39 protein-coding genes (1 of these 39 running past the window's edge) are annotated in these 57,671 nt (G+C 48.1%); 20 read left to right on the top strand and 19 right to left on the bottom strand.

Annotation, left to right across the window (positions count from 1 at the left end):
• Positions 1 to 285: 285 nt before the first annotated feature.
• Both BTV99_RS10605 and BTV99_RS10610 read left to right on the top strand, forming a co-directional pair.
• Entirely contained in the window at positions 286 to 1,050 is a 765-nt protein-coding gene (locus BTV99_RS10605) for a histidine phosphatase family protein (protein ID WP_075102335.1), read from the top strand.
• Positions 1,051 to 1,209: 159 nt separating this feature from the next.
• Positions 1,210 to 2,079, top strand: coding sequence for an SDR family oxidoreductase (locus BTV99_RS10610; RefSeq protein ID WP_083608623.1), 870 nt, complete (start codon positions 1,210 to 1,212; stop codon positions 2,077 to 2,079).
• A gap of 111 nt (positions 2,080 to 2,190) precedes the next feature.
• On the opposite strand, the gene BTV99_RS10615 is transcribed toward BTV99_RS10610, so the two are convergent.
• The 5 genes from BTV99_RS10615 to BTV99_RS10635 form a co-directional block, all read right to left on the bottom strand.
• Entirely contained in the window at positions 2,191 to 3,891 is a 1,701-nt protein-coding gene (locus BTV99_RS10615) for an AMP-binding protein (protein ID WP_075102336.1), read from the bottom strand.
• Between the two features lie 736 nt (positions 3,892 to 4,627).
• Positions 4,628 to 6,325 carry an AMP-binding protein gene (locus tag BTV99_RS10620; RefSeq protein WP_075102337.1) on the bottom strand — a complete coding sequence of 566 codons (1,698 nt, stop codon included), beginning with the start codon at positions 6,323 to 6,325 and terminating at the stop codon, positions 4,628 to 4,630.
• A gap of 484 nt (positions 6,326 to 6,809) precedes the next feature.
• Positions 6,810 to 7,601, bottom strand: coding sequence for an iron export ABC transporter permease subunit FetB (gene fetB / locus BTV99_RS10625; protein WP_083608624.1), 792 nt, complete (start codon positions 7,599 to 7,601; stop codon positions 6,810 to 6,812).
• Positions 7,602 to 7,713: 112 nt separating this feature from the next.
• Complete coding sequence (locus BTV99_RS10630; RefSeq protein WP_075102338.1) at positions 7,714 to 8,436, bottom strand: ATP-binding cassette domain-containing protein; 723 nt, start codon at positions 8,434 to 8,436, stop codon at positions 7,714 to 7,716.
• 13 nt (positions 8,437 to 8,449) lie between these two features.
• Positions 8,450 to 9,079 carry a thioesterase family protein gene (locus BTV99_RS10635; RefSeq protein WP_075102339.1) on the bottom strand — a complete coding sequence of 210 codons (630 nt, stop codon included), beginning with the start codon at positions 9,077 to 9,079 and terminating at the stop codon, positions 8,450 to 8,452.
• 233 nt (positions 9,080 to 9,312) lie between these two features.
• On the opposite strand from BTV99_RS10635, the gene xthA reads away from it, so the two are divergent.
• The 3 genes from xthA (at position 9,313) to BTV99_RS10650 (ending at position 12,228) form a co-directional block, all read left to right on the top strand.
• Positions 9,313 to 10,137 carry an exodeoxyribonuclease III gene (gene xthA, locus BTV99_RS10640; RefSeq protein ID WP_075102340.1) on the top strand — a complete coding sequence of 275 codons (825 nt, stop codon included), beginning with the start codon at positions 9,313 to 9,315 and terminating at the stop codon, positions 10,135 to 10,137.
• A gap of 74 nt (positions 10,138 to 10,211) precedes the next feature.
• Positions 10,212 to 11,435 (top strand): bifunctional glutamate N-acetyltransferase/amino-acid acetyltransferase ArgJ, encoded by a 1,224-nt coding sequence (argJ, locus tag BTV99_RS10645; RefSeq protein WP_075102341.1) that lies wholly within the window; start codon positions 10,212 to 10,214, stop codon positions 11,433 to 11,435.
• A 394-nt stretch (positions 11,436 to 11,829) separates the two neighbouring features.
• Positions 11,830 to 12,228 carry a DUF4377 domain-containing protein gene (locus tag BTV99_RS10650; protein ID WP_075102342.1) on the top strand — a complete coding sequence of 133 codons (399 nt, stop codon included), beginning with the start codon at positions 11,830 to 11,832 and terminating at the stop codon, positions 12,226 to 12,228.
• A 336-nt stretch (positions 12,229 to 12,564) separates the two neighbouring features.
• On the opposite strand, the gene BTV99_RS10655 is transcribed toward BTV99_RS10650, so the two are convergent.
• Complete coding sequence (locus BTV99_RS10655; RefSeq protein WP_274539909.1) at positions 12,565 to 14,001, bottom strand: L-serine ammonia-lyase; 1,437 nt, start codon at positions 13,999 to 14,001, stop codon at positions 12,565 to 12,567.
• An 819-nt stretch (positions 14,002 to 14,820) separates the two neighbouring features.
• Here BTV99_RS10655 and BTV99_RS10660 point away from each other — a divergent pair.
• Complete coding sequence (locus tag BTV99_RS10660) at positions 14,821 to 16,170, top strand: solute carrier family 23 protein (RefSeq protein ID WP_372046638.1); 1,350 nt, start codon at positions 14,821 to 14,823, stop codon at positions 16,168 to 16,170.
• A gap of 100 nt (positions 16,171 to 16,270) precedes the next feature.
• Here the strand turns inward: BTV99_RS10660 and BTV99_RS10665 are convergent, their stop codons facing one another.
• Entirely contained in the window at positions 16,271 to 17,203 is a 933-nt protein-coding gene (locus BTV99_RS10665) for a DMT family transporter (RefSeq protein WP_075102345.1), read from the bottom strand.
• A gap of 188 nt (positions 17,204 to 17,391) precedes the next feature.
• Between BTV99_RS10665 and BTV99_RS10670 the strand changes: the two genes are divergently transcribed.
• Complete coding sequence (locus tag BTV99_RS10670; protein ID WP_075102346.1) at positions 17,392 to 18,390, top strand: WG repeat-containing protein; 999 nt, start codon at positions 17,392 to 17,394, stop codon at positions 18,388 to 18,390.
• A gap of 151 nt (positions 18,391 to 18,541) precedes the next feature.
• On the opposite strand, the gene BTV99_RS10675 is transcribed toward BTV99_RS10670, so the two are convergent.
• A complete protein-coding gene (locus BTV99_RS10675) occupies positions 18,542 to 19,597 on the bottom strand; it encodes an alpha/beta fold hydrolase (RefSeq protein ID WP_075102347.1) in 1,056 nt (351 codons plus the stop codon).
• A 26-nt stretch (positions 19,598 to 19,623) separates the two neighbouring features.
• Positions 19,624 to 19,788, bottom strand: coding sequence for a rubredoxin (locus BTV99_RS10680; RefSeq protein ID WP_057759803.1), 165 nt, complete (start codon positions 19,786 to 19,788; stop codon positions 19,624 to 19,626).
• Between the two features lie 344 nt (positions 19,789 to 20,132).
• Here BTV99_RS10680 and BTV99_RS10685 point away from each other — a divergent pair, with 344 nt between their 5' ends.
• Positions 20,133 to 20,699 carry an adenine phosphoribosyltransferase gene (locus tag BTV99_RS10685; RefSeq protein WP_075102348.1) on the top strand — a complete coding sequence of 189 codons (567 nt, stop codon included), beginning with the start codon at positions 20,133 to 20,135 and terminating at the stop codon, positions 20,697 to 20,699.
• A gap of 88 nt (positions 20,700 to 20,787) precedes the next feature.
• Here BTV99_RS10685 and BTV99_RS10690 read toward each other — a convergent pair whose 3' ends face one another.
• Complete coding sequence (locus tag BTV99_RS10690) at positions 20,788 to 21,291, bottom strand: hypothetical protein (protein ID WP_075102349.1); 504 nt, start codon at positions 21,289 to 21,291, stop codon at positions 20,788 to 20,790.
• Between the two features lie 96 nt (positions 21,292 to 21,387).
• Positions 21,388 to 22,329, bottom strand: a complete 942-nt coding sequence (locus BTV99_RS10695) for a transaldolase (protein ID WP_075102350.1) — start codon at positions 22,327 to 22,329, stop codon at positions 21,388 to 21,390.
• A gap of 571 nt (positions 22,330 to 22,900) precedes the next feature.
• On the opposite strand from BTV99_RS10695, the gene pheA reads away from it, so the two are divergent.
• The 6 genes from pheA to BTV99_RS10725 all read left to right on the top strand — a co-directional run bounded on the left by pheA (position 22,901) and on the right by BTV99_RS10725 (position 29,964).
• Positions 22,901 to 24,085 (top strand): prephenate dehydratase, encoded by a 1,185-nt coding sequence (gene pheA, locus BTV99_RS10700; RefSeq protein ID WP_075102351.1) that lies wholly within the window; start codon positions 22,901 to 22,903, stop codon positions 24,083 to 24,085.
• A gap of 66 nt (positions 24,086 to 24,151) precedes the next feature.
• Positions 24,152 to 25,294 carry a histidinol-phosphate transaminase gene (gene hisC, locus BTV99_RS10705; RefSeq protein ID WP_075102352.1) on the top strand — a complete coding sequence of 381 codons (1,143 nt, stop codon included), beginning with the start codon at positions 24,152 to 24,154 and terminating at the stop codon, positions 25,292 to 25,294.
• A gap of 151 nt (positions 25,295 to 25,445) precedes the next feature.
• Complete coding sequence (locus BTV99_RS10710) at positions 25,446 to 27,755, top strand: bifunctional prephenate dehydrogenase/3-phosphoshikimate 1-carboxyvinyltransferase (protein WP_075102353.1); 2,310 nt, start codon at positions 25,446 to 25,448, stop codon at positions 27,753 to 27,755.
• A gap of 216 nt (positions 27,756 to 27,971) precedes the next feature.
• Complete coding sequence (rarD, locus tag BTV99_RS10715) at positions 27,972 to 28,919, top strand: EamA family transporter RarD (RefSeq protein WP_075102354.1); 948 nt, start codon at positions 27,972 to 27,974, stop codon at positions 28,917 to 28,919.
• Positions 28,920 to 28,970: 51 nt separating this feature from the next.
• Positions 28,971 to 29,381: a dihydroneopterin aldolase gene (gene folB, locus BTV99_RS10720; protein WP_075102355.1), complete on the top strand. Its 411-nt coding sequence runs from the start codon at positions 28,971 to 28,973 to the stop codon at positions 29,379 to 29,381.
• A 10-nt stretch (positions 29,382 to 29,391) separates the two neighbouring features.
• Positions 29,392 to 29,964 (top strand): 2-amino-4-hydroxy-6-hydroxymethyldihydropteridine diphosphokinase, encoded by a 573-nt coding sequence (locus BTV99_RS10725; RefSeq protein WP_083608627.1) that lies wholly within the window; start codon positions 29,392 to 29,394, stop codon positions 29,962 to 29,964.
• A 72-nt stretch (positions 29,965 to 30,036) separates the two neighbouring features.
• On the opposite strand, the gene BTV99_RS10730 is transcribed toward BTV99_RS10725, so the two are convergent.
• The 6 genes from BTV99_RS10730 to ggt all read right to left on the bottom strand — a co-directional run bounded on the left by BTV99_RS10730 (position 30,037) and on the right by ggt (position 39,563).
• Positions 30,037 to 30,771 carry a glucose 1-dehydrogenase gene (locus BTV99_RS10730; RefSeq protein ID WP_075102356.1) on the bottom strand — a complete coding sequence of 245 codons (735 nt, stop codon included), beginning with the start codon at positions 30,769 to 30,771 and terminating at the stop codon, positions 30,037 to 30,039.
• A gap of 205 nt (positions 30,772 to 30,976) precedes the next feature.
• A complete protein-coding gene (gene cysE, locus BTV99_RS10735) occupies positions 30,977 to 31,900 on the bottom strand; it encodes a serine O-acetyltransferase (RefSeq protein WP_075102357.1) in 924 nt (307 codons plus the stop codon).
• Between the two features lie 238 nt (positions 31,901 to 32,138).
• On the bottom strand, positions 32,139 to 33,035 hold the full coding sequence (locus BTV99_RS10740; protein ID WP_075102390.1) for an RNA methyltransferase: 897 nt from the start codon (positions 33,033 to 33,035) through the stop codon (positions 32,139 to 32,141).
• Between the two features lie 42 nt (positions 33,036 to 33,077).
• Positions 33,078 to 33,455, bottom strand: coding sequence for an Hpt domain-containing protein (locus BTV99_RS10745; RefSeq protein ID WP_075102358.1), 378 nt, complete (start codon positions 33,453 to 33,455; stop codon positions 33,078 to 33,080).
• A 140-nt stretch (positions 33,456 to 33,595) separates the two neighbouring features.
• Positions 33,596 to 37,300, bottom strand: coding sequence for a DNA polymerase III subunit alpha (gene dnaE, locus BTV99_RS10750; protein WP_075102359.1), 3,705 nt, complete (start codon positions 37,298 to 37,300; stop codon positions 33,596 to 33,598).
• 334 nt (positions 37,301 to 37,634) lie between these two features.
• Positions 37,635 to 39,563, bottom strand: coding sequence for a gamma-glutamyltransferase (gene ggt / locus BTV99_RS10755; protein WP_075102360.1), 1,929 nt, complete (start codon positions 39,561 to 39,563; stop codon positions 37,635 to 37,637).
• A 227-nt stretch (positions 39,564 to 39,790) separates the two neighbouring features.
• Between ggt and BTV99_RS10760 the strand changes: the two genes are divergently transcribed.
• Positions 39,791 to 41,671, top strand: a complete 1,881-nt coding sequence (locus tag BTV99_RS10760; protein ID WP_075102361.1) for a hypothetical protein — start codon at positions 39,791 to 39,793, stop codon at positions 41,669 to 41,671.
• A 36-nt stretch (positions 41,672 to 41,707) separates the two neighbouring features.
• Positions 41,708 to 43,315: a hypothetical protein gene (locus tag BTV99_RS10765; protein ID WP_075102362.1), complete on the top strand. Its 1,608-nt coding sequence runs from the start codon at positions 41,708 to 41,710 to the stop codon at positions 43,313 to 43,315.
• A 91-nt stretch (positions 43,316 to 43,406) separates the two neighbouring features.
• Here the strand turns inward: BTV99_RS10765 and BTV99_RS10770 are convergent, their stop codons facing one another.
• A complete protein-coding gene (locus BTV99_RS10770; RefSeq protein ID WP_256713778.1) occupies positions 43,407 to 43,991 on the bottom strand; it encodes a Spy/CpxP family protein refolding chaperone in 585 nt (194 codons plus the stop codon).
• Between the two features lie 219 nt (positions 43,992 to 44,210).
• Between BTV99_RS10770 and BTV99_RS10775 the strand changes: the two genes are divergently transcribed.
• From BTV99_RS10775 to BTV99_RS13305, 3 genes are all read left to right on the top strand, one after another.
• Complete coding sequence (locus BTV99_RS10775) at positions 44,211 to 44,906, top strand: response regulator transcription factor (RefSeq protein WP_075102364.1); 696 nt, start codon at positions 44,211 to 44,213, stop codon at positions 44,904 to 44,906.
• Positions 44,906 to 46,465: a cell wall metabolism sensor histidine kinase WalK gene (locus tag BTV99_RS10780; RefSeq protein WP_075102365.1), complete on the top strand. Its 1,560-nt coding sequence runs from the start codon at positions 44,906 to 44,908 to the stop codon at positions 46,463 to 46,465. Before BTV99_RS10775 ends, BTV99_RS10780 begins: the two co-directional genes overlap by 1 nt.
• 414 nt (positions 46,466 to 46,879) lie before the next feature.
• Positions 46,880 to 55,441 (top strand): YadA-like family protein, encoded by an 8,562-nt coding sequence (locus tag BTV99_RS13305; protein WP_075102366.1) that lies wholly within the window; start codon positions 46,880 to 46,882, stop codon positions 55,439 to 55,441.
• A 321-nt stretch (positions 55,442 to 55,762) separates the two neighbouring features.
• Here BTV99_RS13305 and BTV99_RS10790 read toward each other — a convergent pair whose 3' ends face one another.
• Entirely contained in the window at positions 55,763 to 56,944 is a 1,182-nt protein-coding gene (locus BTV99_RS10790) for an acyl-CoA dehydrogenase family protein (RefSeq protein WP_075102367.1), read from the bottom strand.
• Between the two features lie 453 nt (positions 56,945 to 57,397).
• Between BTV99_RS10790 and BTV99_RS10795 the strand changes: the two genes are divergently transcribed.
• Positions 57,398 to 57,671, top strand: partial view of an RNA-guided endonuclease TnpB family protein gene (locus tag BTV99_RS10795; protein ID WP_075102368.1) — the start only. It continues 803 nt past the right edge of the window; 274 of the gene's 1,077 nt are visible here — the first part of the coding sequence; the start codon lies at positions 57,398 to 57,400; the stop codon falls past the right edge of the window.

Genomic DNA, 57,671 nt, shown 5'->3' on the forward strand with positions numbered 1-57,671 from the left:
GGCTCGTAATTATAAGTCTATGCTGTATCTAGCTTGTACTATGATTCATTGCAAACTGAATTAGGGACACGCCCTAGGGCGTGTCCTCAATTCAATCGATAGCCATCTAAATGGGCTAAAAATGGCTAAATCTGGCCAAACGGTGTCAAATAGCTGACAAATATCTTGATATTATCTGCGCTATTTTCCTTGTTTGACGGCGATTTATCTCATTTTATCACCATTTTTAAAATGAGGACACGCCCTAACAAATACCGTTGGATTAATAACAAAAGGCAGTATTTTATGACCACCATACTTCTGGCACGTCATGGTCAGGCGTCCTTTGGACAAGCAAACTACGATCAGCTCTCAGAGCTGGGCGGTATTCAGGCGCAGATGTTAGGTGAGCATTATGCAAACACCCAGCGCCGTATCGATGCCATCTTTACCGGCAGCTTGGTCAGGCAGCAAGACTCAGCGCGGCATTTTTGGCAGCGCTACCAGTCTTTTGCGAGTAGGGATCAAAGCCAAACGCCGCCGCTCGTATCTGCCATTGACTTAGACAACACGGATCGCTATGTCTTGCCGCAGTTTGATGAGTTTAATCATCAAGATGTCTTGATTAAGTCTCATCCAGCTTTTGGCAATCGCGCGGCAATCGCGGCCGAGATTGCGCAAGCAGAGGTCCCATCTAAGCGTTTGGCCGAGCTGTTTGATCAAGCGATGCAGCGCTGGCATGGCGGCGAGTGCGATGATGACTATCTAGAGAGCTGGCCACAGTTCAACGACCGCGCCCAGTTGGCGCTTGAGCAGGTACGACAAAAAGTGGTGAATATGAGCCTAAATCGTGACAGTACGGTGCTGGTGTTTACCTCAGGTGGCGTGATCGCGGCCATCACAGCTCAGCTATTAAAGCAGGGTAGTTCAACGGCTTATCAGATTAATAAAAGTCTGGTCAATACTGGGGTGACGGCGATCACGTTTAAAAATGAGCGGACGCGTTTGCTGTCTTTAAATGAGTATAGCCACCTATTTTCTGCAGGCAAAGGATTTGTGACTTGGCGATAAGCTGGTATCTGACGGCATGGATACGCTATAGTAGGACAACAGCGCTCGCGGCTGCGGCTAAGGACGAATGCGATCCTCTATGATCGCCGCGTATCATCCGCTTATCTTGTCTGATGATAAAATAAGCGCTATTTCATTATAAGATGTCAAGGACTGTCTATGCAAAATCATATTTTAAAGGTCGTCAAGAAAAACGCCCAGCAGCGCAAGCGGCAGATATTAAGCGCGCTATATCCTGATCGGTATCTAAAAAAACGCAGCAAACAACAAGTCGGGCGCGGCAAAACCGTACTCATCACAGGAGCCAGCTCAGGCTTGGGTGAGGGGATGGCCAGACTCTCTGCCAAGCTGGGTTATAATCTGGCGATTTGTGCGCGCCGTACCGATCGCCTAGAGCGTTTAACCTCAGAGCTAGTGGCAGAGTATCCGGACATTCGGGTCGAATATCGCGCTTTGGATGTGAGCAACTATGACGAGATATTTGCAGTGTTTGATGCCTTTGCTACGGACTTCGATGGTATCGACCGTGTGGTCGTCAATGCAGGTGTGGGAGATAGCCGCCGTATTGGTAAAGGACGTTTTGAAACCAACCGTCATACAGTCGAGATCAATTTTATATCCGCGCTGGCACAGTGTGAGGCGGCGATGAATATCTTTCGCGCACAAAACAGCGGCCACTTGGTGGTGATCTCTAGTATGTCGGCCATGCGCGGTTTGCCCAAACACCTAACGGCGTATGGTGCAAGCAAAGCGGGGCTGGCGCATCTTGCAGAGGGTATTCGTGCTGATATGCTACTTACCAATCTGCCAATTCAGGTGTCTACGATTTATCCAGGCTATGTGCGTACCGAGATCAATGAAAACGCCAAACCGCTGCCGTTTGAGGTCAATGCCGAGACGGGCACCAAAGCCATCGTTGCCGCCATTGAGGCTGAGGTAGAAGAAGCCTGTGTACCAAGCTTGCCGTGGTCGGTGGTGGGTAAGGCGATGAAGCATCTGCCATTACAGGTAGTCAATAAGTTTGGCTAGCATCTCACTTAAAACGCAAATACAATGAAAATATAAATAGACAAAAAAAGCCCTCTATACAGATATAGAGGGCTTTTTACGCTGCAGTATCCGCAGTGTGAGACGCTTTGACTAAAGCGTTTGCGGGTTGTCGAGTTGATGCTGTTCGCGCAGCTTTTGCCGCAGTACCTTACCGACGTTACTCTTTGGCAGCTCGCTGACAAACTCGATATGACGCGGGCATTTATAACCCGTTAAGTTGTCTAGCGCAAAATCCTTAATCGCTTCTTTGGTGACATTGTTGTCCGCTGGCACGATATAGATTTTGACCGCTTCACCTTGATGCTCATCAGGGATACCTATCACCGCACAGTCGACAATGTCGTCGCTGTCCAACATGACAGACTCAATCTCATTAGGGAAAACATTAAAACCAGAGACCAAAATCATGTCTTTTTTGCGATCGAGTAGGGTAAAGTAGCCTTTTTCATCCATACTAACGATATCACCAGTACGGAAGTAACCATCACTGGTAAACTCTTTACTGTTGTCTTTATTAAAGTAGCCTGAGGTGACATTTGGGCCTTTGATGCACATCTCACCAGCCTGATGGGGTCCTAGGCGCTCACCGTTTTCGCCAACGACGATAATATCGACGCTCGGGACAGGAATACCAATAGTGCCATTGAACTTACGATCTGTGATGACATTGGCCGTACCAGCGGCCACGCCTTCGGTCATCCCCCAGCCCTCGATCATCGGGCATCCTGTCACATCCAGCCAGCGTGCAGCGGTTTGTTCAGTTGCCGCCATACCACCTGCCTGCGAGATACGTAGCGAGCTAAAATCCAAGTCTTTAAAGTTTGGCTGATCCAGTAGACCTTTGAACAGCGTATTGACCGCTGGAAAAATATGGAAAGGCTGTTTTGATAAGGTTTTGACAAATCCTGGCATATCGCGCGGATTAGGAACCAAGATAAAGGTATAACCTGAGCGCATGCCGAGCAAGCTGAGCATAAAGGCAAAGATATGATACAGCGGTAGCGCCATGACCATATTGATATACACTTCATTGATCTCAGAGGTGACCGGACGATACCATGCTTCTGACTGTAGGGCGGCTGCCACCACATTGCGCTGTGTGAGCACGGCACCTTTTGATAGTCCTGTGGTACCACCAGTATACTGCAAGATAGCCGTTTGGCTTAAGCTGGTTTTTGAGGGCTGAAACGGTAGGCTCTTGCCTTTTTTTAGGACATCAGGGAATTTGGTGACGTTATATTTAGGGTCATTGAGGTTGTACTTGGGTACCAAGCGTTTGACTTGACGGATAACGGTATTGACCAAAATACCCTTAAGCCCCATCATATCGCCCATTTTGGATAAAACAATACGTCTAATGGCCGTCTCTTCGATGACCTGCTCGAGCGCTTGGGCAAAGTTGTCTACCACAAAGATAACTTGCGCACCTGAATCGTTGAGCTGATGGCGCAGCTCGCGGCCAGTGTATAAGGGGTTGATAGGCGTACATACGTAGCCTGCGCGCAAAATACCGATCATCGTGGGCAAATACTGCGGCACGTTTGGCATCATCAGTGCCACCACGCTACCTTTGGGGATACCCTGCGACTGTAGCCATGCGGCGACGGCCAATGAGGCTTTGTCGACATCATCATACGTGTGCGTCACGCCCATACAGACACTCATAGGGTGCATACGAAAGCGGTTAAAACACTCCTCGTATAGCTCGATGAGGTTGTCGTATTGATCAGGGTCGATGCTCTTTGGTACGTTTGCTGGATAATGAGCAAGCCAAGGCTTATCTGTAGTCATATTTAGCGTCCTTAATTTTGATATAAGTTAAGGTTCTATAAGAAAGTAGTCACATCCTTGTCAACGATATGCGCTCAATCACTGAGTGCGATATGGCCGAGTGCTATCCTATCTATTACTGACTGCTAACATATGGTGGCCTTTGTACAATGGTGTTTAACGATCAAAAATGCTGGTTTGAATGGGTTAAACGATTGATTGTGCGCCTCGCCTTCACACGAGGACAAATAAAACATATATATGGTAAAACGACGATATTCTGTTGTTTTAACGAATACTTTCTTTAATTAAAGCAACAGAATAACACGTGATATATTTCGGCAATACATTAACACAACTACAACGTAAGTCGATATTATTATACTAGAACTTCTTAGTACATATATAAATTTGATTAATCAAATAAGATGTGTTGCAAGTGAAATAAGATAAATGGCCATCAAACAGGGATGAGCTGTGGGGGTGTTGTCTGGCGCGACCGCTTATCATAGAGATAATTGGCTGGCGAAGGCGATTCGTCAATAGTGACGATAACACAGAATAAAGATTGAGTAAAAATTCTGTGAGGTCAAAGCGGATAAATAGGTAGTAATGAGACAGATAAGCCATCATTCATGCATCAAGCAATAGTAAGTAATAAAAAGATCTAAAGATAAGGGCGCTGACATAAAAGCGCCCTGCAAAGGCAAGGCGCTATGATAAAGCTTTGATAAAGTTTTTATTATGAATGACGTGTTTACAGTCTTGGATGATCTGCGTCGTGTTTTTCGCGCAGTTTTTGCCGCAGTACCTTACCCACGTTGCTCTTTGGTAGCTCGCTGACAAACTCGATATGACGCGGGCACTTATAACCCGTTAAGTTGTCCAGTGCAAATTCTTTGATGACTTCTTTGGTGACGTTGTTGTCCGCAGGCACCACATAGATTTTGACCGCCTCACCTTGGCGCTCATCAGGAATACCAATGACCGCACAATCAACGATACCGTCGCAGTCAAGCATGACAGACTCAATCTCATTAGGAAAGACGTTAAAACCAGAGACCAAAATCATGTCTTTTTTACGGTCTAACAGTCTAAAGTAGCCTTTTTCGTCCATGCTGACGATATCACCAGTACGGAAATAACCATCGCTGGTAAAGTCATCACTGCTGTCTCTGTTTAAATAACCTGAGGTGACGTTAGGGCCCTTGACGCACAGCTCGCCTGCTTGGTTTGCACCGACGCGCTTGCCCTCATCATCAACCACGATGGCATCGACGCTAGGGACGGGCACACCAATTGTCCCGTTAAACTTACGATCTGTGATGACGTTGGCCGTACCGACCGCCACGCCTTCGGTCATCCCCCAACCTTCGATCATCGCACAGCCAGTGGTCTCAAGCCAGCGAGTGGCGGTTTGTTCGGTCGCCGCCATACCACCTGCCTGCGAGATACGTAACGAGCTAAAATCCAGGTTTTTAAAGTTTGGATGATCCAGCAAGCCTTTAAATAATGTATTGACCGCGGGCAAGATATGGAATGGCTGTTTTGATAAGGTTTTGATAAACCCTGGTATGTCGCGAGGGTTGGGTATCAAGATAAAGGTATAGCCTGAGCGCATGCCAAGCAAGCTAAGCATAAAGGCAAAGATATGATACAGCGGTAGCGCCATGACCATATTGATATACACCTCATTGATCTCAGAGGTGATAGGGCGGGTCCAAGCCTCTGATTGCATCGCCGCCGCCACGATATTACGCTGCGACAAGATGGCGCCCTTTGATAATCCTGTCGTGCCGCCGGTATATTGCAAAAACGCCTTTTGATCAAGTGACATTTTTGGCTTTTGAAAGGGAAGGTTTTTGCCTTTTTTGAGCACATCAGGGAGTTTTGTGACTTGATACTTTGGGTCGTTGAGCTTGTATTTGGGGACCAGACGTTTGACTTGGCGAATGATGGTATTGACCAAGATGCCTTTGAGCCCCATCATATCGCCCATTTTTGATAAGACAATACGTTTGATTTTGGTCTCGCCGATGACCTGTTCGAGCGCTTGGGCAAAGTTGTCTACCACAAAGATAATTTGTGCGCCTGAGTCGTTGAGCTGATGACGCAGCTCGCGGCCTGTATAGAGTGGATTGACTGGGGTGCATACATAGCCTGCCCGCAAGATACCAATCATCGTGGGCAGATACTGCGGCACGTTTGGCATCATCAGTGCCACCACACTGCCTTGTGGTAGTCCCTGAGATTGTAGCCATGCGGCGACGGCCAACGAGGCTTCATCCACATCATGATAAGTATGAGTCACGCCCATACAGATACTCATAGGGTGCATACGAAAGCGGTCAAAGCATTCCTCGTACAGCTCCATTATGCTGCTATATCTATCAGGGTTGATAGTCTTAGGTACACCATCGGGATAATTGGCAAGCCAAGGTTTGTTCGGCATCATAGTCAGCGTCCTTGAATTTCAAAATAGGGTAGGAGGGTGTATCAAAGCAGTCTTATCCGTGTCAATAAAACACACCAGCGCTGACAGAGGTAGTTTGTCGCTGCGTGCGTCAACATCCGTATTTATTGACTGGCTGCTCAGTTTTTTAATGACAGGGCATGTTGCACGGTAATCGTCAACTGCTTCAGTGACCGCAAAAACCATGCGCTATTATTAAGACATCAAAACCACGGCATCAAAAAAATAATACAATTCAGAAATACAGTAGCATGAATGTTGGCCAAGGCAACAACGGTATATGATACTGATCAGTTCATTTAACCATCAGCCATAAAGTATGAGGTAGATTAAGCCTGTACCAGAGAAGTTATCTATATATAGTTGACAGTTACAGTGAACGGATAATGAGAAGAAGTGAGGTTTGATGGAGTAAGTTGGGTGACTGTCGATTGAATTGAGGACACGCCCTGGTAGAAGCCAGCAATCAGGGAAGCGAGAATTGCTGGTTTGTATTAAAAAAACGGCGGTAAGTAAGTAGAGCGCTGATGGTGCAGCCCAGTGTGCTACTCACACAGATCAAAAACATGGTGACTATTTGATAGCGAATGGCTTGGGTAGGGTCAGCGCCTGCTAAGATCTGTCCTGTCATCATGCCAGGTAAGCTCACCACGCCGACCACCAACATAGAGTTGAGCGTCGGTGTCATACCATTGATGATGGCCGTTCGTACCTGCTCATGGACAGCTTCAAAGGGCGTCGCAGATAAGCTGAGCATCATCTCGATACGCGCTTGCTGCTCATAAAAGGCATTGATCAGCTGGTTACTGGTCAATGAGATGGCCGTCAGTGAGTTGCCTAATATCAGACCCAAGATAGGAATCACAAACTGCGGTGTGTACCATGGCTGCACATCTAAAATAACCATGATGGCAATGGCTGTCACCAGCACTGCGGAGACACTAACGGCAAGCAGCGTATCGATAAACAAGCCATTATAGCGGCGTTTGACTCGGTTTTTGGCCGCGCTTCCTGCAATCAGTGTCATTATGGTCAAAATGGATAAAACTTCATACCACTGCTCGCGCGCAAACACCCACGCTAGGATGAGACCGATAAAGCTCAGCTGCACGACTGTACGTAGCGCCGCCATCAATAGTGTCTTGGTCAGATGTAGACGCAAACGCCAAGAGACCATCAATACCATGAGGATTAAGCTGCTGGCGAGCGCAATGTCGCCATATGTGAGAAATATCTGCATATCGTCGCTGGTGTTCATCGCGGCTCACTTAATCAGCCAAGTATGCTGGCTCACTCATTTATTTTTACTGCCCGCTGTGCTTACACAGAACACAGACATGGACCCTTTGATGCGTTCGCTGAATTTACATTTACCTGATTTTAGTCAGTACACCTGCTTGCATATGCCAATGCTGGTCTGCCAATGGCAAGATGTCTTGGGTATCATGCGTGACCCACAGTACCGTGCGTTGTTTGCTTTTTTGTACCCAGTCGACAAGGAGTGCAACCAGCTGCGCGGCCGTATCGACATCTAGCGCGGCGGTAGGCTCATCTAGCAACAAGATACGCGGCTCTAGTTGTAGTAAGCGTAAGGTGTTGACCAGCTGGCGCTCGCCGCCTGATAGGTGATAGGCATCTTTGTGCAAAAAATCGCCCCCTCGGCCTAAATAAGCAAGCTGGGCGGTATGCCAATTACTATCAAAGCGTAGATGTTGATGCGCCCGCAACTGGAAAGGCAGCTGCAGATTATCAAGCACGCTGCCTTCTATCAGCTGAGGATGCTGTGCGAGTAAAGCGACTTGAGCGCGCCACTTGGTAGGCGAGATATCTTGTATATCCCAAAAGCGGGCGTGGGGCGGCTCGTGCGTGGGTTTTAACCGTACGGTGCCCGCGCTGATGGGCAAAAGCCCGGCCAACGCCCGTAATAGTACCGACTTGCCGCTACCAGATGTGCCCGTCAGGACGGTCACCTGTCCTGCTGATAGTGCGCCACTGGCTTGTTGTATCAGTCGTTTTTTTTGTCCATCACTACCATGAGTCAGCACCTCAATATGCTCAAATGCCAAGATAGTATCGTCGTTATCAGCACTCATCGCTGGGCGCTGTCTATTGAGCCGCTGGTGTTTGAGTAGCTGATGTCTGAACTGGTGTCTGCCGTGCGGCGGCTTGCTCAATGGCCGCTCGCAGCTTTTGAGGTACGCGAATGGGACGCATGGGCGCAGCGTTGGCAGCAGCGGTATCGGCTGCATGGTCATTGTCACCAGTATTGGGTGTCGGTCTTAGCTGGTTTTGCACGCAGGCGATGACAATTTTGCCACGGCTTAATAGCCCGGCGTTGCTGCTAGCTGCGCTATCTGTCAGATGCCGATGGATGCTTTGATAAAACACAATGCTGGCAGGCTTTATCTCGACGTCATCGATACGTACGCTGATGACTTCATCTAACAATATCGCCCGTTTGTATTGTAGGTCTGCTTGACTGACGACAAAGTGCTGCACGTCGCCTGTATCTGTCTGTAAAAAATAACCGTTGAGACCGAGTTTGGCAAACCAATCACGGCGACAGTTTTCAAAAAACACCAGATGATTGGCATGGTAGACTATACCGCCAGCATCGGTATGGTTAATATAGACGTTATAGTCTTTTGCAAATAGTGGCGAGATACTATCGCTGGTGGCTGTTTTTGGGGTGTGGCGCTCGGTTTTTTTTGTCGTTGTTTGCGTGTTTGTTGTCATATGAGTGCTCAGTCTAGTGATACAGGATGTCTGTGCGATGGTTGAGTGCTAAAAGTTGCATGCCAAAAAAGTGTCAGCTATTTATTATGCGGTATCATGGCCGCTGACCAGTAGCAACTACTCTAGCTTAAGATATCTGGGCGTGCAACAGTCAGACCCATTTACGTCTGCTATCATAGTGCGTCACATCAGTGTATCGCTGCGTATTTTCATCAATTAGTATAGGATAATTTATGACCCGTTTTGTCAGTTTTAATATCAATGGTATTCGCGCCCGTCAGCATCAGCTAGAGGCAGTGCGAGAGGTTATCGACCCTGATGTGATGGGATTGCAAGAGACCAAAGTACACGACGATCAATTTCCTTTATCGGCGGTCGAGGGTTTGGGGTATCATGTAGAATACTTTGGCCAAAAAGGGCATTATGGTGTGGCTCTACTATCCAAAGTTGCGCCGATATTTGTCCAAAAAGGATTCCCTGGCGAAGACGTGGATGCCCAAAAGCGCTTTATCCACGCCCGTTATGAGCTGCAAGGCCGTGAAATTGATGTATTAAATGGCTATTTTCCGCAAGGCGAGAGCCAAGACCATCCCACCAAGTTCCCTATGAAGCGTGCCTACTATGCCGATTTGATGGCATATATCGACACGCTCAAAGCTGAAGGTCGCTCACTGGTGATTATGGGTGATATGAATATCGCGCCAGAAGATATCGATATCGGCATTGGGGAAGCAAATGCCAAGCGCTGGCTAAAAAATAGAAAGACTTCGTTTTTGCCAGAAGAGCGTGAGTGGTATGCCGATTTGATGTCGCGTGAGCTGACGGATACGTACCGCCTGCACTATCCAGAGAGTACTGAGCTATATAGCTGGTTTGATTACCGCAGTCGCGGCTTTAATGACGACCCGAAGCGTGGTCTACGTATCGACCATATTTTGTGTAGCGCGGATCTCGTCGATCACTGCGTGGATGCGGGTATCAGCTATGAGCTTCGAGGTATGGAAAAGCCTTCTGACCACGCGCCAATTTGGAGCGCGTTTACTCTTAGCAAAGTATAATTTGAATCAAACATAGCCTAAATAAACAAACCGTCTGAATAAACCATCAATACAAGCAAAATAAGGAAGTCCCTATGGCTGTTGGAAATGTTGCAATACCTGATACCATTTATCCTATCGAAGGCGTCAAACTAAGTGCGACCGCGGCAGGCGTGCGTTATAAGGATCGTGATGATTTGGTGGTGCTTGAGATTGCTGAGAGGGCCAGCTGCGCCGTTGTCACTACCAAAAACACCTTTTGTGCGGCGCCTGTACGCGTATTGCGTGAGCACTTTGCCACTCACAGTCCACGCTATCTTGTGATCAACACTGGTAATGCCAATGCTGGGACGGGTGCCGATGGCAAACGCCGCGCCCAAGAGATATGTGCGGCATTGGCCACTAAAGCTGGCGTCGATACTCAGACGGTCTTGCCGTTTTCGACAGGGGTCATTGGTGAGCCGCTAAACAGCGATGCGGTCATTGCAGGGTTGGATGAGGCGCTTGCTGGTTTGGCGGCTGATAAATGGCAGGCCGCGGCAAATGGCATTCGTACTACGGATACTATCCCTAAGATTGCAAGCCAAAAAGTCGAGGTGGCGGACAGCTGCTATCATGTGACTGGTATCTCAAAAGGCTCAGGCATGATACGTCCAAATATGGCGACCATGCTAGGCTATGTGGCGACCGATGCCAATATCAAAGCCGACCTGCTACAAGAGATGTTGGGCCAAATCAATGAGCAGTCCTTTAACCGCATCACAGTCGATGGAGATACCTCGACCAACGATTGCTGCGTGTTGATCGCCACAGGGGCAGCCAGCTCGGAGGTGATCGATAGCCCTGAGCATCCTCATTACTCAGCGGTATTTGCTGCTTTGACAGAGGTGTTTGTCCGTCTGGCGCAGTTGATCGTACGAGATGGGGAAGGCGCAACGAAGTTTATGACGGTCAAAGTCACCGGCGGCAAAGTCACACAAGAATGCTGTGATGTGGCCTATGCGGTCGCGCACTCTCCATTGGTCAAAACCGCATTTTTTGCCAGCGATGCCAATTGGGGTCGTATTTTGGCGGCGGTGGGTTATGCAGGGATTGAAGATCTTGATACCGAGCAAGTCGATGTCTATCTTGATGAAGTGATGATTTGCCAAAACGGGGGCGTGGCGCCAGATTATACAGAAGAGGCGGGTAAGGCGGTGATGAGCCGTCCAGAGATTACCATTCATATCGATCTGGCGCGCGGTGACGCTAGTGATACCGTTTATACCTGCGACTTGTCTTATGATTATGTCAAAATCAATGCAGACTATCGTAGCTAACTGATAGCGGCTATTTATTGATATCTTAATGCCAAGCGTAACAGCCAGAGTGACCCATAGGGTGTCGCTCTGGCTTTTTTTGTGCCTTATTAAGCCAATATAAGGAGGCTTGCTCAAAATAAATACGCGGTGAGTAGCAATTTACCCTGTGATTTAATACGCTTTATTAACAGCAGTTGCAAAAGCTGACGTTACTTTACAAAGCAGTCATAGAGGAGAAGCAGCGCTGCGCCCTATACTTATTTCAGTCAACAATAAATCAAACAGTTAAACCAAACTATCAAGTAATCATGACCTGATAAGTGTGAGACATACGACGATAGTTATAGAATGTGCCAAACAATAACGTAAAACAAGTAATAAAAACGCATAACCAATAACTGAGGATTGAATAATGAAAAAATTAGCCATTGCAGCATTAATGACCACATTTGCCCTATCAGGTTGCTCTACCATGGGGATGGATAGCGAGCGTACCATGGTGGTTGAAGGGCAGCCAATGAATGTCAAAGTCGTCAATATCCCAAGTTTTGAGGTGGAGATTGCACCGCGAAAAGCCGTCTGTGACCTCACGGCAACCGACGGCACCACCGTTGAAGCTGAATGCTTGCAGTATCGTCAAACCCATCAGAAAAACTACACCACATTAAATGGTAATATCCAAGGTTTCACTTATGAGCCAAACCATCGTTATGTGCTCGATGTGCGCCAAGAAGCCGTAACTGCTGAAGGCTCGAATGTGGTACAACCGGTCTGGATCTTAAATGAAGTAGTCTCTAAGACGGCTGAGTAATGACGCTGACAGCTGACTACAATTATTGTAGATAGCAAGTATACGGACGACAGATATTTAATAATTATCCTAAAAAAATGCCTCTGATTGATCAGAGGCATTTTTTTGTCATATTTAATACAACATGATTATTTTATTAGGGCGTGTCCTCATTTTAAAAATGGCGATAAAAATGAGATAAATCGCCGTCAAACAAGGAAAATAGCGCAGATAATATCGAGATATTAGTCAGCTATTTGACACCGTTTGGCCAGATTTAGCCATTTTTAATCCATTTAGATGGCTATCGGTTGAATTGAGGACAGGCCCTAGTATGCTGACCTCATAAAATGACGACTAACACTGGCTGTACTTTACACTGACGCCATGAGTGGCCGTCGGTATACGATTGTCAGCATACACTGCCAGCCCGCCACGTGAGGTTTCTTTATACTTATCGAGCATGTCAGCGCCAGTCACTTTCATGGTTTCAATCACCTTATCTAGTGAGACGAAATGTTGGCCATTACCGCGGCAGGCCAGACGCGCCGCATTGATCGCTTTGACCGCGCCCATGGCGTTGCGTTCGATACAAGGCACCTGTACCAGCCCGCCGATAGGATCGCAGGTTAAGCCTAAGTTGTGCTCGATGCCGATTTCGGCCGCATTTAAGCATTTGGCTGGCGAGCCACCCATAATCTCGGCTAGAGCAGAGCCTGCCATCGCACAAGCGGAGCCAACCTCGCCTTGACAGCCAACTTCAGCGCCAGAGATGGAGGCGTTTTGTTTGATTAAGCTGCCGATAGCGGTGGCGTTTAATAAAAACTTACGCACGCCGTCTTGGCTATAGTTGGGCAAAAAATCACGGTAATAATGTAGCACCGCTGGGATGATGCCCGCTGCACCGTTGGTCGGCGCAGTGACCACTTTGCCACCATTGGCGTTTTCTTCATTAACTGCCAGAGCGTACAGATCGACCCAGTCCATGGCAGCGAGCTTGTCGGTTTTGGCGATCGGCTGGTCTTTTTCAGCGTCTAGCTGTTGGTGCAAGTCTTTAGCGCGGCGTTTGACATCTAGGCCGCCTGGCAAGATGCCACCATTGTCACAGCCTTGTGTGACGCAGTCTTGCATCACCGCCCAAATCTGATCCAAATATTCAAACACCGCTGTTTTATCACGAAAGTGGCATTCGTTGGCCAGCACCAGCTCGCTGATACTAAGCTCATGCTGACGACATTGCTCTAGTAGCTCTGCGGCACTATTGAAGGGATACGGCACACTAGCTATCGTAGGGCTGGCATGGTCTTCGTCTGGGTTGGTGGCGTCCTCTTCATTGATGACAAAACCGCCGCCAACTGAGTAATAAGTCTGCTGATAGCTGCTATCATCTGCTAGCGTCGCGCGCAGGGTCAAGGCGTTTGGGTGATAAGGCAACACCGTCTCATCATACCAGTGAATATCGTGCTCTGTATCAAAGTCAATCGTATGCATGCCTGAGAGAGCCAGCTGTTTGGCTGAAAAAATAGGCGCTAGATAATCACTGGTCAAACGCGTATCAATCGTACTGGGTGTATGTCCGAGTAAGCCAAGTAGTATGGCCGTGTCGGTGGCATGGCCTTTGCCAGTGGCTGCCAACGAGCCGTAAAGCTCAATCTCGATACGCTGAATGGTCGTTAACTCAGCCTGCTTTATCAGTGAGGTCAAAAAAAGATTGGCCGCGACCATCGGGCCGACGGTATGTGAGCTTGATGGCCCGATACCGATTTTAAATAAATCAAAAACACTAATCATAATAAATTACCAAAAAGTCATCAGTGACTGGGCAGACAAGATAGCCTGCTTTACGCACTTTGAGTCAATATATAATAGCCAGCCACTACCGATAATCACCTATATACGGTGCATATGGCGCAGTGGCGGTGGATGTATGGAAATCGAAGAACAAAAATAGCCGCTGAATAATAACTTTTATTTAATAAGAAACTCCGTTATTATGCTTCCAGCCAACGGTTGTGTAACATCCTGTAAGTCAGTAATTGATAGGCAGATGGACAGCAGGACAGCGCCAACTTAGATATTTAGTATAGTGAGTTCGGTATAAAAACGATACAGTAGGACTGGGATGGATTTTATGTAGCATCGAGCAGCGCAGGCGCAGCACGCCCGTAAAATTTATATCAGTTCCACGTTGGCATATAATGTATCTGTTTTATTTCGAATTAACTATTGAACATATCGGCAACATATCGACCCTGCCACATCCAGTAAAACACAGCCATCATAACAAATAATACTTTTGGTTTGCTAGCAAGAAATATAAAAGAATAAGTCTCAAAAGCAAAAAAGCAAAAGAGTCGATTTGTGTTATAAATCATAATGTTATAAATCACAATATTGCTGCATAGTATCATTCTATTAAAGTGTTTTTATTTTAGGCTCAGTAAGTAGCTGTTGACTAAAATTGAGACACGCCCTTGTTTTTCCTCACCACTCCAGCTCACATAGGACGCGCGCATGTCATCGCCAACAGAACATCCTTCATCTTCCCAAAAAAGCGCTCAAGATAAGCCGGCACAAAACGCCTTAGAGGCGGCGGGTATCGACCCAGCAGCCATGGGTCAGCCGTTTCATTCAGATTTTGACAATGGCCGCTGGTTTCCGACATGGCGACCTTATAAAGGCGACTTAGACCGTGATCCTGTCGGTATCAATGAATATCTACCGCCTTCAAAAAGCGTCTTGTTAGGGGTGCAGCATACCTTTGCCATGTTTGGGGCGACGGTGTTGGCACCGCTTTTGATGGGGTTTGACCCCAATCTGGCTATCTTGATGTCGGGTATCTGTACTGTGATGTTTTTTATGATCACAGGCGGGCGTATGCCAAGTTATCTGGGCTCAAGCTTTGCGTTCATCGGACCTGTCATTGCAGTGACCGCTTATGCAGGGGCAGGGTTCAATGATAATTTGAGTGTCGCTTTAGGCGGTATCATGGCATGTGGTATCGTCTATGCGCTGATTGGGCTACTGGTGATGAAGACGGGCACTGGCTGGATTGAACGCTTGATGCCGCCCATTGTCACAGGGGCTATTGTGATGATTATCGGTCTAAACCTAGCGCCAGTGACCATCCAAGGGGTGTCGGCCAATCAGTTTGATGCTTGGATGGCGACGCTGACGGTATTACTCATCAGTGGGGTGGCGGTATTTACCCGTGGTATGCTGCGCCGTTTGCTGTTGCTGGTGGGCTTGATCTTGTCTTATGTGGCCTATTTTGTGATGACCAATGTTTTGGGCTTCGGCACGGCGATTGATTTTAGTGGTGTCGCCGCCGCATCGTGGTTTGGGTTACCAACAATTCATACCCCAAGCTTTGAGATGAGCGCCATTATTCTTATCGCGCCGGTGGCATTTATCCTAGTCGCCGAAAATTTAGGACACTTTAAGGCCGTTGAGGGTATGACAAAAGCGCGCGTGACGCCTTATATGGGCCGCGCGTTTTTTGCAGATGGGCTGGCCACGACGTTCTCGGCAGGGTTTGGTGGCACTGGTGTCACTACCTATGCCGAAAACATCGGTGTCATGGCCGTAACCAAGGTCTATAGCACGACGATATTTGTCGTGGCAGGGTTGGTGGCTATTTTGCTGGGCTTATCGCCAAAGTTTGGTGCCATTATTCAGACGATACCAGCGGCCTTACTAGGCGGTGCTTCTATCGTAGTATTTGGTCTGATTGCGATTGCAGGGGCAAAGATTTGGATCGATAATCACATCGATTTTAGCAAAAACAGCAATCTGATTATCGCGGCTATTACCGTTATCATGGGGACAGGTAACTTTAGCTTGCACTTAGGCGGGTTTGATTTGGGCGGCATCGGCACGGCAACTTTGGCTGCTATCGTGTTAAATGCGTTGTTTAATAAAGGCTCTGACAAAACCGCTGACACTAGTGCAGCGGCCAAATAGGCCGTATCCGGCCACAAAAGCGCCCATACTATTATAGTATGGGCGTTTTTTTGTAGTGCGTTTAAAGGAGCGATAGAAGGTGATAAGTAGCAGACAGGGATTATTTATAGTCACGTTTATAAAACCGTGAAAAAAAACGATAACGGCGTAGGGCGCGTGGCTTTGGTTTGAGTGAACCCAAATAAATAGCAAACATGGTGAGTAGCGCACCAGCCCACTGCAAAGTATTGATGGGTTTGTCCAGCCAGCTATAATCAATCACCAAAGCAGCGATGGGCTCAGAGAGCAATAGTAACCCCGTCAAGGCCAATGACAGCTTGGGAATAGAGTAAGCAATGAGTCCCCATGCCAAGCACTGCATCACCGTACCATAGACCAATATCCAGCCGATCTCCGCCCAAGTATTGGGCAAGATACTCCCTTGATCAAACACCCACATTGGCACAACCATCGCCAGCACCCCGCCGATACTGATCAGCTGCATGAGCATAAATATCGGCGTTGGCTCAGTATCGTGCGTCTTACGGATAAAGGTCATCGATGCCGCTAGCATAGCGCCCGAGACGATACCAGTGACAAACCCCCACGTCGCTGCACTGTTATGGGCAAACTCAGGGCTACCAATCATCGCCACACCGAGCATCGCCAAAAACAAACTAATCAGCTGTACGATAGATTGACGCTCATTGAAATACAAAAACCCAATCGCTGCCAAGAAAAAAATCTGTAAGCTATTGAGTAGGGTAGAGATACCAGGGCCGACCGCATAAATACTCTCATGCCAAAGCGCCAAATCCAATCCCAAAAACGCCCCTGATAACAACGCATAAAAAATTGCGCGTCCTGAGCGCGGCAAGCGTTGCCCCATGATTTTGGCCAATACGGCAAAAACAATACCAGAGATGGCTAAGCGCCAAAACGACATCGCCCAACCACCGATATCGACATGAGCGACGATCAGGCTACCTAAACCAAAAATAATACAGCCTATGACTAAACCGATAGGGGCAGAGCGGGATGCGGCGATGGCCATAGTGTCTCCTTATATGAATGGGATGATGATAAAAAGCATTTTACAGCGATTAGGCTATTGTCGAGGTTTTGCTTCCAAAATGAAATGGCTCAGCGACAATTATTCTATGAGATAGCAGACAAAGCTATCTAAACGAGGACCCCTGTGTATATAATTATGCCAATGAATGACATTTGCTTAGGTTTATTATGTTTCGATGTTCTTTATCAAAACCGCGCCCTGCAGTATCTAACCTTTGGACAATGATGTTGCGGTGTACGGCTGGCGTTGGCATTAGCACTGTCAGTGCGTTACTGGTGATACCGCAAGCACAAGCTGCCAGCTGTAAAATCCCCAAAAGCTACTACAAAAACGTCTCTTGTACCGCCAGCAGTGGCTTGTTTTTGGCTATCAAAGATTTTGGCGCGCCTGTGGCCTTGATTGACAACAAAGGCAAGCGCATCGTCGATCTATCACGCTATCAAAAGGTCGATGCCGATAACCTCTCAGAGGGGTTGCTGCCCGTACTGCGTAATGGTCACGTCGGATATCTCAATATGAAAGGGCGAGAAGTGGTGCCTGCTATGTACGATATGCTAAAAGAGCGTCAAGGCTGGGCGCGGCCGGTATCAGAAGGGCGTATCGTCGTAAAAAAAGACGGTAACTACGGCGTCATCAATACCGCCAACAGAACCGTCGTGCCATTTTCGTCATCGTTTAGTGAGGTAGCTGATTATCGCGGCGGCATCACCCGTGTGCGTAAAAACAGCGACATCAGTTGGCTGGATAAAAGCGGCAATGTGGCAAAAGACCCTGCTGACAATAACCACAAGCCGCCGCAAGCGCGCCAGTCGCCATCCGCGCCGCCCATCAGTCCATTTACTACACTACAGCCGCGTCAGCATGAGGGTAAATGGGGCTTTGTCGATGACCAAAATGTCACCATGATTACCTACTCATTTGATGAGGTGCGTCCCTTTTCTGAAGGCATGGCGGGCGTACGTATCAATGAAGATTGGGGTTTTGTCAATCTTGGTGGTGAGCTGTTGATTCCGTTTCGGTTTGCAGATAGTGGCGTGTCGGCAAGTGATACTTATCAAGGCAAGCCCTCGTTTGTGTTTGTCGATGGCAAAGCATGGATCGGTAATCTAAAAAATGGCAATAAAATGTGCATTGATAAAACAGGCAGCAGCGTTGGCTGTGATTGAGCCGTTTTTTTTATACCATGACGATACGTCAGTGGGCATAAAAAATTAAGCAAACATAAACAACTTAAGCAGGCATAAAAAAGCGTGTAAGCTTGTCTTTGACAGTCAAACTTACACGCTTGTTCAGACGTGCGTGCTTTTTAAATAGCCTTTAAGAGCGATGCGCCAACAGATGACTGCTGATCAGATCCACCATATAAGGCTGATAATACTCAGGAATATCGTGTGCCATGCCCTCGATCAGATAAAACTTAGCATTGGGGATGGTCTTTGCCACCACGCGCCCTTGCGATGCTGGCAGGAGACCGTCGGCGCTACCATGTAACACGATGGTTGGAGCTTTGACTTGTTTGCTATAGCGGCTAATAGAGCCAGATGCCAAAATAGCATTTAGCTGCTGCACGGTCCCGAGCGGATGAAAGCTGCGCTGATAGCGAATCTTGGCAATCTCACGCACCATGCGCACATTGACATGCCCTGGCGTGCCAACCGTTTTCATAAACCAGACGCTATGACGCACGATATCACGCTCAGAGTGACTCTCAGGGCGGTTGATAAGGGTGTATAGCTGCCGAGGTTTGGGCGGTCTTAAAAATGCACGGTTGGTGGTGGTAAACATCAGTGCCATTCGCTGTACCAAGCTTGGGTAGCGAGCAGCCACGATTTGGGCAATCATCCCGCCCATAGATGCGCCAAGCAGATGGGTTTTACCCAGCTGCAACGCCTTAATCAGACGGGCGGTGTCTTCGGCCATGTCGGTCAAATTATAGGCCACTTGCGCGCTCTTGTTAGAGAGCCCTGTTTGCAGACGCATCATCATCTTTAGCTGACTGATACGCGGTAGGCCGTCAATTTGCACTTTAGACGATAGGCCAATATCACGATTGTCAAAACGAATCACAAAAAAACCGGCATCAATGAGGCGTTTTATAAAGTTTTCTGGCCAAAATATCATTTGTGAGCCAAGCCCCATGACCATGAGCAAGGGTGGATGGTTTGGGTTACCGCCTGCTTCCACACAAAGCTCGATACCGTCACCGATATCGATCATCGCTTGATGCAACTGGTCACTCAGATCAGAGTCATGCCACTGATGCGCGCCAAACTTTTGCCACTCAGGCGTAGGATAGTGGCCCACATTCTCATCTAGGCTTGGATCTGGGCTTGCTTGGGATCTGGCGCTATTGATGTTATTTGGTTGTGTCATGAAGTGTCCTAATCAGAGGTCGTCTACTACAGCTCAAGCATCTCAAAATCGAGTTTGCCCACACCGCACTCAGGACATGTCCAGTCATCAGGGATGTCTTCCCATTTGGTACCAGGGGCGATGCCTTCTTCTGGGCAGCCAAGTGCTTCGTCGTATATCCAGCCGCAGACAATACATTCATAACGTTTCATAAAAAGTCCTATCGATTATTTCTAGTGTGACCGTTTTTTAGCGCGCCAGTCATGGCGAGGGCTAATGACTGGGCGTCACGACAGTGTGCAAGTGTCCACATAACGGTCAGCGCTTAGACAGCAAAAACGCACGTAGTTTAGCATATAACCGTTATTTTCATAGTTAAGTTTACACTTGTATATTGAGATTGTGAGATTTTTATCAAGTCGAACGTCGCGGTTTTATGCATATCAAGGCTGATAATAGCCGGTGCTTTAACGTATTAATTGGGTCAATTATGCTACAATAACGGGCGAAAAATTCACACCAGTTATCATTAAAGTCATACACGCTAAGGGTCCTCATGAGCATCAATGCCGCCACTTCTACCACTACCGAAAACCAGCCATCAGCCGTGCTCAATACTGATCATCCTTTTTGGCAGATCATTCGCACCGTACCAGACTTTCCAAAAGTCGGCATTGATTTTTATGACATAACCCCGTTACTGCGCAGTCACATTGATGCGGTCATCGATGCGCTGTTGGCCGCTTTACCAGAAGGCTGTCTGGATGAGGTTGATTGTTTGGGGGCGGTCGAGGCGCGTGGGTTTGTCTTTGCCAGCTTGCTAGCAGGGCGCTTGGGTAAGGGTATGATATTGCTGCGTAAGCCTGGTAAGTTGCCGCCACCTGTGGCCAATAAGGCCTATGCGCTCGAGTATGGTAAAGACACCCTTGAGATGCAAAACAATCTACCGCCTGAGCGGGTATTGTTGGTCGATGATATTTTGGCAACGGGTGGCACCTTGAACACCGCTTACGAGCTTTGCCGCTCAGCAGGTCACACCGTGGTCGGGGCGCTGGTATTACTCGATTTGGTGGCGCTGCATGGAGCGTTTCCAGTACCCGTTTATACGGTACTAAAAGCCTAAAATCAAAAAGCGCGCTGATGCTGATATAATCAGCGCGCTTTTTTTCAACATAGCTATTTAAGATACATGGCATTAAGCCCATGCTAAATTAAGCCGTTTTTTGTTGTTCGTGGTTTTTGCAGCTGTATTCTACGAGGGCGCGTCCGATCGTCTTAGGGCTGGTGATTTTGAAATCCTTTGTGGTCAAAATGGGTTTGTCTGACTGCCAAGACTTTATGACTTTGTCATTGGCCGCGTAATTGACATAAGCACGCCGATAGTAACTGGCGTCTTTACAAGAGATCAGTAGCTGCTGATCACTATGATGGATGGGTTTTTCTTTAAAGAGCGCTGTTTCCGCATTTTCTTCTTTTGCAGCTTCTTTGTCTTTTGCTATATTTTTTTTGGCTTGCGTTGGGTAGGTTCGACGGATTGAGACGGTGATATTTTCAACACGCTTTTCATCTATGATGCTAATATCAGAGCGCTCGATAGAATCTAAGTCCACACTAAAAACCGAGCCAGAATGACTCTCGGACACCTCTGACCAGTTCACTGCTTGTGCGCTGAGTGCCAAAGCACTGCCTGCCAATAACACTGATAGCCGTTTCATACTTAAGCCTTGCTTCTGGTTGTTTGAAGTAGGCCATAATAGCCAAGTTGTTATCGGCAGGCAAATATCTTTTATGACAGGTCACGGCCTGACAAGTTACTCACGGATGGCCGCTAGTGTCTTGGCCAGCTCATCACGAGCAGTGATAAAGCCATCAATGCCCTTTGGTAACAGGTCTTGTGTCACGGTGTCTTGTTGGTAGGCGGCGCTGAATTCTTCGTGAGTTAGACTGACGCGGGTCATCTCGTCTAGCGCCATAGACATGCTGGGCGATAGCTGACGCTCTACTTGTGTGTCCATGGCGGCAAGCTCGTCGATAAGGTTTGGCGCGATGGTCAATAAATCACAGCCTGCCAACGCCAGTATTTGCTCAGTAGAGCGGAAGCTTGCGCCCATGACTTGAGTGCCATAGCCGTGCTGCTTGTAGTATTGATAAATCAGCTTGACCGATTGTACGCCCATATCATCGGAGGAGGGCACGTTTTGGCGGTTTTGCTGGCGTTTTTGCCAGTCTAAAATACGACCCACAAAAGGCGAGATCAGCGTCACGCCAGCATCAGCACAGGCAATGGCTTGATGCTGACCGAATAAAAGCGTCAAGTTACAATGGATGCCTTGGGTTTCGAGGTAGCGCGCCGCCTCGATGCCCTGCCAAGTGGCGGCCATTTTGATCAAGACGCGCTTAGGATCGATTCCCGCCTTTTGGTACGCCTCCATAAACGCCATGGCCTTATCGATCGTCGCTTTGGTGTCATAAGACAAGCGCGCGTCGACTTCGGTAGACACTCGTCCCTCGATCAGTGCCAAAATATCACAGCCGACTTGGACGGTCAGTGCGTCTATGACCGCATCGACATCGCCATTATGGCGACTCATGGTCTCTGCCAGCATGCCTTGATTGTCAGGGTGGATGAGGGCTTTGGTGATCAAGCTTGGGTTGGTGGTAGCATCGATGGGTTTTAAGCGCGCAATGGCGGCCAGATCGCCAGTATCAGCGACAATGGTGGTCATGGTACGAAGCTGTTGTAATGCGCTCATTAGAGATCCTTTTTTTTAGTGACGTGATGTTATCAATCACAGGGTGGTTTTGTTTTTGTCGTAAGATGAGGGATTGGCATTAAACTGTAACATAGTTTTGAGCCTCTGTTGCTTCATAGTGTGATGGACGACAAGAGACAAGGGCACAACTGTGCTATAGTCAGGTCAATATTAGCTGAATTGACGACATCAGCCTTCTCACTTGCTGACGCTGTACCACAATTATTTTGAATCGACTATACTATGGACGAGATGATATGGGCGAGCTGATAAGAGTGGCGCGACATTACATGCGATTGCACACGATTACACGTGGGCACTGCGCGCCGTTTTTGTTATAGTAGAGCCGGCCAGCTGTTATGCGATAGTGGTATGAGCAGCTTGAGATATTATTGATAAGTCAAAAAATGGCCTGGCAAAATCGGATAAGAGCAAAAGCAGACGGTGTCTTGATAGACTATTGTTTTATCATGTCGCTATAGCAAGCTATTAACACCGATGATGTCAGACCCAATAGCTAAAAACTGGCCAAAAATTTCAACAGTAAAAAATCTAAAAAGGATGGGCGGTAATGAGTGAGCAGTCACCAGAACAACATATGAATAACTCCAATCAAACCACGACAGACACAAACGATGCCGCAACCGAAAAAGCGTTTTTGGATAATATTCGTCAAAGTATCGATGCAGTAGACTGCAAAATTCAAACGTTGATCAATGATCGTGCCAAATTGGCTCAGCAAGTGGCTGTCGTCAAAAAAGAACACCTCGCGAGTAATGTCGCCGCCACGACCGACAGCAACCCTATTTTTTATCGTCCAGAGCGAGAGGCACAAGTACTAAAAGCCGTCATGGAGCGCAATACTGGCCCTATCGCTGACGAAAAAATGGCCCGTCTGTTTCGTGAGATTATGTCTGTATGCTTGGATTTAGAAGCACCGCAGCGCATTGCGTTTTTAGGGCCTGTCGGTACCTTTACCCATGCAGCTGCGCTCAAACACTTTGGCAAAGCCGCGGATACCGTGCCGATGACCACCATCACCGATGTGTTTCGCGAAGTCGAAGCGGGCACAGCGATGTATGGCGTGGTACCTGTTGAAAACTCTTCAGAAGGGGTGGTCAATCACACGCTAGATGGCTTTTTGTCCTCTTCATTAAAAATCATCGGTGAGGTTGAGCTGCCTATTCACCAAAACTTCTTGGTCGCGGAGCACACCAAGGTCGATAGTCTCAGCCGTATTTATTCGCACCAGCAGTCACTGGCTCAGTGCCGTCATTGGCTTGATGTCAACTTTCCAAACGTCGAGCGTGTGGCGGTATCGAGCAACGGAGAGGCGGCGCGTCGCCTCAAAAACGAGTGGCATTCTGCTGCTATCGCGGGGGACGTTGCTGCAGCAGAGTATGATTTGCACAAGCTGTATACCAACATAGAAGACAATCCTAGCAACACCACACGTTTTCTGATCATCGGTCACGAGGCGATTGCGCCATCAGGTCAAGACAAAACCTCTATCGTGGTATCGGCACACGACAAAGCAGGGGCGCTGATCGAAATCCTAAAGCCACTGTCTTATCATGGTGTATCGATGACCAGTATCGAGACGCGTCCTGAGCGCCCGAATAAATGGGCTTATGTATTCTTCATCGATATGAATGGTCATATTGATGCGCCAAATGTGAGCGCAGCGATTGCCGATATTCGTCCACTGGTAAAAGATTTGCGTATACTTGGCTCATACCCCAAAGCGGTATTGTAAGCTGATCATCGGCCGCAAATGGATCATACTAAGCAGTAGATGTGTCATCATCTCTAAGGGTAAACCATGGCATCACCTCAAGCGACATCATCAAGTTTAGCCCCGCTTACCTCTGCGTATGACAGTATCTTAGCGCTGACGCCTTATCAGACTGGCAAGCCGGTCGAGGAGCTGACGCGCGAGTATGGGGTTTCTGATGTCGTAAAGCTGGCCAGCAATGAAAACCCACTGGGCTGCTCGCCGCATGTGACATTGGCGATTACCGAGCAGCTGGGTCAACTGGCACGCTATCCTGATGGCAATGGCTATTATCTCAAGCAAGCGCTGGCGGATTTTAATCGTGTGGATGTTGAGCAGATTACCCTAGGTAATGGCTCCAATGATCTATTGGACCTATTGGCGCGTGGCTTTGTCAGTTGCGACGATACCATTGTGTATAGTCAGTATGCCTTTGTGGTGTATTCGATGCTGGCGAAGATACAAGGTGCTACTGGGATAGAGGTGCCCACGCCGCGGTTTGGTCATGACTTAACGGCCATGCGTCAAGCCGTCGCCGACCATCCAAATACCAAGGTTGTGTTTATTGCCAATCCCAATAACCCAACAGGCACCCAGCTTGGGCAAAAAGAGCTACGTGAGTTTGTCGCTAGCGTGCCAGCTTCGGTACTGGTGGTACTCGATGAGGCGTATATCGAGTATAGCCCTGAGAGTAATAATAGGGCGCTGCTTGATGAGTTTGACAATGTGGTTATCGTTCGTACGTTTTCTAAAGCTTATGGGCTGGCGGGTCTGCGCGTTGGCTACGCGATCAGCTCAGTGCCAGTCGCAGATTTATTAAACCGTATTCGTCAGCCATTTAACGTCAGCCGTGTGGCATTGGCCGCCGCCGCTGCTGCACTTGCCGATCAAGACTTTATCGAAGCCACTCGCTTGAGCAATGCTGAGCAAATGCGCTGGTTAGAAAAACAGTTTGACGCGCTAGGGCTGGGTTTTATTAAGTCGCATGCCAATTTTATCATGGTAAAGTTCGAAGTTGAGATGGAAGACATCAACGCTATATCTATCCATCAAGCATTGCTAGAGCAGGGGGTGATCGTACGTCCTTTGGCCGCATATGGACTCCCGAACTGGCTGCGTATCACGGTAGGTCTGGCTGAAGACAATCTGCGTTTGATAGATACGCTACGCTCGATTTTGACCGAGGACTGAGCGTTGGCAACTGATAAAGAGGGCGGACCAGCCCATCTGAATCCCGATAATGTCATGGCGCTCATGCAGGCGTGCCTTTGCGACTGAATGCCAGTTTGTAAAATACAAACTACCGTGAGTCGCCATAAAAAAGATAAAAAATAAGAATCCTATGCAATCCTCTTTTGATAAAACCCCTTTATTGTTCAAACAAGTTTGCGTGATCGGTCTTGGGCTAATTGGCGCAAGCCTCGCCCAAGCCATCAAGGACAATGGGCTAAGCGAGCGTTTGGTTGCGGTTGATAGACATGTGCCAAGCGTGGATGAAGCCATAAAACATGGCTTGCTCGATGCTGGTAGCACGCGCTTGACTGACGTGGTGGCAGGCAGCGACTTACTTATCATTGCCGTACCGGTGCAAGCGGTGCAAGCCGTATTTACCGATATCAAAGCGGCAATGGACAACGGCCAGCTGGCTACAGACTGTATCATTACGGATGTCTGTAGTACCAAGGTCAATATCATTGAGGCAGCAAAATCGGTATTTGCTGCACTGCCAACGGGGTTTGTACCCGCGCATCCGATTGCTGGGGCGGAGAATTCAGGGTATCATGCCAGACGCGCCAATTTGTTTGTCAACCACAGCGTGATAATCTGTGAGCTCGCCACCACCAGCTCTTCTGCAATTGCAAAGCTGCAGCAGTTATGGGAGGCAGTGGGTGCGACTGTCATGCCGATGGCGGCCGATCATCACGATGCAATATTGGCGCATACCAGTCATCTGCCGCACCTACTGGCGTTTAATCTGGTCGAGCAATTGGCGAGTCATGATGACAATTTGGATATGTTTCGCTATGCCGCTGGTGGATTCCGCGACTTTACCCGTATCGCTGCCAGCGATCCTAAGATGTGGCATGATATATTTTTTGCCAACGAGCGCGCGATTATCAGCGCCCTTGATGAGTACGGCGTCTATCTACAGACCATGCGTCAGCTTATCATTGATAAAGATTCAACCGCCCTGATGGGGCTTTTGGGCCGCGCGCAAGCCGCACGGCGACATTTTGGCCATATGTTAGCCAGCACCCCTTATACGGATACCTCTGCTATGTCAGCTTCTTATAATATCACCCCTAGCAACACCGTCTCTGGCACTATTACCATTCCTGGAGACAAATCTATCTCGCATCGCAGCATCATGCTTGGCAGTTTGGCCACAGGTGTGACCAACGTCACTGGATTTTTGGAAGGGGAGGATGCGCTGGCTACCTTGCAAGCATTCCGTGACATGGGTGTAAGCATCGAAGGCCCTGATAAAGGCAGATTGACCATTCATGGCGTCGGTATGAATGGTCTAAAACCCAGCAAAACACCACTGTATATGGGCAACTCAGGCACCAGTATGCGCCTGCTAGCCGGTATCTTAGCCGCCCAGTCGTTTGATAGTGTGTTGACAGGCGATACTAGTCTGAATAAGCGTCCGATGGAGCGGGTGGCAGCACCGTTACGTGACATGGGTGCGGTGATCCAAAGCACGGGTCATGATGGTACCGCGCCGCTAAGCATCACTGGCCGTGATACGGTTGGCCAGCCGCTGCAAGGGGTAGAGTATGACATGCCAGTTGCTTCTGCTCAGGTGAAGTCTTGCTTGCTATTGGCGGGACTGTGGGCAAACGGCACCACGACGGTCATCCAACCTGAAGTTAGCCGTGATCATACCGAGCGTATGCTCTCAGCCTTTGGCTATCCTGTGACCGTCGATGGCAATCGTGTCAGTATCGAAGGCGGTGGTACGCTCACAGGTGGCGATATCGCCGTGCCTGCGGATATCTCTTCTGCCGCCTTCTTTATGGTCGCCGCGGCCATCAGTCAAGGTAGCGAATTGACCCTAACGCAAGTGGGTATTAACCCAACTCGTACCGGCATCATTGATATCTTAAAGCTGATGAATGCTGATATCAGCCTAAGTAATGAAACCCATGTGGGCGGCGAGCCAGTGGCTGATATCACGATACGCAGCTCAAACCTGCAAGGTATTGATATCCCAGAGTATCTAGTACCACTGGCAATTGATGAGTTCCCAGTACTGTTTATCGCTGCCAGTTGTGCGCAAGGTCGTACAGTGTTGACTGGTGCTAAAGAATTGCGCGTCAAAGAGTCCGATCGTATTGCTGTGATGGCAGATGGTCTACAAACCCTCGGTATTGATTGTACAGTGACTGAGGATGGTCTGATCATTGAAGGCAAGGGTAGTAATGCTGACAGCAATGAAGTAAATAACAGCCAACCTGTTTTTGGCGGCGGACATATTACCTCGCATCATGACCATCGTATCGCCATGAGCTTTGCGGTTGCTAGCTTGCGCGCATCCAAGCCGATCACCATCGAAGGCGTTGAGACGGTCAATACCAGCTTTCCAGGATTTGCCGAGCTTGCCAATCAAGTAGGCATGTCTATTGAGGTTCACGATAGCCGCGCCTAACAGCGTTAGGACTTTTACCAGGTATTAAACGCCATAAGGGTTCAAATACCGTTATTGTCAGCAATGCATTGATACTATTATGAGTGTCAATGCATTGCTTTTTCACTTTTATTCTGTCTGTAGTAACCCTGTGCTTTTGCCGCTCGCCTAAATACGCTCATCATCAGGCGCAGTCTGCAACAGTACGCTTTGCTCTAAATTAAGTTGTACTGACTTATGACCACTCAAAATGTCATCAAAAAACCCGTGACGCCTATCAAAACCACCAGACGTGGTATTGTCACCGCGCTTATGGCCTTTTTTATCTGGGGCGGGTTTCCTTTATATTTTAAACAGTTGGCCGCCTATGACGCCACTGAGATCATCGGACACCGTATCGTCTGGACCTTTGCTTGTCTGCTGCTTGTCTTAGTCGTCACCAAACGCTGGGGCTGGATAGACACTTTAAAGAAAAACCCTAGGTGGATTGTGTTTTCGCTGATATCGGGTCTGATCATTGCCACCAACTGGCTGACCTATGTTTGGGCGGTCAACCATGACCGCATACTTGAGGCCAGTTTGGGCTACTTTATCGGGCCACTGGTAGGGGTGGCGCTCTCGATGATTTTGTTCAAAGAGCGCTTGCGGACACTGCAATGGGTGGCGATTGGTTTTGCGCTATTGTCTGTGATTATTCAGGTGGTGATGATTGGGAGCTTACCTTGGATTTCGCTGATACTGGCGTTTAGCTTTAGCACATATGGTACCATTCAGCGGCAAACACCGCTGAGCGCCATCGATGCGATGTTTGTGGAGACGACGATGCTGGTACCGATGTGCCTGTGGTGGTTTTGGCAGGCCGATGTGGTGAGTAGTCAGATCAGTTTTTGGTTGTCATCAAACATTTGGCTATTGATGCTGGCAGGCCCCATCACTTTGATACCGCTATTGTTATTTAATAAATCAACCAAGCTGGTGGCTTATAGTATTTTAAGTTTTATGAACTATTTGACACCGACCTTTATTTTCTTTTTGGCAGTATTTTACTATAAAGAGCCATTTGACTTGCACCGTTTGGCCGTCTTTGGCTTGATTTGGGTTGGTCTATTGTTGTTTAGCATTGACTTGTGGCGTCATCGCCCAAGTAAGATGCTAAAGGCTGCGCGTTTGCGCCAAAAAGCATGATCATCTGTCTGCTTCAAACTCCCTAAAAAACCAGTAAACAAGGATAAAAGCATGTTGCATACTCAGTCTGACGTGGTATTTGTCAAAGGCTTGACGGTAGATGCCGTCATCGGTGTCTATGAATGGGAGCGCGCTATCACTCAGCCGCTGCAGATCGATATCGCACTTGAGACGGATATCAGTGCTGCTGCCGCCTCAGATGATGTACAGGATGCACTAAATTATAAGGCAGTTTGTGAGGATGTCAGCGAGTGGTGCCAAGCCATTCAAGCAAAGCTACTTGAGCATCTGGCTGAGAAAATCGCCGATAAACTGCTTGCCAAATACGCTTGTCATAAAATCACGCTGAGCATGGCTAAGCCGACGGCAATCAAACACGCAGACGCCGTTGGGGTACAAATCACCCGATCTGCAAAAGCCAGTCATAGCGAGCAGCCTGCCAGTCAAAGTTATGATGCATAAGACGCCTAAAATGTTTAAGACGTATGAGAGGCATAAAGGTCTGGCTGGTGTGAATCTTGCAGGTCTGGAAATACATGAGCCTGAACAGCTGCAAACGCACGCGGTGACAGCAGTGGTACTGGCTTTGGGCAGCAACTATCACGCTGACTACTATTTGCCTGATGCACGTGAAAAACTGGCCACATTTGGCCGTATGCAGCTCTCTACGTCTTTTCAAAACCCTGACTTTACCGCCACTCAAGAGCAGCCAAAGCCTGACTATACCAATCAGTGTGCGTATTTATCTCTGGATACGGCGATGAGTTTGCAGGAGCTACAGCAGGCTTTTAAACTCATTGAAAGTGACTGCCATCGGCAGCGTTTAACAGCAGCTCAAACCTCTATAAAAAAAGTCACCATGGATATTGACATTTTACTTATACAAACTGGGCTTAACAAAAATAGCCTAAGCAATAAATCAATATCTGCAAAAATAGTAGAGTATTCAGAACAATGGATAATAATGGCGGATCGTTATCCATTCAAAGCACACGAGACAGCAGGGGTTGAAGAATTGATTTCAAAGAGCGGTTTTATCGGTTAAAAGGCTTTAAAACTTTTCCAAACACCAAAAAAAGCTGGGCAACATACCCAGCTTTTATGGACATCACGCTTACTACTGCGCTGTCAAACCACCATCAATAACAAACTCAGCGCCCGTCGAGTAGCTTGAGTCATCTGATGCTAAAAATAGCACCATGTTGCTTACTTCCTCTGGCTGCGCCACCCGCCGCATCGGAATGGTCTTGGCAAAGGCCTCAACCGCATCTTTGGTATCGCCTTGCATAATCATCGGGGTAGCAATGACGCCGGGATGAATGGAGTTGACGCGAATACCGTGCGGGGCGCACTCTAGCGCTGCCGCCTTTGTCATACCGCGCACCGCAAATTTAGAATCGGTATAGCCGATAGCACCGCCAACCAAGCCATTAATCGATGAGATGTTGATGATCGAGCCTTGTTTGGCGGCTTGCATTACTGGAATGACGGCCTTCATACCCAAAAAGACGGATACTTGGTTAATCTCTAGAATCTTGCGGTAGTCTGCAACCGAGGTGTCTAGGATAGATTTGTGTGTGGTGATGCCAGCATTATTGACCAATACATCAATTTGACCAAATTTTTCTTGAGTTGCGTTCGCGACTTTTGACCAATCCTCTTCATCGGTGACGTCATGCTTGACAAATAAGGCGTTATCACCAAGCTCCTTGGCCAGCGCCTCACCTTTTTCAGCGTTGATATCGGTCAATACGACTTTTGCGCCTTCTGCCAAACACAAGCGAGCATGAGTCTCGCCCATACCCTGAGCTGCGCCTGTAATGATTATAACTTTATCTTGTAGACGTGCCATGGTATCTCCTAGTGTTATTTTATTTATAAGTATAGTGCATCTGCTTTAAAATAAGTTCGTCCTACGAGCATTCATTTTTCTTGTGTGCTGTGCCAACGCTGCTCGATGCGGCGCAAAATGCATACCAGTAGCACGTGATATCAATTGTGCCAATTTTATGTGCGATTGACTATATTAAAAGAGTATCAGAGGCTACGGTAGGTCATTAGGACTTGTTTTTTTCGTCAGTCAGCTCTTCCATGTCAGAGAGGCCGATCACATCTAAATCTTCTAAACAAAGCTTGTCATACTTCTTTTTGCAAAAATCAGGATCAATCTCGCACATGGCGGTTTGCAGCTGATCTAGGCGATTTTCTGACTGCTGAATATGCTCAAGCATTTTTGCAAACGCTTCGGCCACTGGGTCTTGAGAAGAGGGGTCGATACCATAAGCTTGAAAAGTAGTGCGGCGCTTGGCTTTGGCCGATGTGCTTTGCGCTTGGTCTTTGCCGGTGTCGCCTTCGCCTGCTTGGGCTACTTTCTCTTGTTGTTTGGCGTCTTGGACTTTAGTGGCGATGGGGTTGCCTTTTTCATCGTGATGATCGGATATCATGCGCGCTGCGCTGCCGACCATGGTAGCGCCGGCTGGCACAGGTTTGACCACCACCGCATTTGAGCCGATTTTGGCATTTTTACCGACAGTAAATGGCCCCAAAACTTTTGCGCCAGCGCCTACGGTCACGCCGTCTTCTAACGTTGGATGGCGTTTGCCGTTATTCCATGAGACGCCGCCGAGAGTGACGCCGTGGTATAAGGTGACATCGTTGCCAATCTCTGCAGTTTCACCGATGACCACGCCGACACCGTGGTCGATAAAAAACCGCTTACCGATTTTGGCTGCAGGGTGAATCTCGATACCAGTGACGATACGCGAGCCGTAAGAGATCACACGGGCGGCCAGTTTTTGTTCGTGATTCCAGAGATAATGAGCGCCGCGATGCAAGATAAGCGCATGAATACCAGGATAGGTGAGAATGACCTCCAGACTATTGCGTGCGGCAGGATCACGGTTGAATACCGCATCGACATCTTCTTTTAGGTCTTTTTTGATGCTGGCAAGCGATTTGAACAATTTGGCTGGCAATGACATAAAGTGTCCTATCTGTTGGTCGGTCTGTTGGTCCGTTTATTGGTCGGTAAAGTATGGCGGTGTGGTCAGTGTTGGGTGCTAATCCTGATGCTTATTCTATATACTTATTTCTATGCACTTATTTCTATGCACTTATTTCTATGTACTTACAATCTGAGCCATCCAATATAACACGCCCTAATAATAGCAGGCTATCGCTGGCCGACCAAACCCAAAAAATCTGTACTGGTGGCTTTTATTATGATGATTGGGGTCTATCTTTTAAAAGCTTGGCGATAAGTGCGCTTAACAGCTGATACTCTTTTTGATCCAGCTGTAAGCGCGAGCCGAGCCGCGATAGCCGCGCTGGTAATGATTTTAGATTTGTGCTGTCTGCCAGCCCCTGCTGCACCATCAGCGCTGTCATGCGCTCGGTCAACTGCTGTTGCTGCTGCTGAGTGATGGCCGGTTCATCCCACTGTTGGCGTAATGTCATATCAATCATCGAGCGTGCTGCGGCTTTATTAGAGTCAGCATTAGCCTTTGGGCTCGTCGCTGTCTGAGTGTGGGTTTGCGCATAAGCAAAGATGAAGCTGGCAATCACTTGTACCGCTGAGGCGACATTAAGTACCGGATAGGCAGGGTTGGCATCGATTTGGATATGGTAATCGGCATAGGCCAGCTCTTCATTGGTCAAACCACGGTCTTCGCGGCCAAACAATATCGCGATATTTGGTTTGTGGGTGCCAGCAGTATTATCCTGTGCGGTCTCGGCCGTGGTCTGAGGCTGATAGGTGGATTGACTATCGATAAAATCAAAAATGATTTTGGCCGCTTGTGTGGGCGTGACGACAGGGCGCGGCATATGACGACTGCGACTGCTAGCTGCAAACACCAGCTGACAATCAGCGATCGCCGACTCTAGCGTTGGGGCAATCACAGCCGCTGACAGCAGTTCATGGCCACCTGCAGCGTGCGATACACTGGTCTCATCGATAGGCCGCTTAGGGTCGACGACTGTCAAGCGTGACAATCCCATCGTATGCATGGCCCGTGCCGCTGAGCCGATATTGGCAGGCAAGGTGGTATTGACCATGACGACCTGAATACAAGATAAGTAGTCGTCTATGCTTGTTGCTGGATGGTTGATTGGCATGGATGATGGCGACGTTGTCACTGATAAAGGACTTTGGCTCATTTATTGCTCCATGCGCTGTTTGATGGTTTGCTCAGCGCATTGTAGCGCTGCTGCGATATCCTCGATCAGCGCCGCCTGCTCACCGATACGCTGCTCACGGCACCGCTCTTGGAGTTGACTACTAAGACGCATCAGCTGGGTCGTCCCCAGATTAGCACTGGCGCCTTTTAGGGCGTGGGCAATCTCAAAACCATTGGCATTATCGTTTTGTTGTTGCGCGATGCGTAGGCTGTGGATGCGCTGCTGGCTGTCAGTGAGATATACTTGAATCAAATCGGCAAAGTCCTCTTCGAGCAAGTCACGCATGTCTTCAAATTGCTCATCATTGAGGATCTCTACAGTTTGGTCGGCGGTATTATTATGTGGGTTCTCATCCATGGTATTAGGTCCAATATTGTCAGTTAAATCAGTTAAATCAGTTAAATCAGTTAAATCAGTTAAATCACAAGCAATAAAATTGCTATCGTCAAGGGATAGAGTAGACATCGCTATAGGAGGCCACGGCTAAAAGCCCAGCGTCAGCTATAATGAAAATGTAAGTTGTCCTCATTCACCATGCTTTTTAGTTGTTGTAAATTGTCATCATTTGGATAGATGCGCCAATGCTCAGAGAGTCCTACATTGGCGATGCCATACGTTTCATAAATGCTCAGGCCAAGCGGCAGACAGTTATCATGAATGGAGGCGTCAGTGTTACTCAGCGCATTATTGCTATAAGGGCTGCCATTTTGCAGCGCGTCTTGTTGCATGTCATGCTCTAGCGCCAATAAGTCATTGCCATCCTCATCATATAAGCTCCCACCCATCGCAGGATCGTAGTTGCCATTGAAGGTCGCATCGTCTGGCTCATCTTGCTGAGTCAAGCTAGGCGCGGGGATGATATCAGCTTGGGCGGACTTGAGTATCGGCTGTAGGCGTGAGAGTAGGCGCGTGTCACTGCCGTGGATTTTGATACTGATTTTTTTGAGCCAACGCAGGCGCGCATCTACCATACTCATGGCATTATCAAGACGGGCAAATAGGCGTCCATCACGCTCCCGGATGCTGCCTTTGATAATGACCACTTCATCCACCTTCAGCTGGTCTTTGACGCGATTGAAACGCTCAGCATAGCAGCTGACCTCTAATCGTGAGGTGCCATCATCTAAAGTAATGACATTTCGATTGCCAAAGTTGGCAATATCGATAATAAGGCCGGCAAAGTAGCAGCTGCCGTTATAGCCTGTGTCTGTGAGCTTATCAAGGCGGGCGCCAGAGGTATAGTGTTTTAGCTCATCCAAGTACTCATTGATCGGGTGCCCAGTTAGGTATAGCCCTAATGTGTTTTTTTCTGCTTTGAGGCGGTGCTTGTCACCCCAGATCAGCTCTGGCGTCATTTTGAGCGGTGGGGCGGCGACCACACCGTCCATCTCGCCAAACAAGTCCATCATGCCAAGCTCATTGTTTTGGCGGTCTTGCTCCGCGGCCTGTACTGCGCTTGGCAGCTGACTCATGAGTGCGCCGCGAATCTCGTAGGCGGCGTCACTTGGTAAGTCTGGTCGCAGCGTCGCGGCAAAGTCATCAAAACAGCCAGCACTAACCAGTGCCTCAAGCGTGCGTTTATTGACTTTTTTGATATCGACACGGCGGCAGAAGTCATATAAGTCTTTAAACGGCCCACCGCGGCGGCGCGCATCGACGATAGACTCCACCGCACCTTCACCCACGCCTTTAATTGCGCCAAGTCCGTAAATAATATTGGTCGGCGTATCAGCGACAAAGTGCCACTCACTGCGGTTTACCGATGGATTGTCTACAGTCAAGCCAAAGTTTTCACGGCAGTCATTGATAAAGAACACCACGTTGTCGGTGTTGTTCATATCGGATGTCAGTACCGCGGCCATAAATTCGGCAGGGTAGTACTGCTTGAGATAAGCGGTCTGATAAGCAAGGACGCCATAAGCAGCAGAGTGCGAGCGGTTGAAGCCATAACCGGCAAATTTTTCCATCAAGTCAAAGACGCCGCCTGACGTTGCTTCATCGATGCCTTGTGCGGTGGCACCGGTGACAAAAATATCACGCTGTTTGGCCATCTCTTCAGGTTTTTTCTTACCCATGGCGCGGCGTAGCATATCCGCGCCACCCAAACTGTAGCCGGCCATGACCTGCGAGATTTGCATGACTTGTTCTTGATAGACAATAACGCCGTTGGTGTTTTGCAAAATTGGCTCGAGGTTGGGATGGTCATAAATGACCTCTTCGCGTCCGTGCTTACGGTCGATATACATCTCTACCATACCGGCATCGAGTGGCCCTGGGCGGTAGAGGGCGCACATGGCGATGACGTCTTCGATGTTGGTTGGTTGCAGCTTGGCCAAGTATTTTTTCATGCCCATACTTTCTAGCTGAAAGACGGCTGTGGTTTTGGCCTCTTGCAAGAGTTTGTAGGTCTTTTTGTCATCTAACGGTAAATCTTCTAGTACCAGCGCGTCTTTGCCTTCGCGTGCGCGGCGTTGGTTGATGTTTTCGACCGCAGCATTAATGACGGTTAAGTTACGCAAGCCCAAAAAGTCAAATTTTACCAGACCGACATCTTCGACATCGTCTTTATCAAACTGGCTGACACGGTGACCCTCATCGTCACAGTAAATGGCGCTAAAATCGGTGATTTTATGCGGGGCTATGAGGACACCACCGGCGTGCTTGCCGACGTTGCGGCACACGCCCTCTAATTTGACCGCCATCTCCCAAATCTCGATGGCATCTTCATAATCCATGTTGTCAGGATTAGAGATTAAGTCTTTGAGCTGTGGTTCTTGCTCGAGTGCTTGAGACAAGGTGATGCCAGGTGTTTTCGGAATCAATTTAGAGATTTTATTGGCCAAGAAGTACGACTTGCTTTGTACCCGCGCCACATCACGCACCACCGCTTTTGCCGCCATGGTACCAAAGGTGATGATTTGTGAGACCGCTTCACGGCCGTAAGTTTGCGCCACATAATCGATGACACGGTCGCGACCTTCGATACAAAAGTCAATATCGAAATCGGGCATAGAGACACGTTCAGGGTTTAAGAAGCGCTCGAATAATAGGTCGTAATGAATGGGGTCGAGATCGGTAATGTTGAGCGCATACGCAACCAAAGAGCCGGCACCAGAGCCGCGACCTGGCCCCACAGGGACGCCATTGGCCTTGGCCCAGCGGATAAAGTCCATAACGATTAAGAAGTAACCGGGGAATCCCATAGATAAGATAATATCGAGCTCATACTCTAGGCGCTCATCGTACTGCTGACGAAAGTCGCTCCAGCTCTCGTCACGTTCTTCCACAGGAAAGAGCTTGTCCAATCGGTGATCAAGACCGCGCTGTGACTCTGCCCGAAAAAAAGACTCAATGGTCTCGCCCTCTGGCACAGGAAAGTCAGGCAACACGTTGATGCCTAGCGTTAGTGTCACATTACAGCGGGTGGCTAGGCGGATGGTATTGTCGACCACCTGCGGAATATCGGCAAACAATTGCGCCATTTGGTCTTGGGTTTTTAGATACTGCTCATCTGAATACAAGCGCGGACGGTTAGGGTCAGCCAGTACGTACGAGCCTGCGATACAGACGCGGGCTTCGTGAGCATCGAAGTCCTCTTGCTCCAAAAACCGCACATCATTGTGGGCGATAATGGGCAGTTGATGCTTGGCACCAGCGTGTATCGCCGCTTTGATAAAAGCGTCTTCGCCTGAGCGGTTGGTACGCTTGATCGCAAAGTACAAGCGATCAGAAAAATGCGCCTGCCACTCTGTGATCAGCACATCGGCATTTTCTGGCATAGAGCTGACTAGCGCATGTCCGACGTCTGATTTTTCGCCAAACAACACAATAACACCCGCTGCGTGCTCTAAGATATGACGGCGCTTGATGACAGGGGTGCCGTGATTGTCAGGGTCGGCGCGGCCTTCGGTAAAGCCAAGCGAGACAATACGGGTGATGTTTTGATAGCCTTCGTTGTCCATGGCCAGCAGCGTCAGTCTGGTGTCTTCATCATCCATGATGACTTCACTGCCGATGATGGGCTTGATGCCAGCGCCAAGACAAGTGCGATAAAACTTCACCGTCGCGTACAGATTGGAGAGGTCGGTCAACGCCAGCGCACGCTGATTGTCAGCTGCCGCCGCTTTAATAAGCGGCTTGATGCGCACGATAGAATCAGTGATGGAGTATTCGCTGTGAATGCCAAGGTGTACAAATGCCATAGAGGACTCTTATTGGTGCGGTCAATAACAATAGGTTTTATTAGCGGATTTTGCGTGGTTTATATGGGAAGTTTAGGCCGTAAAAGCCTTTGTCGCAAATGCTCAATTGAGCTGGACATCATAGCATTATTTGCTGTTGACAGCTACAGCTTCGGTGGGTGCTATAAGAAATAGCCTGTCTTTGCTGGCAGGTGCTGATATGAAAAAAGCCTTCTATACTATGCTGATATAAAAGGCTTTGAGAGGAAGTAAAACGAGGTTTTTATCAATACGTAACGCTTATCAGATAAAGACTATAAGTAAGATTCAGGTTAGATCTGATATGAAGATTTGTTTAATACCCAACCACCGCTGCATCGACAATACGCGGATCAGAGGAGCCGTAGACACCATTTGGCGTTATCATAATCGACTGTGTTGAGCCCATAGCGGCTTTTGGACTGACCGTGTGTCCCATGGATTCTAGCTTTGTGATCGTATCGATATTCAGTGCTTTTTCTACTCGTATCTCATCAGGTAGCCACTGGTCATGGATACGCGGCGCGTGCGTGGCTTCAGCGATATTCATATCATGATCGATGACGTTGGAGATGATTTGAGTGACGGTGGTGATGATGCGGCTACCGCCTGGGCTACCAGTTACAATATACGGCTTATCGTCTTTAAATACCAGCGTCGGACTCATCGAGGATAGCGGCCGCTTATTGGCTTCTACGCTATTTGCCTCACCGCCTAGTAGCCCATAGCCATTTGGCGTGCCAGGCTTGGCAGAAAAATCATCCATCTCATTGTTTAGTAATATGCCTGTGCCGTCTGCAACCAGACCGGTGCCATAAGAGAAGTTCAGCGTATAGGTATTGGCGATTGCATTGCCGTCTTTATCCACGATAGAGAAATGCGTGGTTTGGTCGCTCTCGTAAGGCAGTGGGTTGTTGGCTTTAATCGTACTCGCTGGCGTGGCCTTGTCTGGATCAATCAAGGTGCGCAGCTGATCGGCATAGGCTTGAGAAGTAAGGCCGCTCGCTGGCACATCGATAAAGTCTGAGTCGCCCAAATACTCTGCACGGTCAGCATAAGCCAGTTGCATTGCCTCCGCCATCAAGTGAATGGTTTGCGCGCTATTGTGACTATAGTCTTGTAGTGGATAGCCTTCTAAAATGTTTAAAATCTGCACGATGTGAATACCGCCAGAGGAGGGCGGCGGCATAGAGACGATCTTATAGCCACGGTAGTCGCCTGTCACAGGCGTACGAGCGATGGCTTCATAATTGGCCAAATCCTGCAAGCTCATGCGACCGCCAGCCTCATTTACAGCTTTGATAAGTTTACGAGCCGTCTCACCTTTATAAAAGCCATCAGCGCCTTGAGTGGCAATGAGCTTTAGGGAGCGGGCAAGCTCTGGCTGATACAAGCGCTCGCCAGGTTGATACGCGCTGCCGTCAGGTTTAAAAAACACTTTTTTGGTACTGGGCCACTTTTGTAGGCGATCGCTTAAGGCTTCTAGTGACTCCGACAAGCCAGCGGTGACTTCTATGCCGTCTTCAGCCAGTGCGATCGCTGGTGCCATCACTTGCTCGCGGCTCATGGTGCCATGGTCTTCTAGCGCTTTGAGCAGTCCTGCGACTGTCCCTGGTACGCCGACAGCTAAGCCATGAAAGCGAGACAAATCACTTACCGCATTGCCGTCCTCATCGAGATACATATCACGTGAGGCGCTGCTTGGGGCTTTTTCGCGATAATCGAGTGCCACCGTTTCGCCTTGCTCGGCATCATAAATCATCATAAAGCCGCCGCCACCGATGTTGCCCGCCCGAGGTAGTGTCACGGCTAAGGCAAAACCCACCGCAACGCCAGCATCGACGGCATTGCCACCGTCTTTTAGAATCTGTAAGCCAATATCAGAGGCCAGTGCTTCTTGAGTTGCGACCATGCCGTTTTTGGCCCAGACGGGATGATGAATGGCATCCTCGGAGTAGATAGCTTGCTCGGTTTTTGTTTTATTGGTTGTGAGTGTCAGCGTATTGGTTTTCGCTGGTGTGATGCGCTTGATTTCAGACAAGACCGTCGGATTATCGGTCATGATGGCCAGATTGATCGCACTGGTGTTGATTGAGGTGTTATTTATCACATTGGCATCAGTTGGTGTTACTGGTTCAAGTGCGTGCGCTGATACAGATAGCAATAATGTACTGCTAGCAATGAGCATCGCAGATTTTAATGTGGTGATGATGGGTGGTTGAGAGTGGCCAGACAGATTTGGCATGGCAAAGTCCTTTTTATGTGAGTGGTAAAGTTTGGGTATTTCATAAGTCTGAGTAAGAGGTTTTTTATATATAAAAATATAAAATATGAGAGGGAAGGTTCTAATAGATAAAAACAATACAGACTTTTGCCTAGAAACGCACGCTAATATTACTAAATTGTAACGCTTTGTGTTATAAGTATCATACGCGTTTATCCTTATTTTACCCATTAAATAAAGGCACCTTTATGTCATCTACTCATAGCAATCATCGCAGTCGACAGTCTGGTTGTAGGTCGCAGCTGCATGAGGTAACTGCGCCTGTGGCGATTTATCATAAAAACAAACATCGAAATTTATCACGTACACTGACGGCGACCGGTTGTGCGCTGCTGCTTGGTGGTACGTCATTGGTATTGATGGGCTGTCAGACAAGCGCTGGCGTCTCCTCAGGCGCGGTATCAGATGCGCTCATCGACTTTGAGGTTGCAGACAGTGCAGTAAACCAAGCACAGGGCCGCGTCTTTACTGACCGTCTACAAGCCAGCTCTGCGCGCTATGAGCAACTGTTTGACCAGCAGAGCTATCCCAATACGGAGACTCAGGCAAAGACACGTTTGCTTGCTGCCATTCGTCAGCATCTCGCCAGTGAGCACGTGGCCGTCGCGCAGGCCAATTATCATATGGCACCCTTTATCGATCCAGACAGTATCGATGCTGGCGCGAGCAGTCTGCTAAGAACCATCATCGAAACTTATGCGTATCAAGAAGAGCAAGCGATAGACGACGAGGCTGCTGATGATAATAGTGAGTTTGCTGACGATGCAGATGAAGCGTTTGCTGATGATGAGTATAGCGCCAATACTAAAGACGATGGGTTGATACCGGGCGTGCAAGATGTCAAACCCAAGGCATTATTAAAGAGCTATGAAGCCATGCAAGCCGCCAAGCAGCAGCCAGTGGCGAGCGATGACAAACCGATGCCAACTACCGGCGCCATCGGTCAGATGCTTGCTATGTTGCATCGCACACCTGAGCAAATCGCTGCGACCAACGCCTATCAATATCAGCATTTGACATTTAATAGCGTCAGCCAATTCAGGCCCAAACAGCGCCAGCTACGTAGCGTCTATAGTTATGACTATGTCAGCCCAACGCTTAGCTCATCCATACAGATACCGCTCGCACTGGATTTTAATGACAGTCGTATCATGGTAGACCCATCGGCCATCATGCCGATTGTGGCGCTGGCCAGTCCTGAAAATACCCCGCTGCCTCAGGAGATGGCCTCTCATACGGTCAGCTTTGGTCTGCCTAAGAGCATCACCGAGCAGCTGCCGCCTACGGTATTGTATGATGCTGCGCTTGCTGCGATACAGAAGAGTATGGCCGAGCTGGCACCAGAGTATTTTAGCGCCGTTGATATACGTAATGACGCATTTGCCAAAGAAGTGGGGGCCAGCCATGCTGTCAAGTTATATATCGGTAGTAAGCAAGGCGGTGAGCTGGTCGGCAAAATCCTAAAATATATGACCCAGTCACTACAAGAGCATGTCGATGCCAATCCGTCACAGTATCCTGATGGAGCGATGCTAAAAGCTGCACTTGCTAAGGCGCAGCTATACCATAAAGGCTATCAAAGCGCGGATGTCGGCGCACTGCTACAGCTGATTGAAGCGATCGGTCCCATCTCCTTTAATCAAACAAACTACTACTATTTGGATCGCGCAAATCGGCTACTGGCCAAGCAGCAACGGCTAAATGTCGGTAGCGATTTGATGGGTGCGACCACCAGCGTACTCAACCAAGTGCGTTATGATAAGGCCAGCTTTAACGACCATGCGCTCACACCTTTATTGGCCGAGTCTTTTGGGGCAAATGCCAAGCCTGCCATCGATGGCAACGCGTGGCTTGCGAAGATACGCCAACAAAAAGACAGACTGCGAAGCGCTCGTTATGCACGCTATGACTACGAGTATGATGATGAAAATCGTTACGATGTTGATAATACTGATGAAGAGGGTGGCGTTTATGACAGTGGTAATAGTGAGGACTGGAACGACAACGATGAGGCATTGTATGACGATGCGGCCAAGTATGGCATCGATAGCAAGCTAGCGGATCAGTAGGTCTGTCTTGTTAACTCTCCCTATTAAGGATAAAAAATGAAAAAATCCCAGCAAACTCATACCAGCCGCCCGCCACGTGCATCTACTATTATCAATGGTCATGCGGTATTTGCCAGCGCGCTTGTCGCAGGCGCGGCGTTATTGACAGGGTGTCAATCGACCAGCCTTGGACAGTCTAATGCCATGACGGCTACCCAAACCTCAGTAGCTGCCAAAACAGCCGTCGCAAGCGCGCTACAAGCGCAGCGTCGCCAGTCCTTTCGTTATCATAGCAACCTTGAGATTAGTAATAAGCAGCAGTTTGACGGTATAACGTCTCAAAGCACTACCAACAATGGTGCTAACAACCCAGTCACTACTGATGATATCTATCAATACTGCGAAGATACGCATGACGAGGCCTATGCGGCATTATTGGCGCAGGCAGAAGGACAAAAGCAAGATATATCGGCGACAACATATGACGCTCAGCGTGCGACCATCAAACAATCCTATCTAGCCTGTACGGATGCCTATCAAGCATGGCAAGACAGCCAATACGACAGTGAGGTAAGTGTGCCTGCTGATTACCAAAAGTTGTTTGATAATTATGACGCGCAGCCAACCGCGCAGGGTATCAAAAAAGCAAAGCTACTCGATGCCTATCTACTAAAACCGTTGTCTATCAACGCCCAAGGCGTGTATCAGCCGATGGCGGGCAAAGCGACCATGCTTGCCAGTGCCCAATACCAAGCGCGTAATCATCAAAGTAGCCTCAACCAACCGGTCTATATCGATTTTAAAAACGGTGATATTTATCTATGGGCGGACAATTTTGCGATGATTAACTCAAAGCTATTGGACGACAAACTTGGCACGACATGGCAAAACAAATGGCTCAAAGTCACGCTGGACGATGGCACGTTACCCAAAGGCTTTGGCAAAGCAGTGATCACCCATCATTTTGCCGCGCTCGATGCCGCATTTGCCGCAGCACCAGCAAGTCAGTTTGAGTACGTCGCGGCCACGTCTTTGACTGCGCTATCTCCTAAGCTGCCAGCGCACCAGATGCCCGCAATGCTGGCAAGTGAGCAAGTGATCCGCCGTACTCAAAGCGCGGCCAGTCACGAGCAGTCATATCAAGAGTATATGCGTGGTTTTTATGAGCGGATAAGCGAGCAGTATCCAGAGCTTGTCAATGACAGTGCTTCTGATATAGCGCCTGACATTTTTACCAGTAAGGCCTTGGTACAGCAAGTACTGACAATAATCAAAAACAGTATAGACGCCGCTGATGATACGGTCGCCAGCCGTACAGTAGATACCGGTGCAGAGACGCCAAACGTGCAAACGCTATACGGCATTGATAAACGTGGCAGTCTCATCTGGCAGCATCTGCGGCGTGAGTTTCCTAGCGAGACCAATCAGCATAAAGGTGTCGTGATGGATGCCATGCAGCAGTATTCTGCTATTCGCCCAAAAGACGCTGCATTTCCCAACTTACCAAGCGATGTACAAGTACCAAATGCGCGCAATAGTGTTGATGCGCGCGAGTATGGTCGCGAGCTGATGCAGTACTATCGCGATGGTAATGGCACGGCGATAGGCAAGATGATATTTAAGGCGCTACCGCTGGCACAAGAGCGTTTGGGCAGTACCGATTAAAAAGTATTGAGCTATCATCAGAGTTATACAAAAAAGCGCACCGTTATCACGATGCGCTTTTTTTGAGAGATGTAGCGGGTAATAATAACTACTACATGCCTTGATGCTGATGCGGTTGGCCATGCATCTCACCATGCGTAGAGCCATGCTGACCTTTTGTCATTTTTGCCATTCTCTCGTTTCGCAGTTTGGCAAGTTTGGCGCGTTGCTCCGGCGTTAGCACTTGCGAGATGGCGTGCTGGGTCTGAGCATGCTCAATAAAACGCTGTTTGAATTTAGCCGCTTGCTGATCCGCTAGACGGTTAAGCGCGGCCGTATTCAACGTGCTGGCAGTGGTCAATGCCTGCATTTGTTGATGCATTTGCGCCCGTTCTGCTTTGTGTTGCGCGCGCTCAGCGTTACGGTCGCCATGTTTGGCCTCCATGATGGCTTTGATTTGTGCTTGCTGCGTGGCACTCAAGTCCAGCTGTGACAGGGGGCCTCGCATGCCGTCTTTCATATCACCTTTATGCATACCGCCTTTGTGCATACCTTCTTTCATGCCGCCTTGATGATGCTTTTGCATTTTGCTGGTGGCAGGTGCGGTATCAGTCGTTGCATTGACACTGGTGCAGGCGGTGACAGCAAATACGCTAGAGGCGGCCAATACTGTGCCCATAAGTAGTTTTTTCATCATACGATCCTTTTATAATTTGAGTAAATAAACAATAAATACCTTATCTTGCCAGTATGGCGATAAGTGCGATAAGTTATTGATAGGTGCTATCTTACGATAGTTAAAGGTTGCGATACTTTATGAAGTATTAAGAAAGGTAACGTTTATGGCGTTATGATAAGTTCATGCCTGATAATATAGGCAACAAAGCGATCTTAGGCTTAAGGAGAGGAGACAGCAGTGCCAAACATACTACTCGGCGATGATGACGAAGAGTTGACCCAGTTATTACAAGAATACTTGCAAAATCATGGTATTGATTGTGACTGCGTGCACGATGGTGAAGCGGTCATGCAAAGACTCAAAAACACCAGCACTGCCACCGCTTATGATTTGCTGGTACTCGATATCATGATGCCCAAAATCGATGGGCTCAGTGTGCTGCGGCAACTGCCGGCCATTAGTGATATTCCGGTCATCATGCTGACGGCAAAAGGCGAGGAGATTGATCGTATCATTGGGCTTGAGCTTGGCGCGGATGACTATATTACCAAACCTTGCAATCCGCGTGAGCTGTTGGCACGTATCAATGCGGTGATAAAACGCACTCGTCTTAGTGCTTCTGATAGTACGTTAGAGCACATGCCGCTACCTGAGAGCCGATTACATTTGGATCAAAACCAGCGACTCTGTCAAATAGATGGGACAGAGCTACAAGTGACAGGCACCGAGTTTGACTTGTTGGTCGCCTTGCTCAAGCAAAAAGGCGAGGTGGTGAGTAAAGCATGGCTATCAGAGCATGTGTTGCAGCGTGAGCTACAGCCCTTTGATCGCAGCCTTGATGTACATGTCTCACGCCTGCGCAAAAAACTCCAGCCTTTCCATGATGAGCCGATCAAAGCGATTCGTGGGAAAGGCTATCAGCTGGTACTGTAATGACATATTCCGCAAATACTTCTACATTTCGACCCAGAATCACGCTGTTTTGGCGGCTGTTTTTGAGTCTGTTGTTGACGATTTTACTCACCTCTATTTTATCCATCGTGGTAGAGCGGATACTGGTCGAAAAAGCGCTGACCGCGCGTATGGAAGCGCAGATTGAGCAGTTGTTGATTAAGCGTCAGGAGATGGCTACTGCTTTGCAAGCGGGCGATTTTGCATCAGTCAGGCAGATGTACCGTGAGGATCGGCGGCTGATGAGTCAAATCAGAGTCTATAACGAGCAAGGCGCTATTATCTTTCCGCGTTATCGAGACCAAGCGGACCGTCAAGACGGCAGGCAAGCTATGCCGCGTGCGCCCATGCATCCGATGCCATCAATGCCTGCCATGCCAAATGTAGCCGCCGCACCCGCCCTAGATCATCACCGCTCTGACGATACTGCCAGTATGTCAAACAACACTCGCAATCCTTATTGGCAATCGATGATGGCTCAGCGCACGATAGCAGACCCCGAGATGCGCCCTGAGCTGGCGGACAAGACCATCGCGCTGTCAGATGGTCAATCTGTCATTATACAGCTGCGTCCGCACCTGCGTTTTGCCGATGTCGTCGCGCTACAGCGGAATAATTTTTCGGTACGTTTGCTGCTAATTATTCTCTTTAGTGTCTTGGTCTGTGTTTGGCTTAGCCGGACATTGACCCAGCGTATGCGCCGCGTCCAACATGCGGTGCATCGCATGATTGCTGGTGATTATCAGGCGGATACCCAGCTGGCAAAAATGGGCGATGATGAGCTGGGTCTATTGGCAAAAGACGTGGCAAAGCTATCAAGGCGGCTGGCTGAGAGTGAGCTGGCGCGCAAGCAGATGCTTAGTGATATCTCGCATGAGCTGCGCTCGCCCTTAGCGCGTCTTGATGTGGCGACCGAACTGACGCGAGATTTTGCCCCCAATGCCAATCGCTACCTCGACCGTATCGACAAAGAGTCTGCGCGGATGAATGAGCTGATCGAACAAATCATTCATATCCAGTCGCTACAGATGCAACAATACACCACTGATAACGTAGAAAATGACTGGGTTGATGTTTCTGAGATTATCAGTGAGATTGGACAAGATGTGTGTTTTGAATTTCAGCACAAAAACGTCCATTGGCACTGGCAGCCACCAACCCTACAATCAACGGTAAAGGGCAACCAAGAACAGTTACATAGTGCGCTTGAAAACGTCATTCGTAATGCGTTTATGCACACAGCAGCTGGTTCAACGGTTATTGCTGAGATTAAACCAGCAAAGATAGATGGCAAAAAACCTGCCATTCAAATCCGCATCATAGACGAGGGCGGCGGCGTTGCGGATGAAGACTTGCAGCGTATTTTTCAGCCCTTTGTACGGCTAGACTCGGCGCGTCACCGCGACACTGGCGGCTATGGGCTAGGGCTAGCGATCGTCCATGCGGTGGTGCTGGCACATAAAGGCCAAATTGACGTTTATAATCGTCTTGATGGTGTCCAAGGGCTGATAGTGCAGATTGTGTTACCTATTGAAATATAAAGTGTCTCATTAATGATCTACATGGTTGCCGCACCTTTTTAATAAGTAACGAATACCTGCGAAAAGGTGTGCTTGGTATCAGAACAACGAACGAAAATTTGTGAAAAATGGAGGTAATTTAATATAAATAAGAGATAATGAAAAGAATGTATTCATTTATATGAATATATTCCGATAAGCGGTAGTAAATAGCCGAAGAGTGACATGTACACTCTCTATATATTCGATATTATGAATATATAGAGAGTGTACATAGTCTTACACGATGAAACTTTTAGGTTTTTAAACGCTAAGAATGGTTACATTTGCGCAAAAAGTCTCATTAAAGCTTACCGCCGTGTCATTTTGTCGTATTCGCTCTCTACATACCGACTATGAGTTGGCCTCTAATAATTATGTAAGGGAGTACGCATCATGAACCGCATCTATAAAGTCATATGGAATGAAGCTTTAAATTGTTTTGTCGCCGTCGGTGAATATACCAAAGCACGTGGCAAGTCTTCTAAATCTAGCGTCAGTGCCAATGCTCGTATTAATACCACCGCTACCACTTCTGTCAAAAAATGGCATGTGAGCGCTATAGGACTCGGTCTGCTGGCTGCTGGTGTCGCGATGCCAGCCAGTGCGCTTGGTCTTTACTTTGCAGGTGACGATCCTACGCCTAAAATTTATACCAATGAATGGCTCCATCATACAGTGACAATCAAAGGGGGTGAGACGGTAGCTGGCGATCCAAGCAGCAAAAATATCAATGTAACTGCCAATAAAAACAGCAAAACACTGACCGTAAAGCTAGATAAAATGGTCAATCTAGGCGTAGATGGTAGCCTAAAAATGGGTGACACCTTGGTGGATAGCTCAGGGATGACCATCAAAGCAATCAATCCTATCAATAATGTCACCTTAAGCAATAATGGACTAAATAATGGTGGCAATCAGATCACCAATGTAGCAAGCGGTGCCGGTGACGATAACAACGCTGCCAATATCGGCGATTTAAACCATGCAATTGCCGCCAACAAGACCAAATACTACAGTGTAAACTCAAACGCAGTCGGTAATGCCAATAACGATGGTGCCATAGGGCCAAACGCGATGGCCATGGGTGGTAATGCTGAGGCGACCGGCGGGCAAGCCATAGCCATTGGTAGCGGTGAGAGTGGTCAAAACACCGTGGCCAGTGGTGAGCAGTCTATCGCTATTGGGGCAAACGTCGTATCAAGCGGCGACTCATCTATCGCTATCGGTGGTGATGATCTAGACGATGCGTCACAAGTTGCTGGCGTCAATGATGCTTTTACCCATTATACAGGTGGCAATCTCGTCACAGTCGGTGATTATAGCAATCACACCGAGTCTGCTGGTGCAGCATCTGTAGCGATAGGTGTAAAAGCGCACTCTAAAGGCAACCTCTCTACTGCTGTTGGCGTCCGTTCAAGCTCATCAGGTAATGCTTCTTCAGCCTTTGGTATGGGATCGTCAGCAAGTAAAGATGGTTCGGTTGCTTTAGGTGCAGGTTCCACTACGCTTAATGATGCCACCTACCAAGAGAAACTTACTATTGGTAATAAAGATTATTTTTATGCTGGTGCGACCAATGATAAAGGAGCACAGGTCTCTGTTGGCTCAGAAGAGCGTGAGCGTCAAATCAAGCATGTCGCTAGCGGGGAGGTGAGTGCAACCAGTACAGATGGTATTAATGGTAGTCAGTTGCATGCCACCAATGAGTCTGTTAAAGACTTAACTACTACAGTTGTGGCTAACAAGACCAAATACTACAGTGTAAACTCCACAGGTGGTAGCAATGACGACAATCTAGGTGCCACGGGCGAAAACGCTATGGCCATGGGTCGGAAAGCCAGCGCGGCTGGTAGTCAAAGTATCGCTATCGGTAGTGTGGCTAATGGCAAGCTTACCAGCGCTGGTGGTGAGCAGTCTATCGCCATTGGCGCAAATGTGGTGACCACAGGAGGCTCTGCTATCGCCATCGGTGGCGATGATCTAAACGCCGCCTCTGAAACCAACTTGGATGGCAGCTCAAATATTGGTGCCAACACTGGCAGTGTGAATACGGTATTTAAGACTTACACTGGCCGCGACCTTGTAGAGCCTGCGTATTATGCTAGAAACACTGAGGCCAGTGGCGCTGCTTCCATCGCCATTGGGTCAAAAGCGCTGTCTAAAGGTCACTTATCTACTGCTGTTGGTGTACAGTCCTCCTCAGATGGTGTTGCCTCTTCAGCCTTTGGTATGGGGTCATCAGCAAGTAAAGATGGTTCGGTTGCTTTAGGTGCAGGTTCCACTACGCTTAATGATGCCACTTACCAAGAGAAACTTACTATTGGTAATAAGGATTATTTTTATGCTGGTGCGACCAATGATAAAGGAGCACAGGTCTCTGTTGGCTCAGAAGAGCGTGAGCGTCAAATCAAGCATGTCGCTAGCGGGGAGGTGAGTGCAACCAGTACAGATGGTATTAATGGTAGTCAGTTGCATGCCACCAATGAGTCTGTTAAAGACTTAACTACTACAGTTGTGGCTAACAAGACACATTTCTATAGTGTCAATAGTACAGATTCAACTCGTGGCAATTACAATAATGACGGTGCGACTGGTGCTGATGCAATGGCAGCTGGAATTGATGCGTCAGCGACAGGTGAAAATGCGACAGCGTTGGGAACAAAGTCTAATGCTGAGGGTACGCGGAGCACTGCGATTGGTTACCAAGCACAAGCTAAAGATAGAAACGCAATTGCTTTAGGTTATCAAGCTCACGCACATCAAAAACATTCCACCGCGATAGGATATGCTGCTAAAGCGGGTTATGCTGCGATTGCAATAGGAGATGCGGCAGCAGCAACCAAAAAAGGGTCAACAGCGATAGGAAGTCAGTCTGTCTCGACTGATGTGTATAGTACAGCTTTAGGACGCGAGGCTAAAGCACTTGAAAAGAATACTGTAGCCGTGGGGTATAGTACTACTGCCAGTGGTGAGTCTAGTGTGGCTATCGGTAATAAGTCTCTAGCAACCAAGGAAAGTAACATCGCACTAGGGGATAATGCACAGGCAACCGGAAACCAATCAATCGCACAAGGCAGAAATGCTAAAGCGACTGGAAGTCAGTCCATTGCGCAAGGTACTCACGCTGAAGCGACAGGTAACTACAGCTCGGCGCAGGGCTATTTTTCTGAGGCAACTAAGTCCGGTGCGATCGCACAGGGTCGAGATTCAAAAGCGTTCGGCGAAAACTCAATCGCACAGGGTATGAAAGCCAAAGCTGAGGGTAAGTCTAGTGTGGCTATCGGTGATGGAGCAAAAGCGAGCGGTGTCAATAGTATCGCAATCGGCACAGGTAACATCGTCAATGGCGACAACTCAGGTGCCTTTGGTGATCCTAATATTATTAGCGGCAGCGGTAGTTATGCAGTGGGTAATAACAATACTATCGATGCCGACAACTCCTTCGTATTAGGTAATAACGTCACAATCAACGCCAGTGACAAGTATTCAATCGCTCTGGGTGAAGGTGCTGTAATTAATGGCGAGGACAGTATTGCAATTGGTCGCGGTGCCACTGCTGCGGCTAGTACCAGAAATGGTCTAGCAATTGGTGTGAGATCAAGCTCTGGTAACCACGCTGCGTCTTTAGGTGACGACGCTACGTCTGGTAACTACGCAGTAGCGCTTGGCTCTAAGTCCACTGCTCAGATTGGCGGTACGGCTATTGGTCAGGCCTCGAGTGCAGTCAGCAATGCCACAGCCTTAGGTCGTGCTGCTATCGCAGGGCAGCCAGGTAACGTCGCTTTGGGGCATCAATCCGTTACTGCAGCACAGCATACCGGCACTTTTGCCATAAACAATCAACCAGTTGCAGGTTTAACTAGTGGCGCTAGAACGGTATCGGTTGGCTCTGTGGGTGCTGAACGTCAAATCCAAAACGTCGCCCCAGGTGTCGTGGATGCTACTAGCAGTGACGCTATTAACGGTAGTCAGTTATTCCAGACCAATAAGAACGTCACTGCTAATACCATCATGGCTGAAGGTAATATGGCCGCCCTTGGTGGTAACTATATCCCTGATCCTAATGACCCGGATGCGGCTGGCACTTATGAAACTCCTGAGTATTTTGTGTTTACTGATCCAAGTAACGTAGATACCGTTGCTGATGGTGGCACGGGTGCTGTGGTGAATAATGTTGGCGACGCATTTACAGCTATCAATGAGGCATTACAAACTCCTCTCACCTTCACAGGTGATACTGGTACGGCCACTCGTAAACTTGGCCAAACTCTCAGCGTCACTGGTGGTGCAACAGGTAATCTAACGACTGGCAATCTTGGTGTCGAAGCAGATGAAACGGGTGGTCTAATTATAAAACTAGCTGAAACAGTCAATCTTGATGCTGACGGTAGCGTAACGACGGGCAACAGTGTACTTAACACTAATGGTCTCATCATTGCTGGTGGCCCAAGCATGACTACTAATGGCATCAACGCTGGTGACAAACAAATCAAGAATGTAGCCAGTGGTGTTGGTGATGATTACAACGCTGCCAACATCGGTGATGTAAAAAATGCCATTGGTGATGTGACTACCTTAGGCTTCGGTATCAAAGCTGCTGATACTAATACCGTCCAGAAAAACCTAGGTCAAACAATTGATATCATAGGCTCTAATGGCAACATTACTACACAAGTAGACAGTGGCAAAGTTGAAGTCGTGCTCAATAACAATCTAGACCTAGACACTAATGGTAGTATCAAAATGGGTACAAGTACACCATTTGGTCTAGGTCCTGTGACTAACGTTAACCGTTATGGTATGACAACCGGCAATGCATTGGCTGGTACTTCAATCAACCTCACTGGTGTTACGGTAGCAAGTCCGCTTGGCATTACGAATCTAAATAGCACTGGGCTTTATATTGTTGGTGGCCCAAGCGTTACAACTAACGGTGTTAATGCTGGCAATAGAAAAGTCGTTAACGTAGACAAAGGCGACATCACTGCTACTTCAACTGATGGTATCAACGGTAGCCAATTATTTGATAACGCACAATCTATTGCTGATAATTTCGGTGGTGGCTCAATGGTCAAGCCTGATGGAACGGTGAGTGCTCCAGGCTATCCACTCAATGGCGGCACCTACAGCAGTGTCGGTGATGCACTGGGTAATTTAGATACTCGTACCTTTACTAACACTACCAACATTGCTAAAGGCATCAAATTCAACGTCAATAATGGTCTTGAGAAAACCTTCGCTTTAGGAGAAGAGATTAAGCTCAATACAGATAGCAACTTAACCACAACGCCACTCTCTACAGGCGACGGTATTGAGCTTGGCTTAGCTCCAGTGGTGAACGTTGGTACTGATAATCCAGTACAGATCAATGGTGATACAGGTACAATCTCAGGTCTAACCAATAGAACCTTTGATCCAACGATCACCTATACTGGTGGACAGGCGGCTACTCAAGAGCAGTTATCAGACCTTAGTGGCACTATCATTGATCTAGGTTTCGAAATCACGGCTGACAATGCTTCCTTAGCGCCTGGTGAAACTAAAGATAAAGTTAAACTTGGTGAGACAGTTAAGTACACCAGTGCAGATGGCAGTATCGTCACTACAGTGGCAGATAATGAAATCGACTTTGCTTTAGGCGACAACCTCAGTGTTGGTGGCCCAGGTCTAGACGGTGAGGATGGTGTAGATGGCTTCATCGGTGTGAATGGTGCTGACGGTCAATCTGGTATTGCTCTCAATGGTGCTGATGGCACTATCGGTCTAACGGGTCCTGCAGGTCTTCACGGTGAGCAAGGTCCTTCAGGTACCATCGGTGTCACCAATGGCGTACCCGGTGTGAATGGTGAGGACGGTATTACACGTATCATTATCGACGATATTCAAGTCGCCACCATGGAAGATGGTATGAAGTTTGCGGGTAACAAGGGTGCTACCATCGCCAAGCAGCTCAACGAAACCTTGAACATCGAAGGTACGTTGGCTAACTCTGCTGATGCATCAGGTGCTAACCTACGTGTTGACAGTGATAACGGTAAGCTAAATCTAATGATGGCTAAGAAGCTAACGGATCTCGATAGCATCACCATCAATGAAGGCGGTCCAATTATCAGCAGCTCAGGCATTGATATGGGCTCCAACACTGATGACGATGATTACCCAACCAACACAATCACCAATCTTGGAAAAGGTGTCAATGGTACTGATGCTGTGAACCTTGATCAATTAAATGAAGTCAACGAAACAGCCAATAAAGGGTGGTTTGTCCGTACGGATTCTGGTGATGGCGCGAAGAGCAATGTCAAACCAGACGACGTCGTTACGATCAACGGTGACGGTAATATTAGCGTAACCAATGAAGATAATAACCTGGTTGTGGCATTAGGCGACGACCTTAGTGTTGGTGGACCAGGTCTAAACGGTGAAGATGGTGTAGATGGCCTCATCGGTGTGAATGGTGCTGACGGTGTATCTGGCGTAGCGATTAATGGCGCTGATGGCACTATTGGTCTAACGGGTCCTGCAGGGATAGACGGTGTGAGTCCAACGCTGACCATGCGTCCAGAAATCCAGTCTGGCGACGTATTTAATGATGACACAGACGTCACGCGCTTAAGTTACGAAGATGGTGACGGTAATAGTCGTACCATAGCGACGTTAGAAGATGATGGTTTACGCTTCTCTGGTAACGACAACCCAGCTGTTGGTTATGTTACTCGCAACCTAAATAAAGAGATGCAGATTGTTGGTAGTAAAACAGCGGTTGGTACATACTCATCAGGCAATATCAATACGATTGCGACACAAGATGGTGGTATTGAAATTCAAATGGCTGATTCACCGAAGTTTGGTGAGGTAACCATCAACGCTGAGAATACCGGTAAAATTACGGGTCTTACTGCTGGTGAGGATGATACTGATGCCGTCAATGTCTACCAGCTGAATCAAGCCAATGCGACTATCAACCAAGGCTTAGACTTTGGGGGTGACAGTGGTACCGATGTCAACCGTAAACTTGGTCAAAAGCTCATTGTTAAAGGTGACGATACCATCAACGCTGATCCAGCAACGAAAAACATCAGCGTTACTGCTGACGGCGATGACACATTGAACATCAGATTGGATAAAGATATCAATCTTGGTAATACAGGCAGCGTCACCACCGGAAACACTCAGGTGAATAATGCAGGTGTTACTTTATATAATGGCGATAACGATCAGGTAGCGCTGACTAACAATGGTCTGAATAATGGCAACAACAAGATTACTAATGTCGCTGATGGATGGCTGGACGCTGGCAGTAGAGATGCGGTCAACGGTAGCCAGTTGTTTAAAACTAATCAAGACATTGCCAAAGGCATCAAAATCGGTGATGGTAATGTTGCTAACGACCAGCAATTTGCGTTAGGGGAGACCATCAATGTCAGAGGTGATGGTAATATCACCACACTGGCATCTGCCGCAGGCGTTCAGGTTCGGCTAAACAATCAGCTAAACTTGGGTGATGAAGGTCGTATGCAAGTGGGTAGTAGCCTCATGACAAACAATAGCTTTACCTTTGTGTCCGATAATGCGCCGAATAGAACCGTTAGATTGACTAATAATGGTTTGGATAACGGCTTTAATCGAATCACAAATGTCGCCGCCGGTATCGACTTTACAGATGCTGTTACGGTTGGCCAGTTAGAGTCAGCAACCTTTGCTTTGGATCAAGGTTGGGGCTTAAGTGCCCAGGGTGATAGCGCTACCATGGTCAAACAAGGCAGTGCTGTTGATATAAACAGTAGAGATGGCAATATCACGATTTCCAGAACGCTTGCTAACGGTGGTTTGGCACGTCAAGCAGGTCGAGCAGCAGACGTAAATGACATCAGCTTTGATCTAAATCGGGATATCGCCATCGATAGCGTACAAGCAGGCGATAGTACGCTGAGCAATGACGGCTTGACCATCGTCGGCGGACCAAGTATGACCAAAGCGGGTATCAATGCCGCTGACACCAAAGTCACAAACGTCATGAGCGGTGAAGTCTCAGCCAGTAGCTCAGATGCTATCAATGGTAGCCAGCTCTATGCACAAGGCGCAGGTATCAGCACCCTAATAGGTGGGGATACCGTCTACAACCCTGAAGATGGCACCTTCATCAATGCCAATATCGGCGGTACTGGTCAAAGCAGTATTGATGGTGCGATTGCCTCGATCAAGCAAGGCGAGACCATTATCAATGAAAGTATAGCCACCAATACCACCAATATTGAGGCCAATACGGCTGATATCGCCACCAACACCACCAATATCGGCACCAATACGACCAATATTCAAGGCAATACGGATAGATTGGATACCGGTCTCAACTTTGGCGCTGATAGTGGAGATAACATCAACAAACCTATCGGTGATGACAGTGTCCTAAGCTTTACCGGTGGTAATAACATCACCACCACCGCGCAGGGCAGTAGCATCTTGTTTGACCTCAATGGCAATATCAGCGTAGATAGTGTCAGTACAGGTAATACGACCATCAATAGTGGCGGTGTCACTATCACAGACGGCCCAAGTATGACGGCAGATGGCCTGTATGCAGGTGGCAAGAGTATTACAGGTGTCGCCGATGGTGTCGAAGCGACAGATGCTGTCAACCTTGGTCAGCTAAGTGCACTCGATAGCAGGCTAAACAACAGCATGAGCGATCTAGGCTACAAAATCGGCGAAGTCGAAGACGATGCAAACGCAGGTATCTCAGCGGCCATGGCGATGTCTTCTCTACCGCAAGCTTATATCTCTGGTAAGTCTTTGATCAGCGGCGGTGTCGGTACTTATAACGGCGAGAGTGCAGTGGCCATCGGCTTCTCTAAGCTCTCCAATGACGGTCGTTGGGTCATGAAGATAAGTGGTACTGCAGATACGCAAGGCAATGCAGGCGGCTCGATTGGTGCAGGTTTCCACTTTGACTAATAAGCCGTGACCGTTTTTATAAAATACTGTTTTTATAAAGTATAAAAAAGAAGCAAGGCACCTGATGCCTTGCTTCTTTTATCATGTCAGTCGATTTTAAATAAAACAGAGATATTATATATCAACGTGGAGCTGGTATAAATTTTCCTTGCGTGCTGTGCCTGCGCCGACAGGTACTGCGAAAAATTTATCCAAGTCTCACTGTATCGTTTTTATATTGAACTCACTATATGTGACTTATTTAGAGTCGACTATACAAAGCGATAATATTCCGCTTTGTTTTGGCTATATAAACAGCCCAAAAACGCTGACAGACTGCCGTCAAATTCGGAACATGGGTGCTGTCGGCGTCAGGCCAACATAAGCCATGCCTGCTTGATTCATCCAGTGCGGCTGCACGATACCGTGTTGTAAAATCGCATAGATATCGCGATGCGCTCTTTCAATTCTATGGGTCTTATATAGCGAGACAGTACCAGCCACCGCGTAAATCTCAGACACCATATCTCTAGATGCTCTTGCCGCCTCACAAGACGCTGCCCAGACATCTGCAAGCTGTGTGTCGGTAAAAGTGTTGTTTTTCACAGCTTCATTCCATAATGTCTCAACGCTACTGTGTAGCTGTAGGCGTCTGGCAGCCAGCAGAGTCTTGCTTTTGGCGATGGCCGCTTGTACCGTGGCGCGATCACGTAGATCTGGGCTTTTACCAGCGGTAACTCTCTCAAGACACAGACCAATCAGCTCATCGGTGGCAGCTTTTAGCACGCCTAGCGCCATCGCTGCACAGCCAGCAGCATTGATACACCCTATAGGTAGGCGGTTGTATTTATTGTCGGTATCGATAGGACTATCAAAATCGATTGCATATTCAGGCCTTACAAAGGCTTCTGTGACCACAATATCATGGCTGCCTGTCCCTCTTAGTCCACCGACATGCCAAGTGTCAATCACATCGACGTCAGCTTTTGGGATAAAAAACAGTTTTAGATTGGCACCAGAGCTGAGTGGGGCTTGCGCTCCGTCAGAGGTGACTCGGCATCGTAGGACAAACCAATCGGCCAGCTCGCAGCCAGATACCAGCGTCCAGCGACCTGATACGGTGTAGCCCTCTGCGTATTGGACGGCGACGCCTTCAGGACGCGCCGAATTGGCATAGATATGTTCAGGATTATTAAAGACCTCTTGCCTGGCCGAGCTGTCCAAAAACCGTCCAAAGGTACACGCCAGATGATTGTTCCAAACGATCCAAGACACTGACGCTTCTGCGCTTGCCAAGGTTTCGTACACTGTTAAGGTCTCGGTTGGGTTGTCTTCCCAGCCTCCCAGTGACTTTGGTAAACCCATCCTAAATAAATGACGGGCTGAGAGCTGCTCGATCACAGCGGGTGCAATCTTTCTAAGGTTTTCTGTCTCCTCACGGTGAGCAAGTGCCAAATGATATGTCTCATCTGCTGCGCTAGCAGGCCTAATCGGTGTGCTGTATGGAAAAGATATTTGGCTCATATTTTTCGACCCTTATCATTAGTAAAACGAATTTGTTTTTTAAAACCGATAAGTTGTGCTTTATTCTAGAGTTTATATATAACGTTCTATATTCAAAGAATAACCAACTGTCGACTACTATACAACCGGTAATTTGAATATAATGAATATTTAGTGAAGGTAATCACGGTAATAAGCGTAGGATAAGTTAGGACGGTAAACGAACGTTACTGCACTCGCCTGTATAGACAAGATAAAGTTGAGCAACCATTCAATTTTTGAGAGCGACCATGATGGTTCGACATCATGGTCGTTGCTAAGATGGAAAGACTATGTCACGTACCGCACTTTATCATCCAGCGCCTGATATCTACATTCTTCTAGGGCGTGGATATCAGGCATCAGGCGTCAGCCATTGTCGCCCAGTATGGCGAACCCCTTGATACCCAAACCCATTGAGATCATAATTAATCCATGAAAACGCTCAAGCTACGCATCAAAGACAAACACGCCGCTCAGCTCAATATCTTGGCTTGGTCGGTCAACTTTGTCTGGAATTATGTTAATGAGCTTAGTTTTAAACATCTTAAGCGCACAGGAAAATTCTTTTCAGCCTATGACTTGGACGCTTATACCAAAGGCAGTGGCGAGTATTTAAACTTGCACAGCCAAACCCTGCAAGCGATTAGTGAGGTTCACGCTAAATCCCGTAAACAGTTTAAAAAAGCCAAACTCAACTGGCGCACCA

This window comes from Psychrobacter sp. Rd 27.2 (assembly GCF_001921755.1).
Taxonomy (GTDB): domain Bacteria; phylum Pseudomonadota; class Gammaproteobacteria; order Pseudomonadales; family Moraxellaceae; genus Psychrobacter; species Psychrobacter celer.

Bases quoted from the DNA above. Each gene is read 5' to 3' on its own strand.
- BTV99_RS10770 (WP_256713778.1), bottom strand. From the start codon at position 43,991: ATGATGAAAAAACTACTTATGGGCACAGTATTGGCCGCCTCTAGCGTA.
- cysE (WP_075102357.1), bottom strand. From the start codon at position 31,900: ATGTCATTGCCAGCCAAATTGTTCAAATCGCTTGCCAGCATCAAAAAA.
- pheA (WP_075102351.1), top strand. From the start codon at position 22,901: ATGAGTGAGCAGTCACCAGAACAACATATGAATAACTCCAATCAAACC.
- BTV99_RS10665 (WP_075102345.1), bottom strand. From the start codon at position 17,203: ATGGCCATCGCCGCATCCCGCTCTGCCCCTATCGGTTTAGTCATAGGC.
- BTV99_RS10690 (WP_075102349.1), bottom strand. From the start codon at position 21,291: ATGAAACGGCTATCAGTGTTATTGGCAGGCAGTGCTTTGGCACTCAGC.
- ggt (WP_075102360.1), bottom strand. From the start codon at position 39,563: ATGCCAAATCTGTCTGGCCACTCTCAACCACCCATCATCACCACATTA.
- BTV99_RS10695 (WP_075102350.1), bottom strand. From the start codon at position 22,329: ATGAGCGCATTACAACAGCTTCGTACCATGACCACCATTGTCGCTGAT.
- BTV99_RS10675 (WP_075102347.1), bottom strand. From the start codon at position 19,597: ATGACACAACCAAATAACATCAATAGCGCCAGATCCCAAGCAAGCCCA.
- BTV99_RS10615 (WP_075102336.1), bottom strand. From the start codon at position 3,891: ATGACTACAGATAAGCCTTGGCTTGCTCATTATCCAGCAAACGTACCA.
- BTV99_RS10670 (WP_075102346.1), top strand. From the start codon at position 17,392: ATGTTTCGATGTTCTTTATCAAAACCGCGCCCTGCAGTATCTAACCTT.
- BTV99_RS10660 (WP_372046638.1), top strand. From the start codon at position 14,821: ATGGGTCAGCCGTTTCATTCAGATTTTGACAATGGCCGCTGGTTTCCG.
- BTV99_RS10725 (WP_083608627.1), top strand. From the start codon at position 29,392: ATGTTTAAGACGTATGAGAGGCATAAAGGTCTGGCTGGTGTGAATCTT.
- BTV99_RS10680 (WP_057759803.1), bottom strand. From the start codon at position 19,788: ATGAAACGTTATGAATGTATTGTCTGCGGCTGGATATACGACGAAGCA.
- rarD (WP_075102354.1), top strand. From the start codon at position 27,972: ATGACCACTCAAAATGTCATCAAAAAACCCGTGACGCCTATCAAAACC.
- BTV99_RS10790 (WP_075102367.1), bottom strand. From the start codon at position 56,944: ATGAGCCAAATATCTTTTCCATACAGCACACCGATTAGGCCTGCTAGC.
- xthA (WP_075102340.1), top strand. From the start codon at position 9,313: ATGACCCGTTTTGTCAGTTTTAATATCAATGGTATTCGCGCCCGTCAG.
- hisC (WP_075102352.1), top strand. From the start codon at position 24,152: ATGGCATCACCTCAAGCGACATCATCAAGTTTAGCCCCGCTTACCTCT.
- fetB (WP_083608624.1), bottom strand. From the start codon at position 7,601: ATGAACACCAGCGACGATATGCAGATATTTCTCACATATGGCGACATT.
- BTV99_RS10635 (WP_075102339.1), bottom strand. From the start codon at position 9,079: ATGACAACAAACACGCAAACAACGACAAAAAAAACCGAGCGCCACACC.
- BTV99_RS13305 (WP_075102366.1), top strand. From the start codon at position 46,880: ATGAACCGCATCTATAAAGTCATATGGAATGAAGCTTTAAATTGTTTT.
- BTV99_RS10605 (WP_075102335.1), top strand. From the start codon at position 286: ATGACCACCATACTTCTGGCACGTCATGGTCAGGCGTCCTTTGGACAA.
- dnaE (WP_075102359.1), bottom strand. From the start codon at position 37,300: ATGGCATTTGTACACCTTGGCATTCACAGCGAATACTCCATCACTGAT.
- BTV99_RS10730 (WP_075102356.1), bottom strand. From the start codon at position 30,771: ATGGCACGTCTACAAGATAAAGTTATAATCATTACAGGCGCAGCTCAG.
- BTV99_RS10740 (WP_075102390.1), bottom strand. From the start codon at position 33,035: ATGCCAATCAACCATCCAGCAACAAGCATAGACGACTACTTATCTTGT.
- BTV99_RS10780 (WP_075102365.1), top strand. From the start codon at position 44,906: ATGACATATTCCGCAAATACTTCTACATTTCGACCCAGAATCACGCTG.
- BTV99_RS10760 (WP_075102361.1), top strand. From the start codon at position 39,791: ATGTCATCTACTCATAGCAATCATCGCAGTCGACAGTCTGGTTGTAGG.
- BTV99_RS10620 (WP_075102337.1), bottom strand. From the start codon at position 6,325: ATGATGCCGAACAAACCTTGGCTTGCCAATTATCCCGATGGTGTACCT.
- BTV99_RS10685 (WP_075102348.1), top strand. From the start codon at position 20,133: ATGAGCATCAATGCCGCCACTTCTACCACTACCGAAAACCAGCCATCA.
- BTV99_RS10630 (WP_075102338.1), bottom strand. From the start codon at position 8,436: ATGAGTGCTGATAACGACGATACTATCTTGGCATTTGAGCATATTGAG.
- folB (WP_075102355.1), top strand. From the start codon at position 28,971: ATGTTGCATACTCAGTCTGACGTGGTATTTGTCAAAGGCTTGACGGTA.
- BTV99_RS10610 (WP_083608623.1), top strand. From the start codon at position 1,210: ATGCAAAATCATATTTTAAAGGTCGTCAAGAAAAACGCCCAGCAGCGC.
- BTV99_RS10650 (WP_075102342.1), top strand. From the start codon at position 11,830: ATGAAAAAATTAGCCATTGCAGCATTAATGACCACATTTGCCCTATCA.
- BTV99_RS10710 (WP_075102353.1), top strand. From the start codon at position 25,446: ATGCAATCCTCTTTTGATAAAACCCCTTTATTGTTCAAACAAGTTTGC.
- BTV99_RS10745 (WP_075102358.1), bottom strand. From the start codon at position 33,455: ATGGATGAGAACCCACATAATAATACCGCCGACCAAACTGTAGAGATC.
- BTV99_RS10765 (WP_075102362.1), top strand. From the start codon at position 41,708: ATGAAAAAATCCCAGCAAACTCATACCAGCCGCCCGCCACGTGCATCT.
- argJ (WP_075102341.1), top strand. From the start codon at position 10,212: ATGGCTGTTGGAAATGTTGCAATACCTGATACCATTTATCCTATCGAA.